Annotated in this window: 40 protein-coding genes and 1 pseudogene (1 of these 41 only partly in view); 23 read left to right on the top strand and 18 right to left on the bottom strand. The window is 75.1% G+C overall.

What is annotated here, in order from left to right:
* The first annotated feature begins 3,411 nt into the window (after positions 1–3,411).
* Positions 3,412–4,239 (top strand): hypothetical protein, encoded by an 828-nt coding sequence (locus tag ACI8AC_RS08330; RefSeq protein WP_456897021.1) that lies wholly within the window; start codon positions 3,412–3,414, stop codon positions 4,237–4,239.
* Between the two features lie 69 nt (positions 4,240–4,308).
* Positions 4,309–4,857: a phosphatase PAP2 family protein gene (locus ACI8AC_RS08325; protein WP_456897019.1), complete on the top strand. Its 549-nt coding sequence runs from the start codon at positions 4,309–4,311 to the stop codon at positions 4,855–4,857.
* Positions 4,858–5,477: 620 nt separating this feature from the next.
* Here ACI8AC_RS08325 and ACI8AC_RS08320 read toward each other — a convergent pair.
* Positions 5,478–6,239: a sugar transferase gene (locus ACI8AC_RS08320; protein ID WP_456897018.1), complete on the bottom strand. Its 762-nt coding sequence runs from the start codon at positions 6,237–6,239 to the stop codon at positions 5,478–5,480.
* A 325-nt stretch (positions 6,240–6,564) separates the two neighbouring features.
* Positions 6,565–6,723 (bottom strand): hypothetical protein, encoded by a 159-nt coding sequence (locus tag ACI8AC_RS08315; RefSeq protein WP_456897016.1) that lies wholly within the window; start codon positions 6,721–6,723, stop codon positions 6,565–6,567.
* Positions 6,724–8,594: 1,871 nt separating this feature from the next.
* Here ACI8AC_RS08315 and ACI8AC_RS08310 point away from each other — a divergent pair.
* The 3 genes from ACI8AC_RS08310 (at position 8,595) to ACI8AC_RS08300 (ending at position 11,389) form a co-directional block, all read left to right on the top strand.
* Complete coding sequence (locus ACI8AC_RS08310) at positions 8,595–9,764, top strand: OmpA family protein (protein WP_456897014.1); 1,170 nt, start codon at positions 8,595–8,597, stop codon at positions 9,762–9,764.
* A gap of 204 nt (positions 9,765–9,968) precedes the next feature.
* Complete coding sequence (locus ACI8AC_RS08305) at positions 9,969–10,175, top strand: hypothetical protein (protein ID WP_456897012.1); 207 nt, start codon at positions 9,969–9,971, stop codon at positions 10,173–10,175.
* A gap of 113 nt (positions 10,176–10,288) precedes the next feature.
* Positions 10,289–11,389 (top strand): glycosyltransferase, encoded by a 1,101-nt coding sequence (locus ACI8AC_RS08300; protein ID WP_456897010.1) that lies wholly within the window; start codon positions 10,289–10,291, stop codon positions 11,387–11,389.
* Here ACI8AC_RS08300 and ACI8AC_RS08295 read toward each other — a convergent pair.
* From ACI8AC_RS08295 to ACI8AC_RS08265, 7 genes are all read right to left on the bottom strand, one after another.
* Positions 11,359–12,555 (bottom strand): glycosyltransferase family 4 protein, encoded by a 1,197-nt coding sequence (locus ACI8AC_RS08295; RefSeq protein WP_456897008.1) that lies wholly within the window; start codon positions 12,553–12,555, stop codon positions 11,359–11,361. The two genes, ACI8AC_RS08300 and ACI8AC_RS08295, sit on opposite strands and share 31 nt — an antisense overlap.
* Positions 12,555–14,489, bottom strand: a complete 1,935-nt coding sequence (asnB, locus tag ACI8AC_RS08290) for an asparagine synthase (glutamine-hydrolyzing) (RefSeq protein WP_456897006.1) — start codon at positions 14,487–14,489, stop codon at positions 12,555–12,557. The genes ACI8AC_RS08295 and asnB overlap by 1 nt, the downstream gene beginning before the upstream one ends.
* Before the next feature lie 130 nt (positions 14,490–14,619).
* Positions 14,620–15,693: a GNAT family N-acetyltransferase gene (locus tag ACI8AC_RS08285; protein ID WP_456897004.1), complete on the bottom strand. Its 1,074-nt coding sequence runs from the start codon at positions 15,691–15,693 to the stop codon at positions 14,620–14,622.
* Positions 15,694–15,700: 7 nt separating this feature from the next.
* Positions 15,701–17,011, bottom strand: a complete 1,311-nt coding sequence (locus ACI8AC_RS08280) for a lipopolysaccharide biosynthesis protein (protein WP_456897002.1) — start codon at positions 17,009–17,011, stop codon at positions 15,701–15,703.
* Between the two features lie 58 nt (positions 17,012–17,069).
* Positions 17,070–17,813, bottom strand: a complete 744-nt coding sequence (locus tag ACI8AC_RS08275) for a sugar transferase (RefSeq protein ID WP_456897000.1) — start codon at positions 17,811–17,813, stop codon at positions 17,070–17,072.
* Positions 17,810–18,964 carry a DegT/DnrJ/EryC1/StrS family aminotransferase gene (locus ACI8AC_RS08270; RefSeq protein ID WP_456896998.1) on the bottom strand — a complete coding sequence of 385 codons (1,155 nt, stop codon included), beginning with the start codon at positions 18,962–18,964 and terminating at the stop codon, positions 17,810–17,812. Before ACI8AC_RS08270 ends, ACI8AC_RS08275 begins: the two co-directional genes overlap by 4 nt.
* Complete coding sequence (locus tag ACI8AC_RS08265) at positions 18,964–20,802, bottom strand: polysaccharide biosynthesis protein (protein WP_456896996.1); 1,839 nt, start codon at positions 20,800–20,802, stop codon at positions 18,964–18,966. Before ACI8AC_RS08265 ends, ACI8AC_RS08270 begins: the two co-directional genes overlap by 1 nt.
* Before the next feature lie 724 nt (positions 20,803–21,526).
* Between ACI8AC_RS08265 and ACI8AC_RS08260 the strand changes: the two genes are divergently transcribed.
* Positions 21,527–22,468 carry an NAD-dependent epimerase/dehydratase family protein gene (locus tag ACI8AC_RS08260; RefSeq protein ID WP_456896994.1) on the top strand — a complete coding sequence of 314 codons (942 nt, stop codon included), beginning with the start codon at positions 21,527–21,529 and terminating at the stop codon, positions 22,466–22,468.
* A 63-nt stretch (positions 22,469–22,531) separates the two neighbouring features.
* Here ACI8AC_RS08260 and ACI8AC_RS08255 read toward each other — a convergent pair whose 3' ends face one another.
* The 3 genes from ACI8AC_RS08255 to ACI8AC_RS08245 all read right to left on the bottom strand — a co-directional run bounded on the left by ACI8AC_RS08255 (position 22,532) and on the right by ACI8AC_RS08245 (position 26,608).
* The gene (locus ACI8AC_RS08255; protein WP_456896992.1) at positions 22,532–24,118 is read right to left on the bottom strand and encodes an FAD/NAD(P)-binding protein; all 1,587 of its coding nucleotides are present in this window, start codon (positions 24,116–24,118) and stop codon (positions 22,532–22,534) included.
* Positions 24,115–24,822: an acetyltransferase gene (locus ACI8AC_RS08250; protein WP_456896990.1), complete on the bottom strand. Its 708-nt coding sequence runs from the start codon at positions 24,820–24,822 to the stop codon at positions 24,115–24,117. Before ACI8AC_RS08250 ends, ACI8AC_RS08255 begins: the two co-directional genes overlap by 4 nt.
* Positions 24,823–25,126: 304 nt before the next feature.
* Positions 25,127–26,608, bottom strand: coding sequence for a polysaccharide biosynthesis tyrosine autokinase (locus tag ACI8AC_RS08245; protein WP_456896988.1), 1,482 nt, complete (start codon positions 26,606–26,608; stop codon positions 25,127–25,129).
* 241 nt (positions 26,609–26,849) lie between these two features.
* Here ACI8AC_RS08245 and ACI8AC_RS08240 point away from each other — a divergent pair, with 241 nt between their 5' ends.
* The 9 genes and pseudogenes from ACI8AC_RS08240 to ACI8AC_RS08200 all read left to right on the top strand — a co-directional run bounded on the left by ACI8AC_RS08240 (position 26,850) and on the right by ACI8AC_RS08200 (position 38,380).
* Positions 26,850–28,454, top strand: a complete 1,605-nt coding sequence (locus ACI8AC_RS08240; RefSeq protein ID WP_456896986.1) for a Wzz/FepE/Etk N-terminal domain-containing protein — start codon at positions 26,850–26,852, stop codon at positions 28,452–28,454.
* Between the two features lie 8 nt (positions 28,455–28,462).
* Positions 28,463–29,830, top strand: a complete 1,368-nt coding sequence (locus tag ACI8AC_RS08235) for an O-antigen polymerase (RefSeq protein WP_456896984.1) — start codon at positions 28,463–28,465, stop codon at positions 29,828–29,830.
* A 97-nt stretch (positions 29,831–29,927) separates the two neighbouring features.
* A pseudogene (locus tag ACI8AC_RS08230) lies at positions 29,928–30,152 on the top strand (twin-arginine translocation signal domain-containing protein); the annotation flags it as partial.
* 99 nt (positions 30,153–30,251) lie between these two features.
* Positions 30,252–31,076: a glycosyl hydrolase family 28-related protein gene (locus ACI8AC_RS08225; RefSeq protein ID WP_456897037.1), complete on the top strand. Its 825-nt coding sequence runs from the start codon at positions 30,252–30,254 to the stop codon at positions 31,074–31,076.
* Positions 31,077–31,405: 329 nt separating this feature from the next.
* The gene (locus ACI8AC_RS08220; RefSeq protein WP_456896982.1) at positions 31,406–32,770 is read left to right on the top strand and encodes a hypothetical protein; all 1,365 of its coding nucleotides are present in this window, start codon (positions 31,406–31,408) and stop codon (positions 32,768–32,770) included.
* Positions 32,771–32,952: 182 nt separating this feature from the next.
* On the top strand, positions 32,953–33,855 hold the full coding sequence (locus ACI8AC_RS08215; protein WP_456896980.1) for a glycosyltransferase family 2 protein: 903 nt from the start codon (positions 32,953–32,955) through the stop codon (positions 33,853–33,855).
* A 440-nt stretch (positions 33,856–34,295) separates the two neighbouring features.
* Positions 34,296–34,514: a hypothetical protein gene (locus tag ACI8AC_RS08210; RefSeq protein WP_456896978.1), complete on the top strand. Its 219-nt coding sequence runs from the start codon at positions 34,296–34,298 to the stop codon at positions 34,512–34,514.
* A gap of 360 nt (positions 34,515–34,874) precedes the next feature.
* Positions 34,875–36,005 (top strand): glycoside hydrolase family 16 protein, encoded by a 1,131-nt coding sequence (locus ACI8AC_RS08205; protein ID WP_456896977.1) that lies wholly within the window; start codon positions 34,875–34,877, stop codon positions 36,003–36,005.
* Between the two features lie 353 nt (positions 36,006–36,358).
* On the top strand, positions 36,359–38,380 hold the full coding sequence (locus ACI8AC_RS08200) for a hypothetical protein (RefSeq protein ID WP_456896975.1): 2,022 nt from the start codon (positions 36,359–36,361) through the stop codon (positions 38,378–38,380).
* A 46-nt stretch (positions 38,381–38,426) separates the two neighbouring features.
* On the opposite strand, the gene ACI8AC_RS08195 is transcribed toward ACI8AC_RS08200, so the two are convergent.
* Complete coding sequence (locus tag ACI8AC_RS08195) at positions 38,427–39,140, bottom strand: glycoside hydrolase family 16 protein (RefSeq protein WP_456896974.1); 714 nt, start codon at positions 39,138–39,140, stop codon at positions 38,427–38,429.
* 494 nt (positions 39,141–39,634) lie between these two features.
* Between ACI8AC_RS08195 and ACI8AC_RS08190 the strand changes: the two genes are divergently transcribed.
* On the top strand, positions 39,635–40,516 hold the full coding sequence (locus tag ACI8AC_RS08190) for a beta-1,6-N-acetylglucosaminyltransferase (protein WP_456896973.1): 882 nt from the start codon (positions 39,635–39,637) through the stop codon (positions 40,514–40,516).
* A 105-nt stretch (positions 40,517–40,621) separates the two neighbouring features.
* Positions 40,622–41,932 (top strand): glycosyltransferase family 2 protein, encoded by a 1,311-nt coding sequence (locus tag ACI8AC_RS08185; protein WP_456896972.1) that lies wholly within the window; start codon positions 40,622–40,624, stop codon positions 41,930–41,932.
* Here ACI8AC_RS08185 and ACI8AC_RS08180 read toward each other — a convergent pair.
* Genes ACI8AC_RS08180 through ACI8AC_RS08170 form a run of 3 tightly spaced genes read right to left on the bottom strand, consistent with a single transcriptional unit; the run spans position 41,884 to position 44,370 of the window.
* The gene (locus ACI8AC_RS08180) at positions 41,884–42,894 is read right to left on the bottom strand and encodes a glycosyltransferase family 2 protein (RefSeq protein ID WP_456896971.1); all 1,011 of its coding nucleotides are present in this window, start codon (positions 42,892–42,894) and stop codon (positions 41,884–41,886) included. The genes ACI8AC_RS08185 and ACI8AC_RS08180 overlap by 49 nt on opposite strands.
* A gap of 37 nt (positions 42,895–42,931) precedes the next feature.
* Entirely contained in the window at positions 42,932–43,507 is a 576-nt protein-coding gene (locus ACI8AC_RS08175; protein ID WP_456896969.1) for a metal-dependent hydrolase, read from the bottom strand.
* 47 nt (positions 43,508–43,554) lie between these two features.
* Positions 43,555–44,370 (bottom strand): glycosyltransferase family 2 protein, encoded by an 816-nt coding sequence (locus ACI8AC_RS08170; protein ID WP_456896967.1) that lies wholly within the window; start codon positions 44,368–44,370, stop codon positions 43,555–43,557.
* Positions 44,371–45,003: 633 nt separating this feature from the next.
* Between ACI8AC_RS08170 and ACI8AC_RS08165 the strand changes: the two genes are divergently transcribed.
* The 6 genes from ACI8AC_RS08165 (at position 45,004) to ACI8AC_RS08140 (ending at position 55,978) form a co-directional block, all read left to right on the top strand.
* Positions 45,004–46,557 (top strand): lipopolysaccharide biosynthesis protein, encoded by a 1,554-nt coding sequence (locus tag ACI8AC_RS08165; RefSeq protein ID WP_456896965.1) that lies wholly within the window; start codon positions 45,004–45,006, stop codon positions 46,555–46,557.
* A gap of 51 nt (positions 46,558–46,608) precedes the next feature.
* Positions 46,609–48,015 carry a glycosyltransferase gene (locus ACI8AC_RS08160; protein ID WP_456896963.1) on the top strand — a complete coding sequence of 469 codons (1,407 nt, stop codon included), beginning with the start codon at positions 46,609–46,611 and terminating at the stop codon, positions 48,013–48,015.
* Positions 48,016–48,108: 93 nt separating this feature from the next.
* A complete protein-coding gene (locus ACI8AC_RS08155) occupies positions 48,109–49,854 on the top strand; it encodes a glycosyltransferase (protein WP_456896961.1) in 1,746 nt (581 codons plus the stop codon).
* Positions 49,855–50,044: 190 nt separating this feature from the next.
* The gene (locus ACI8AC_RS08150) at positions 50,045–52,585 is read left to right on the top strand and encodes an alpha/beta fold hydrolase (protein ID WP_456896959.1); all 2,541 of its coding nucleotides are present in this window, start codon (positions 50,045–50,047) and stop codon (positions 52,583–52,585) included.
* Between the two features lie 4 nt (positions 52,586–52,589).
* Positions 52,590–53,354: a lipase family alpha/beta hydrolase gene (locus ACI8AC_RS08145; RefSeq protein ID WP_456896957.1), complete on the top strand. Its 765-nt coding sequence runs from the start codon at positions 52,590–52,592 to the stop codon at positions 53,352–53,354.
* A gap of 98 nt (positions 53,355–53,452) precedes the next feature.
* Positions 53,453–55,978 (top strand): alpha/beta fold hydrolase, encoded by a 2,526-nt coding sequence (locus ACI8AC_RS08140; RefSeq protein ID WP_456896955.1) that lies wholly within the window; start codon positions 53,453–53,455, stop codon positions 55,976–55,978.
* 144 nt (positions 55,979–56,122) lie between these two features.
* On the opposite strand, the gene ACI8AC_RS08135 is transcribed toward ACI8AC_RS08140, so the two are convergent.
* Entirely contained in the window at positions 56,123–57,175 is a 1,053-nt protein-coding gene (locus tag ACI8AC_RS08135) for a PHP domain-containing protein (protein WP_456897035.1), read from the bottom strand.
* Positions 57,172–57,671, bottom strand: the 3' portion of a protein-coding gene (locus ACI8AC_RS08130; protein WP_456896954.1) for a DoxX family protein. It continues 106 nt past the right edge of the window; the window shows 500 of its 606 coding nt (coding positions 107–606); the start codon falls outside the window, past its right edge; the stop codon is at positions 57,172–57,174. Before ACI8AC_RS08130 ends, ACI8AC_RS08135 begins: the two co-directional genes overlap by 4 nt.

The following is a 57,671-nucleotide window of genomic DNA, read 5'->3' as shown; positions in this document are numbered from 1 at the left end:
AGCGCTGGTGGAGACCTGCTCCGCGGGGTCGCTGTGGGCGTTCGGGCGTTCGGAGGAGAGATCGGTCATGGCTCTCGCCCACCTCTGCTCGGCGAGTGGCCGGCTCCACATCGGTGGACTGCCGGCCCCGTGAGTCATCGGGATGTCCGACGCCGCGACGGCGTCGGGAAGTGTGTGCAGGAGTGCTCCTGCGGAGAGACGTGGTGGGGCTGGAGTGATCCGGTGCTGCCTGCGGCGGCACATGCGACAGCCGCGGACCGGGCCGACCGACTAGTCGGGCCAGAAGGTCGTGTCGTGGAAGCCGCCGCCGGCGATGGCCACGCGGTCCTGTACGGCGAGCACCGAGCCCGGCAACCGTGGATTCGCCGCCTCGAGCGGTGCCAGAGCATGCGCCCGCTGGAGACCGCCGCCCCCGTGCGAGCCGCCGCCCGAGACGGTCGATGACGATCCTGTCGGAGGACAGGCCGGCCTGGGCGTCGGGGCCTCGTCCACGGGCCACGGTGCGGAGTCCGGCAGGCCTGCCGGGACAGGGACCGCGGCGCCGAGCCTCCCACCGTGGTGGGCCTGCAGCTGGTGTCCCCGATTGCGCGACGCGGCACCCGGTGACGTGCTGGCTGCCATCGCTGCGCCCCGGACGTGCGTCGCATCCGATGAACGGGTACACGGCGCGGTCTCGTCCGTCCCGGCGGCGTCCGGTCCGCTGAGCCCGGCCCACGGCCGCTGCAGCCCTTGCAGGGCCGGGACGACACCCAGCGGCGCCGCCTGTGCGGCGGCGACCGAGGCCGTCACCGCCGCCCCGATCGGCGTGCCGGGGGTGGTGTGCACACCGGGCCGACCGGTCGGGACCGGCTTGGTGCTCGTGCTCGTGCTCGTGCTCGGGGTCGCGGTGCTCGGGGTGGCTGGGTTCGGGGCGGCCACCGAGCCCACGACGGTGTCGGCGACATGCGGATCGGTGGAGGTGGTGGCGGGTTGGAGCTTCGGGGGCACGGTGAGCGCCGTGGCCGGCGCCCCTGGGCCCGGGCCTCCGGATGCAGGGTGCACGGCGGCGACTGGGCCAGCGGGGACCTCGGGGTCCAGGGCGGCGGCCATCGGAGGTGCCGGCGGTACGGGCGCGGCCAGCGCAGGCCCGGGAGTCCCTGCGGGAGGAACAGCCACGGCCGCGGCAGCGGACGAGCGAGGAGCGGAGGCCGCGGGCGTGTCCGCCGGCTGTGATCCGGGGACGGCGACACCCGATCCCGCCAGCGACGGCACGATCACCGGCTCGGTCGGCTCAGGAGCAGGGGTCGCCGGCGTGAGCGGAAGCGGCGGGGCCGGCGGAGGGGCCGCATCGGGCGTGTGGACGGCGGGTACCGGCGCGGCCGCTGTCGGACGGCTCGACGCCGCCGGGCCCTGGACGGCTGGCTGGGGTGTGCTGGTCGGGCTGGTCTGTCCGGAGGTTTCGGCCGCCGAGCTCGCGGGCGGTGCCGGTTCGGCCAGCGGGCCGGCGGGGAGTGCCGGGGTGGCCGGGGGCGTCGGCTGGCCTGGGGTGGCCGGCTGGGCGGTGTCGGGCGGGCTGCCCTGGCCGGGTGGGCCGGCCGGTGCTGCCGGGGTGGCCGGAGGCGCCGGGGTGGCCGGAGGCGTCGGCTGGCCTGGGGTGGCCGGCTGGGCGGTGTCGGGCGGGCTGCCCTGGCCGGGTGGTTCGGCCGGCGGGCCGGCCGGAGGCGCCGGCGTGGCCGGGGGTGCCGGGGGTGCGGTGTCGGGCGGGCTGCCCTGGCCGGGTGGTTCGGCCGGCGGGCCGGCCGGAGGCGCCGGCGTGGCCGGGGGTGCCGGGGGTGCGGTGTCGGGCGGGCTGCCCTGGCCGGGTGGGCCGGCCGGTGCGGCCGGGGTGGCCGGAGGCGCCGGCGTGGCCGGGGGTGCCGGGGGTGCGGTGTCGGGCGGGCTGCCCTGGCCGGGTGGTTCGGCCGGCGGGCCGGCCGGTGCGGCCGGTGCGGCCGGGGGCGTCGGCTGGCCTGGGGTGGCCGGCTGGGCGGTGTCGGGCGGGCTGCCCTGGCCGGGTGGTTCGGCCGGCGGGCCGGCCGGTGCGGCCGGTGCGGCCGGGGGTGCCGGGGTGGCCGGGGGCGTCGGCTGGCCTGGGGAGGCCGGCCGGCCTGGAGAGGCCGGCTGGGCGGTGTCGGGCGGGCTGCCCTGGCCGGGTGGGCCGGCCGGTGCGGCCGGGGGTGCCGGGGGAGCGGGTGAGGGATCCGGCTTGGGTGTGCTGGCGGAGGCGTCCTGGCCGGGTGGTTCGGCCGGCGGACCGGCCGCGGACGCAGACTCGGCCGGGGAGGACGGAGCTGCCAACTGGAGGTCCGGCTGTGCACTGCTCGTGGGCGGTGATTCGGGTTTGGGTCCGCTCTGTGCGGGGGGTCCCGCAGTCGGCGTGTCCACGGGTGCCGGTGCAGGCGCTGCAAGGGGGACCGGCTCCGGCGGGGCAACTGTTTCCGGCGGTGAGGCGCCGGCGGCTTCCGTCCCGTTGCCTTCTGCCGTCCCGTTGCCTTCTGCCGGCCCTGTGCCTTCCTGTGCTGGCTCCACCGCCGCCACCGCTGGTGTCGGCGCTGCAGGCGACGGCGGTTCCTCAGCTGTCGCAGTCGAGGGAAGACAGGTCAGCAGGGCCCAGGCGCCGATGGTGAGCGCCGGGCCCAGCAGGAGTCGTCGCGCATCGCTCGACCGCCCGGACCCCTCCTCGACGGAGGTTCCGACGGGTTGCGACCCCAGGAGCATCGGCAGCGTGGTGGCGCGGTCGCAAGGCCGCGTCCTACGCCGTCGAGACTTCACGCCGCCCCCCGTGTCGTTACCCTTGCTCTGAGTAACCAGCTGCTAACGCCCTATTGGGTGACTCTCCTGTGGACGGCGACACTTTCTCGCAGGTGGGGCGCCGTCAAGGGGCTTTGTCCCCATGCAGAGCATGCAAGCTGATGCCCGTGACGCTCAGTGACACAATTTCGACAGAGTGAGTACCTGTACGTCGCTGACCCATGGGCCCGGGCGATCGGCGGGCAGCCGCCGGTCTCCTGCTCAGCGGGCTGGGCGTCGTGTCCACGTGTTCGCCGCACGCCGGCCGGCGGACGGGTCCAGCGGGACGGGCGTGAATCCATGGGGACGGTCCGCCTCACCCGTCCCGCACCCGTTCCCGGTCGGCTGCATGGCTGCCGAGGGGACGGGGCATGGAGTGATCCGTTTTCTTCCTCGCCGTCTGGGTCGCGCTCGCCATCGCCGTCGCCGTCCTCGTGGGTCGTGGCATCCAGATGGCCGACGCCCGGTCCGCAGCCACCGGCGCGCCGTTGACGACGGCTGACCTGCCGGCCGACATGCGAGCCACCCCGACGCGCCGCTGACCCACCCGTCCGGGTGACCGGGTGGTCAAGACCGGTGCTCGAGCTGTCGAGCATGAGCGGCGTGTGGACATGGATCGTCGCCGGGCTGGGTGCCTGGGTGGCAGCGGCAATGGGGGTCGCCGTCGTCCTCGGCCGTGGCATCCGGCTGGCCGAGGAGCGCGCGTTCGGCGGTGCGGCCGGGCCCGTCCGCCGTCGACCACGGCGCGTGCCCCTCCCGACGGTCGGTGTGGTGCTCGCCGCGATCGCCGTCCTCCTGGAGACGGTCGGCCTGCTGTCGCGCCTCAGCGGCGCCCGCACCCCGCTCGCGCGGTTCCTCGACATGGACGCGCCCTGGTCGCTGCCGCGCCTGTTCGTCGCCGCCCTCTTCGCCGCCGCGGCCCTGGCCGCCTTCGCCGGTGCCGGGCGCAACCCCGGGCGCCGCACCTGGTGGACCGCCGTCGCCGTCGTCACCGCCGGCATCGCCGTGGTGAAGGCCGGCAGCACCGTGCACGCCGACGCGCTGTCCGCGCTCTCCGCCGCCGTCGGGTCCGGCGCGGCCACCGTCGCCAGCGTGCTGCTCGCCGCCGCCGTCCTGCTCGTGCTCGGAGTCCTGAGCCGGGCCGAGCGCCGCGACCGCCGCCGCGTCCTGCTGGCCCTGGGCGCCTACGCCGGTGCCTCGGTCGGCCTCTCCGCCCTCTCGTCGGTCGCCGGGTCCTGGGCGGCCACGGCCACGTTCCTCGAGGAGTCCGGCGAGGCGCTGGCCGGGGTCTCGGTGCTCGTCGCGGTCCTCGTCGGTGTCGCCCCGCGCCTGGTGCTGCCGGCCGCCTGGCAGTTGCGCCGGCAGGACGACGCGCTCGGCCTCGAGGTCCCCGACCTGGCGCCCGGCGCGGAGGGGCACGCCCACGGCTGACGTCGGTTCCACGAGGGTCGGTGCAGGCCCCCGGCCCGATCCGGCGGTCGTCCGGCGACACTGGACCCCATGGATCTGGATCTCGACCTGCTGCGCCTGATCGCGGCGCACCGGGTGGGGTGGGTCGACGTCCTGACCCGCGGGTTGATGGAGGTCGGGATGAGCCCGCTCACCTACCTCGCGGCGTTCGTGCTGTGCGTCCTGCTCGGGTTGCTGTTCCGCGCCTGGCGGGTCTCGGTGGCCGCGCTGGTGGCTGCCGTGGCCGCGGTGGCGGTCGCGGACGTCGGGAAGCAGCTCATCGGCCGCCCACGGCCGCCGGGGGACCTGGCGCTCGTCGCGACCACCGGGCTGGCGATGCCCTCGTCCATCGCCGCGATGACCTCGGCGGCGGCGATCCCGGTGATCCTGCTGGGGATCCGCATGGGCAACCGGGCCGGGCACCTGCTGGTCGCCCTCCTCGTCGCCGCGACCGTGGTCACCGGTGTCAGCATGGTGTACCTGGGGGCGCACTGGCTGAGCGACGTCCTCGTCGGCTGGGCGCTCGGTGCGGTGCTGGGGGCGGCGATCATGCTCCTGCTGGAGCGCGTGCGGTTCCGGAGGGCCCCGGCGCCCGGCTGAGCGGCGACCTCCCCGCCATGAGCCGGGGACCGCACGGTCCGGTGCCGCGGTTCGTCCGGGCTCCCGGAGCGCCGGCGGCCGGGTCGCGGGGTGCTACAGGTGGCGGTGCAGCGGCGAGCGTCTGCGGACCCCGGCGGTGGACCGTGCGGCGCTCCTGCCGCATTCCGCGACCGGCTGCTCCGGTCCCGGTGGTGGAGCGTCCGGCGGGTGCATCGCACGGGTCACCCCGGTCGGCGGGGACGGCCGGGGGGTGCGAGCCCACTCGGCACTCCGGCCTCCGGGTGGGGGCGGTGCTCCCGGCCGACCGGGCCCGGCGTGCCCGCCCGGAGCCCGTCCGTCGCAGGATGCCCGTTCATCGGCTCGGCGGAGGAACCGACCGGTGAGCAGCGCGAGCGGCAGCGTGAGCGCCATCCAGGCCAGGGCTGCGATCGGTACCCAGTCCATAGGTAGCCCGTTCCTCTGGAGTCTCCACGGGCGACCGAGAAGACTCGGCTAGGACGACCAGTATGCGCCGGCCGGCAGACCCGGACCATCCGTGGACGGTGCGGTGCTCCCATCGGGGACGGCGTGACGTGCGCCGGTGCCAGGGGTCAGTGGCCGGTGACCGTGCGCGATCGCGCCTACCGGGTCCCCGGCTGGTTGCCGGGCCGGAGCAACGGCATCTCCCCCCTCGCGACGTCGAGCAGCCGGGGGAGTTCGTCGAGGGACAGCCGGCGCAGCAGCCGCCCGACGCGGGTCGTCCGGGCGCCACCGCTCGCCCGCCGCCCGGTCCCGCTACCGGCCACGGTCGTCCGGAACCGCAGCGCGCGGAGCGGGCGACCACCGCTGCCGTGGCGGAGCTGCCGAACCAGGACCGGGCCCCGGCTGGTCACCCGTACGGCGAGGCCGATCAGCAGGAGGACGGGCAGCAACAGTGTCGCCACGAAAGCAGCCAGGAGCCGCTCCGCCGTGGATGCCGAGGGGGGAGCCACGCCCACCGGGCCGCCGACCGGCGAGCCGGTCGACCTGCTCGAAGGGCACCGTCCGCCGCCGAGGCGGTGGGACGTGGTGCGGCGCACCAGCAGCGTGGCCGGCGTGGCCAGCAGGAGGGCGCCCAGGACGGTGGGTGTGGCGAGAGGAGCCCCGGTGAGCACCCACAGGATGGCCAGCGTGCCGGCGGACCACGCGGCGGCCACGAGCACCCGCCCGGTCTCCACCCACCGGTCGCGCAGGACGGGCCGCGCGTAGGCCCGGGCGAGCGCGAGGCCGACCACCCAGAGCGGGGGCAACGCCAGGACGGCCCAGGAACCCGGGGTCCCGATGCCGGGAGCGGGCGGGCGGAACCCGGTCAGCACCGCGGCCGCGGTCGCGGCGCATCCGCAGAGCAGGTCTCCCAGCACCACGAGGCCGGTGCGTCCCCTCCGGTGCCCGGGCGACGGGCCGCCGGGGGCATTCGGCGCGGCGGCCTCGTGGGCCGGGACCGGCTGGAGGGAGGCCGGAGGCCCGCCCGGAGCGGGGCGCGGGCCCTTCCGGGACCCGCGTCCGGGTGAGTGGGTGAGCACGCGGTGCAGGGACTTGGGCTGCCTCATCGTGACGGTTCCTCGGCTGGGTGCGCCTGGCGCAGGGTGGCAGGTGTGGGGGGACGCGGACGTCCCTGTCTCACGGGATCGAGTCGCGTGGGAGCCCGCCGGGGTGCAGCGGGCGCTCGGCTTCTCCTGGCGCGTCCTGCTAGTCGGGACGTGCGCCGGCCCGGTCGACCCCGGTGAGCACCTTGCCCACGGCGGAGGCGGACATCCTGGTCCACGCCCGGGCGGACGTCGCCGTCCGGACCGCGTCGACCACCGCCAGCTCGTCGGTCGGGTGGCCGCCGTTCCCCGAGCCGCACACCGAGGCGCCACCGGCCCCGGCCCCGACCCCGGATGGGGCCGGGGCCGCGGGCTGGCCGGCCGGCGCGACGGGCGATGCCGGCGGGACGGGCGGTGCCGGTGCCTCCGGTGCGTCGGCGGGTCCGGGCGGCAACCCGGGCCCGCCGACCGCGGTCGCGGCCGGGCCGTCGGCGGCGGAGCCGACGTGCCGTGGCGAGGGAGTCGGTGGATCGGCGGCACTGCTCCGGGACCCCGCCGCGGCGGAGGGGGCCGGTGCGGGGGCCGCCGGCGGGATCCCCTCCGAGCAGCCGGTGGCCGCCTGACCGGTCGGGGACACGGCGGGCGCGGCGGTCGTGGGGGCAGGTGCACCGGTGGACGCGGTCGAGAGGAGGGCCGGGCCGGCCGCGGCCCCGGAACCCACAGGGTCCACCCCGGGGGACGCGTGCCCGCTCGCAGCGGACGTCGACGGCTGATCCCCTGTGTGGGACTGCCCCGCCACGGGGCTCACGACGCCGACCACCGCGGCCGGCCCGGTCGCCTCTCCGAGCGGTGCCTGCGACTCGACGTCCGGGACGGGCTCCGCATCCACGAGCAGCACCCCGGTCGGCACGGCTCCGGCGTCGACCGCGTTGCCCGGCTCCGGGATGTCACGGGGCGGTGACGCGGCGGGAGACGTGAGCGGGGCGGCGTCCGTGGGGTCGCTCGTCGCCTCGCTCCCGGCCGTCCGGGATCCCGCCGTCGTCATGGCCTCCTCGACGGCTGGCTCCACCGGTGCACCCGGGCCGACCGTGCTGAGCTCCTGGGGGAGGAGGGCAGTCCTGTCACCGGTCACCGCTGCCGGGGCCGGTGGCACGCGTGTTCCGCTGGACGCGGCGGATGCGGGGGCGGGTGGGGCCGGTCGAGTGACCGGTGGGTGCGGCCCCCCTGCCGGCTCCGCTGCCGGGGAGGGTGCGGCCGGGAGGGGCTGCGGAAGTCCGGTCGGGCCGGTGGTGGCCTCCCCGGGTTCGGCGGAGGGGGCCTGGCCGGACGGGACCGGTTCGGGTGCCGGCGGCTCGGCGAGGCCGGCGGCGACGTCCTCGTCGGCGGGCGCGGTGGGGGCACCGGCCCCGGCGTCGGCAACGCGGGAGGGCACGGGCCCCGCGCTCGGCACGGAGGGGGAGGGTGCGGCCGGTGCGGGTGTCGTCGCCGGCCCGGATGGGAGGGGCGGCGCCACCACCGGGGGCGGGGCCGTGTCCGCCCCGGCCGCGTCGGCGGCCGGGGGGAGGTCGACCGGCGGGGACGTCTGCACGGCAGTGGGTGGAGGGGCGGCCACGGTGCCCGAGGGGGTCACGGCCGCCGGTTCCTCCTCCACCGCGAGCGGTTCGGCGAGCGCCGGTCCGGCCAGCACGAGCAGTGCGACCCAACCGCACGCCAGGAGGAGGACCAGGTAGACGAGACGGCGCCCGCCGGCGAACGACTCGCGCGCTCGGTGGAGGGCCCGGCGGAGTCCGGTCACGGTGACCCGCTGCGATGCCGCCGTGGCACCGGACGATCGCACCGGGCTGCCGCCGATCACCCGAGCCCCTCCCCGTTGCGTGCGGCGCCGCGCCGTTGCTGTGTACGCGTACGCCGCACGTGGTCCGCACCCTCCGCCGGGCTACGGCAGGGGGCAACCGTTCTCCGGGGGTGGACGGCACCCCGTCCGGCACGCGATGACGGACCGTGAGCGAAACGCGCTTCCACGTGCTGATCCGGCGAGCGGCCGGCCGCACGGTCACGGCGGTCACGGCGGCCTCCCCGGCCGGGGAGGTTGTGTGCCGTGGGGGGTGCGGGTCACTATCTCCCGGACTCCAGCCCACCCGCGGCCGTCCAGAGTCCTGCGCCGGGGGCCCGACCTCCTCGAGAAGGGTGCACGTGAACCGGACGACCGCCCTGCGCCGCACCTCGGCAGCCCTCACCGCGCTCTTCCTGACGTCGGCCCTGGCGGGCTGCGCGGAGAGCAGCCAGGCCGCGGAGCCGACGGGTGCGCTGGCCGTGGTCGTCGGCGCGCGCAGCAACATGCCCTCGACGACCGTCACGGGGCAGGCGGCAGCCGCCCTCGGGCAGGCGGCCGCGCAGCAGTCCTACTTCTCCGTGGTCGTTGCCGACGGTGCCCCCTACGTCGCCGACGAGGGCCTGCTGGCAGCGGAGGGAGGCGCGGGGTCCGACCCGGACGCGTGGCACGCCCGCAACCGGCAGCGTCTCGACGACTCGGTCGCCGCAGCCCGGGCCAGGACGCCGGAGACCGATCTCCTGGGGGCTCTCCGGGTGGCGGCGGACAGCATCGCCGCGCAGCCGGGGCCGCGGACCATCGTCGTCCTCGACTCCGGGTTGTCCACCACCGGCGCCCTCGACCTCACCCAGCCGGACATGCTCGACGCGGTTCCCCAGGAGGTCGCGGACACGCTGGGGAGGTCGGAGGAACTGCCCTGGCTGGGCGGCGTCTCCGTGCTCTTCTCGGGCCTCGGCGCCACGGCGGAGCCCCAGGCGGAGCTCGACCGGATCCGCCGCGCCCAGCTCACGGACCTGTGGACGACCGTCGCCAGGACCGCCGGGGCCTCGCACGTCCAGGTGGAGCGCGGGCAGGGTGGGGGCGAGCCGGCCGGGGACCTGCCACCCGTGACCCCGGTCCCGGTTCCCCCGGGGTACGTCTGCAGCGGCACCACCATGACGCTCACAGGCGGCAGGATGTCCTACCGGCACGACACCTCCGCCTTCCTCGACCCGGAGACGGCCCGGGACGTGCTGCGCCCCCTTGCCGAGGAGATGAAGGCGCGCGGCCTGTCCGCCGTGCTGCACGGGATGACCGCCGACGTCCGGGATCCGGCGGAGCAGCAGATGCTGAGCTACCTGCAGGCCCAGGCCATCGCCGACATGTGGCTGGAGGAGGGCGTGCCGGAGCGGCAGCTCGTCGTCGTGGGGCTCGGCAGCGACTTCCCCGGCTACGTGCCGGACCGCGACGCCGAGGGGGAGCTCATCCCGTCCGCGGCGGCCGCCAACCGCAAGGTCACCATCACCTTCTCCGCGCCGGTGGACTGCGGCTGATCCGCCGGGGGCGGTCGTCCGCCGCCCGACGACGGACGTCGCCCGGACGCGTGGCCCGTGTCCCCCCGTGGGGCGGAAGGTGACCGGCGCGTCAGTCGATCGAGCGTGATCGGGTGCTCTCGCTGGGTAAGGTGGGTCGTGCACCGCCCGGTACGTCGAGGCGTCCTCCGGGTGGGCCCACCAGCCGGCCCCGAGGAGGTCCCGATGACGACGGTGCTCACGGCCGCGATCGTCTGGCCCCTCCTCGTCCTGGTCCTGGGCCTGCTCGTCGGGCGCCTGCTCCGGTCGGCAGACCGGCAGGAGGAGCAGCGGCGCGCCCTCTCCCCGGCGGCCGCCCCCCCGGGGCCGCGGTCGCAGCGGCGGCAGCGCATGGGCGGCGACGGGCGGCGGGCGGTCGTCCCCGTCGGGTGAGCCGGGCACCGGCCTCCTCCGCCCTGCGCGACCGCGGGAGGCTCGGGGCCCGTCCCGGGACCGGGACGCCTCTACAGTGACCCGGTGATCGAGCCCTGGTGGACCCGGTGTCGGTGACCGCTCCCGACCTCGTCGTCGCGTCCTCCTACGGTCCCGCCGGGGCGAGCAGCCGGGTGCGCGTCCTCGAGTGGATCCGTCACCTCGGCCTCCGGGCCGAGGTCCTCGACTACCTGGGCACGGCGAACGTCCGGCCCGGCACCCTCGCCCGTCGTCCCGTCGGCGTCCTCCGGGCCGAGGTGCGGCTGCGCCGGCTCCGGCACCGACCGGCACCGCGACGACTGCTCGTCTCCCGGTCCATGGGCCCCTTCACCCGCGGACGGATCGAGGCCGACCTCGTGCAGCGGGCGGCGTGGGGTGTGTACGACTTCGACGACGCCCTGCAGTGCGACACGCGCGGAGGGGTCCACCGGTTCTTCGGCGAGGCGGCCGGCTGGCTCCCGGCCGTGCGCGCCGCCGACCTGGTCATCGCCGGCAACCCCTCCCTCGCCGAGGCGGCGGCGGAGCACAACGCGAACGTGCAGGTCATCCCCAGCTGCATCGACCCGGCCGCCTACCCGCTGAAGCAGGACTACGCCGTCGGGCCCGTGCCGCGGCTGGTGTGGATGGGGTCCCCCTCCACGGAGCGCTACCTGCAGGCCGTGGCGCCGGCCCTCCTCCAGGTCCACCGGCTCACCGGGGCCCGGCTCACGGTCGTCAGCGCGGGGGCGCAGCCGCTCGGCGACCTCACGCCCGTGACCGACCGGGTGACCTGGGACGGCCCGCGCACCGATGCGCTCCTGGCCACGGCCGACCTGGGCATCATGCCGCTGCCCGACACCCCCTTCGCCCGCGGGAAGTGCGCGTACAAGCTCCTCCAGTACGGCGCGGCGGGGCTGCCCGCGGTGGCCTCACCCGTGGGCGTCAACGCGCAGGTGATCGAGGAGCTCGGCGGACACGCCGCCACGGACACCGACTCATGGGTGGACGCCGTCGTGGCCCTCCTGCGCGAGCCGGAGTCCGCGCGCCGGGCCCGGGGGCGGGCTGCCCGCAGCGCGGTCGAGGACCGCTACAGCTACGCCGCGTGGGGCCCGGCGTTCCGACGGGCCCTGCGGCTGCCGGACGGCCGGGCCGGGGAGCGGGCGGTTCAGGAGGCGCCGGCCGAGCCGCGCAGGTAGAGCGACTGCAGGCCCGACCAGATCCTGGTCGGCCGGAAGTCGCGCAGGGCCCGCTCCCGGGCGGCGCGTCCCGCGGCCCGGACTGCTCCGCGGTCCTCGACGCAGCTCCGGATCGCGTCGACCAGCTGCGGGACGTCGCCGGTCTCCACGAGCCACCCCGTCACACCGGGGACGACGGAGTCACGGGAACCGGTCGCCGTCGTGGTGATGGCGGGGACCTCGGCCAGCGCCGCCTCGAGGACGACGTTGGGGAACCCCTCGCGGCGCGTCGGCAGGCAGAGGACGTCCATGCCGACGTAGGCCTCGTACGGGTCGAAGGTCCAGTCGTCGACGCGGACGGCGCTCCCGGACAGCCCGGCGACGGCGGCGCCGAGGTCCTCGTCCTCGACCGGGCCGAGCAGCATCAGCTTCACCGGCAGGTCGCGCAGCGACGCGAAGGCCTCCAGCAGGTCCTGGACGCCCTTGTCGTACGCGATCCGCCCGACGAACCCGACCACCAGGTCGTCGGGGTCCACCTTCCAGTCGGCGCGGACGGCCGCCCGGTCGACGGCGGCGAGACCGGCGTCCCACCGCTCGGGGTTGACGCCGTTGCTGCTGCCCTCGCCGATGACCACGGGACGGTCGCGGCGCCCGAAGAGCCGCCAGCGCACGGCCTCGTCGCGCAGGCTGGGGCTGACGCACACCACCTCGGTGGCCAGCAGCACCGTCACCCGCTCCGCCAGCCACAGCACGGCCAGCTGCGGCCGGGAGCGCGCGCCCTCCAGGCGCAGGCCCCGCATGATGTACACCCGCCGCGGGACCCGGGTCAGCCAGCCGGCGACGACACCCAGCAGGCCGGCCTTCGGCGTCCCCACGTTGAGCACGTCCGGCCGCACCCGGCGGAGCAGGCCGACCCACCGGGCGAGCGCCACGAGGTCCTGCCGGAGGGCGGTGTCCCGCTCCATCGGCAGGGGGTGGATCGTCACGCGTTCCCGCTCCGCCACGGTGCCCAGCGGGTCTCCCGGCGATGTCACCAGGTGCACGTCCCAGCCCTGCTCCCGGAACCAGCCCAGCTGGCCGCGCAGGAGCGTCGCGGCGGACTGGGGCACCGTGATCCCGTAGACGATGCGGCCCGGCTGCCCGGCGGCAGGGCGGGCACCGGACGCGGACGGCCGGGGACGGTTCATCAGGCTCCTCGCCACTGCGCCAGCCAGCCCTGCAGGACCAGCAGGTTCCAGACCTCGTGGGTGTGGTCACGTCTCCCGCTGCAGTGCCGCTCCCACGTCGCACGCACCGCTGCGACGTCCAGCAGCCCCTGGCGGCGCAGGGTCCCGGGGTCCAGCAGGTCCTCCGCCCAGGGCCGCAGCGGTCCCCGCAGCCAGTCCCCGATCGGCGGGCCGAACCCCATCTTCGGCCGGTCCATGAGGGTCGGGGGCAGCACCGTCCGCAGCAGCCGCCGCAGGACCAGCTTGCCGACACCGCCGCCCAGCTTGTACTCCAGCGGCAGCGACCAGGCCAGCCGGTACACCGCCGGGTCCAGGAGGGGGATCCGGGTCTCCAGGGAGACGGCCATCGCGGCACGGTCCACCTTGACCAGGATGTCGTCGGTCAGGTAGCCGAGGGCGTCGGCCAGCATGAAGGACTCCGCGGCGCTGCCGAGGGCGGGCAGGCGGGGGGACAGCGGGGCCACGTCGCCGAGGACGTAGCGGCGGTCGGTGACCGACGTCAGCTTGCCGTAGAGGTCGGCCGCGTCGGCGAAGTCGGCGATCGCCGCCAGCTTGTGCACGCGCGCGCCGAGTCCGCCGGTCGGCGCCCGCCCGCCCGCGGACCGGCCCACCGCGTCCCAGGCGGCGGGGCTCACCCGCAGCGCCGCGGAGCCGGCCAGGCCGCGCAGCGCCCGGGGGACCCGTGCCAGCGGCCCGTAGGCCTGCTGGGAGGTGATGTGCCGGTTGTAGCCGCCGAACAGCTCGTCGCCCCCGTCACCGGAGAGGGCCACCGTGACGTCCTCGTGCGCGACCCGGGCCACCAGGTGCGTCGGCAGCTGCGAGGGGTCGGCGAACGGCTCGTCGTACATCGTCGGCAGGTGCGGGACGACGGCGAGCACGTCCTCGGCGGAGAGGGTCACCGCGGTGTGCTTGGTGCCCAGCGCGGCGGCGACGGCGGCGGCGTAGGAGGACTCGTCCAGCCGCGGGTCGTCGAAGCCGATGGTGAACGTCCGGATCGGCTGGTCGGAGGCCTCCTGCATGAGCGCGGTCACGACCGTGGAATCGATGCCGCCGGAGAGGAACGCCCCCACGGGGCGGTCGCTCACCGTGGCACGGTGCACGCTGTCGCGGACCTGCGCGTGCACGGCCGCCACGGCGTCGTCCACGGAGCCCTCGAAGGGGGCCATGCGGGCGCGCACCGCCTCGCTGACGGCGTCCCAGTGCACGTGGTGGCTGATGTCGCCGGCGGCGATCCGGTCGCTGAGCTCGACGCACACCGCCCCGCCCGGCGGGACCTGGTGCACCCCCTCGTAGATGGTGGCCGGCTGCGGGACCGCGCTGCGCGCCAGGAAGGTGGCCAGGGCCACGCGGTCGATGCCGGGACGGTGGTCGGTCAGCGCGCCGAGCGCCTTGAGCTCGCTGGCGAACGCGACGGACGACCCCTGGTGCGACCAGTACAGCGGCTTCTCACCGAACCGGTCCCGGACCAGCCACAGCCGCCGAGCGGCCCCGTCGACGTAGGCGAAGGCGAACATCCCCCGCGCCCGCCGGGCCGTCTCGACCGGTCCCCAGGCGCGGCAGGCCTGCAGCAGGACCTCGGTGTCCGAGCTGGTGCCGAAGCGGTGGCCGCGCTGCTCGAGGTCGGCGCGGAGCTCTCGGTAGTTGTAGATCTCGCCGTTGAAGGAGACGGCGTGCTCGCCGTCCCGGGACGCCATGGGCTGGGTGGCATCGGTCGAGAGGTCGATGATCGCCAGGCGCCGGTGGCCCAGCGCGACCGGCAGGGTCGGGGACGTCCACCTCCCCTCCCCGTCGGGGCCCCGGTGCCGCAGGGCGTCGAGGCTCGTGACGATCCGGTGGTCGAGGGTCTCGGCTGGTTGGCCGACCAGGCCCCCCGCGAGCCCGGCTATCCCGCACACGGGGAGCAAACTAGCTGGCCGGGGCGCGCCGTGGCGGGCCCCGGGTCCCCGGGGCGCCCGCGGTCACCGGCACGGGTGACCGGGGCCGGGGTGCCGGAGGTGTCGGCCGTCCTGCGCCGGTCCGCGGCGGTCATCCGTCGCCGCGCCACGGGGGGAAGAAGCCGTCCGTCGAGTCCGTCCCGGCCAGCCGGCGGTAGCGCGCGGGGTCGTGGACGAGCTTGGCGACGTGGAAGGGCAGGGGGGTGCTCCCCGGGTCGAACCGGTGCTTGAAGACGAACAGCGAGGACGCCGAGCTGCCACCGACGCCCCCGCCGAGGTGGAACCCGGTCATGCCGTGCGACTGGGCCCACTCGGCCGCCGCCAGGAAGCACCGGTTGGAGGCGCCGGTGGACCGGGCGAGGTCGTCGGAGCCGCCGAGGTGGTAGTGCAGCCAGGAGCCCTTCCGGAAGCACAGCAGCGCCGCCACGAGGTCACCGTCGAGCCGCCCCTCGACCAGCACGGGCTCCAGCGCGCGACCGTTGGCGAGGACGGCCTCCCAGTAGGCGTCCGGGAAGTAGAAGAACGGGTGGGCGTCCTGCCGGCGCATCGTCGCCACGTACAGCCGCCGGAACCCCTCGAGCGACGGCGGATCGGGGACGACGGAGACGACGAGCCCGGCCCGGTCCGCACGCCGGACGGCCCTCCGGTGGTGGGCGTGCATCCGGCCGGTTAGGTCGCGTCCCGGGGAGACGTCCCACCCGACGGTGGACCCCAGTTCGACGAGCCGAGCGCCCGGCGGGGTGAGCCCGGCGTTGCCGAGGACCGGGTGGAGCCGCAGGAACGTCGCGACCACGCCGTTCTCCCGGGCCCAGGCGTCGAGCGCCGCGCCGAACGCGGCGATCCCCCGCGGGGTCCGCGCGACCGGGCCGCCGTAGCCGTACGCGCTCGTCGCGTCCCAGCCGCTCCCGTCCGGCAGCGGCCGCAGCAGCAGCGGCAGTGCCACGTCGCCGTCCCCGCCGCGGAAGTGCAGGAACACCGGTCGCGTACCCGGCGGTTCCAGGACGGCCGACACGGCCTGGTACGCGGCCAGCGTGTAGGTGTCCAGCCCGCCGAGGCCGGTGACGAGGGTGTCCCACCGGGCCGGGGGGACGACGTGGACGGCGCCGACGGAGACCACGTCACCGGGCAGCCCCCGGTCGGGGGGGTCGATCGTCGGAGCGGCCACGATCGCCCTACGACCGGTGCCCGGGAACGGCCGCCGCGAGGCGCCCGGCCATGCGCCACCGGGCGGTCGCCGCCATCACGACGTAGGTCAGCACGACCCCGCCGGCGATCCCGGCGGTGCCGAGGAGGCGGTAGCCGCCGGTCGCGGCCGCCACGAGCACCACGCAGCCGACCAGGGCCCCCAGCGCCCCGGTCCGCAGGTCGCGCAGCCCGGCGCAGGCCGCGGAGTCGACGTGGTAGCTGGCGTAGGGGATCGCCGCGAGGCAGAGGACGGGCAGCACGTCCCGCGCCGGCCGGAACTCGTCGCCGAGCAGGAACGGGATGGCGAACCACCCGGCGACGGCGACCGCGACCGCCAGGACCCCCGTGAGCGCCAGGACGCGCAGGTGCATGCGTCGCCACGGGTCGAGGCCCCCGGCGGCGGCCGTCCGCCGGGTCAGCATGGGTGTCAGCGCGACGGGCGCGACCCAGGCGATCTGCGCCAGCGAGGAGGCGACCGCGTAGATGCCGACCTGCGCCGAGGACCCGGCGGCGCCGAGGACGAGCCGGTCCCCGTTGACGACGAAGGACTGGCCCAGCGCGGCCACCAGCGCGAAGCGGCTGACGCCCACGAACCCCCGGGCCTCGCGCCACCACTCGCCGACGCCGACCGGTGGCCGGGCGCGGCCCTCGACGTCCGCGGCCCGACCCACCAGCACCTGCGTGGTGATCGAGCCGGCGTAGCAGGCCGCGCCGATGTACAGCGCCGTCGCGGGACTCAGCACCCCGGCCAGGTGCGCCCCGACGATCAGCAGGAGCTGGGTGCCCGCGCTGGCCACGTCGATGGCCATCGTGGTCCGGTGCCGACCGAGCCCGTGCAGGCCCTCCCGCAGCAGGTGGGCACCCAGCGCGGTGGCCGAGTACACGACGAACGGCAGCGCGAGGGCGGTGTCCCCCGTGGAGAGGGAGAACAGGACGGCGAGGCCCACCGTCGCGCTCAGCAGGACGTGCGGCACGGTGAGCAGTGCGGAGAGGGCGACGAACCGCGACCAGGTCCACCACCGGCCCGGCTCGGCGAGGACGACCCGGGATGCCTGCCCGGCGCCCAGGCTGCTGACCAGCAGCATGAGGGTGGCGATGGTCGTGGCCAGCACGAGGTCACCGCGGTCGGCGGGTCCCAGCAGCCTGGCGGACAGCAGCGCCACCGCCATCTGCACCGCCATCTGGACGACCGACCAGATCGGCAGCTGCAGCCCGCGCAGCAGCGGACGCAGCCGGCCACCCGCCGGCGCGGGGCCGGCGGCCACCTCCGGTGGTGCGCCGTCGGAGACCGAGGTCACGGCGAGGCCCCCGTCGGGCGGCCTGCGCTCGTGCGGCCCGTGCTCGTGCGGCCCGTGCTCATGCGGCATCACCCCGGTCGGCGCCGACCCGGTGCCGACCGTCGTCCGTCCGCCCCGCGCGGGGACCGGTGTCCCGCTCCTCGCCGGCCGCGACCCGTGCCTCCGGGGTCCCGGTGAACAGCTCCATGGTGGCCATCCCGGGCGCCGAGATGCCCTGGCGGCGGAGCACGGTGACCAGCGTGGACAGCAGGATCCGGGCGTCGAGGCGCGGCCCCACGGCGTCGACGTACTCGACGTCGGCGGCGAACTTCTCCTCCCAGCTGAGCGCGTTGCGGCCCCGGACCTGGGCCAGGCCGGTGACGCCCGGCCGCACGTCGTGCCGCCGGAACTGCTCGGGCGTGTACCGGTCCAGGTACTCCATGAGCAGCGGCCGGGGTCCCACCAGGCTCATGTCGCCGCGCAGGACGTTCCAGAGGGTCGGCAGCTCGTCGAGGCTCGTGCTCCGCAACCAGCGGCCCAGCGAGGTGAGCCGGACGGCATCGGTGTCGACCCCGTCCGAGTCGCCCAGGGTGCGCATCGTCCGGAACTTGACCAGCTCGAACGGGACCCCGTCGCGGCCGGGGCGCCGCTGCCGGAACAGGACCGGGGACCCGAGGTCGCGCCGCACGGCCACGGCGACCGCGGCCATCACCGGAGCGGACACCACCAGCCCCGCGCCCGCGACGACCACGTCGACGGCCCGCTTCACGGCCAGGTACGGGCGGCGACCCGTGGTGCGGCGGGTGGGCGGGCGCACGGTCACCGGCGCCGCCCGAGGAAGGAGCGCAGCGCGCGGGTGATCTCATCGACCTGGTCCCGGGTCAGCGCCGACCCGCTGGGCAGCGTCAGCCCGGTGGCGAACAGCGCATCGGAGGCCCCGTTCAGGTAGGCGCGGGCGCCGGCGAAGACGGGCTGGCGGTGCATCGGCTTCCACAGCGGCCGGGACTCGATGTCGTCCGCGTCGAGGGCCGACCTCAGGTCGTCGACCGACCACCCGGCCTCCTGCGGGTCCACCAGGATCGCGGTCAGCCAGCAGTTGTCGGCCTCGTCGCCGGAGCGCTGGAACACCCGGACCCCGGGGACGGTCGCGAAGAGCCGGGCGTACTCCTCCCGCAGCCCACGGCGGCGGGCGATCATCCCCTCCAGCCGTTCCAGCTGCGCCAGACCGAGTGCGGCCAGGACGTTGCTCAGCCGGTAGTTGTAGCCGATCTCCGTGTGCTCGTAGTGCACCGCTGGCTGGCGTGCCTGGGTGCTGAGGTAGCGGGCGCGGGCGGCGATCACGGGATCGTCGGTGAGGAGCATCCCGCCACCGCTGGTGGTCATGATCTTGTTGCCGTTGAAGGACAGCGCGGCCATGACCCCGAACGACCCGGCCGGCCGCGAGGCGTGGTGGGAACCGAGCGACTCGGCCGCGTCGGAGACGACGGGGACGCCGAAGCGCTCGCAGACGGGCTCCAGCCGGGTGTAGTCGGCGCACCGACCCAGCAGGTCCACGGGCACCGCCGCGACCACCCGGGTGCCCTCGGCCCGCATCCCGGTCAGGACCTGCTCCAGGAGCTCCGGGTCGAGCGTCCCCGACTCCGCGTCGCAGTCGACGAAGACCGGCTCGGCGCCGGTGTACGCGACCGCGTTGGCCGTGGCGGCGAACGTCAACGTCGGCACCACGACCGCGGTGCCCGGGCCCGCCCCGGCCTGCAGGAGCGCGAGGTGCAGCGCCGCGGTCCCCGACGACAGGGCCACCGCGTGGCGGCGTCCGCAGCGGGCGGCGACCTCCTCCTCGAAGGCGTCGACCATGGGGCCCAACGGGGCGATCCACCCCGACCGGATCGCCTCGCCGACCAGTTCCTCCTCCCTGCTGCCGACGTCGGGCGAGGACAGGAGGATGCGGCCGCGGGCCTGCGTCCCCGTGGACATCACCGGGAGCTCGCGCGGGCGGCCTGCTGCCGGGCCCCGACCAGCGGTCCGGCTTCGGCCCCCCAGGCCGGGTGGACGCCCGCGGACATCCCCGGACCGTCCAGCTCGGCGAGCGCGGCGGGCGTCAGGCCCGGCACGGGGACGTGGCTGATCATCGGGTGCACGGGACGGGACCCGCGCTCGCCGGCGGCGAACAGGTCCTCGTGCAGCTTCTCCCCGGGGCGCAACCCCGTGAACAGGATGTTGATCGGGCGTCCTTCCATGCTGATCAGCTGGGCCGCGACGTCGGCGATGCGGACGGGCGTGCCCATGTCCAGGACGAGGGCCTCGCCGCCGTTGCCGATGGCCCCGGCCTGGATCACCAGCTGCACCGCCTCCGGGATGGTCATGAAGTACCGGGTGACGTCCGGGTGCGTGACGGTCACCGGCCCGCCCTTCGCGATCTGCGCGGCGAAGGTCTCCAGGACCGAACCGCGGCTGCCGAGCACGTTGCCGAAGCGGACCGACAGGTAGCGCCCGGCCCCCTCCTGCGCGTACGTGGCGGTCAGCTGCTCGGCCGTGCGCTTCGTGCGCCCGAGCACGTTCACCGGGTCGGCGGCCTTGTCCGTCGAGACGTTGATGAAGTGGCTCACCCCGACGGCGGTGGCCGCGGCGAGCACGTTCCTCGTGCCGAGGACGTTGGTCTTCCACCCCTCGGCCGGGTACTGCTCCAGCATGTTGACGTGCTTGAGCGCGGCCGCGTGGAACACGACGTCCGGCCGCCGCTCGAGGAAGAGCTCCCGCAACCGGGAGGCATCGCGGATGTCCGCGAGGATCGCCTGCGGGAGGTCCAGGCGGGCCTCCCCGAACATCGTCAGCTGGAGCGCGTGCAGGGCCGACTCGTCGCGGTCGAGCATCAGCAGTTCGGCGGGGCCGAACCGGGCGATCTGCCGGCACAGCTCGGAGCCGATGGAGCCGCCCGCTCCGGTGACCAGCACCCGCTTGCCGGTGAGGTAGCCCGCGATGGCCTGCACGTTCGTGTCGATCTGACGGCGCCCCAGGAGGTCGGCGACGTCGATGTCCCGCACGTCGCGGATGCCCACCCGTCCGTCGAGCAGGTCGGCGAACCGCGGCAGGACCTTGACGGTGAGCCCCGCCCCGGTCGCCCGCTTGGAGATGTCGCGGACCAGCTCGGAATCGGCCGACGGCAGCGCGATCACCAGCACCTGCGCACCGGTCGCGCCGACGGCCGCCGCGATGCGCTCGCGCCCGCCCAGCATGCGGACACCGCGGATGCGCGCGTGCCGCTTGGTCGGGTCGTCGTCCAGGAGGCCGACCGGCAGGTAGGGGCTGCCCGGGTCGCTGAGCATGGAGCGGATCAGCTGCTCGCCGGCGTCCCCGGCACCGAAGACCAGGGTGGGCTGACCGGTCCGCGGCCGGACGCTCCCCTCGCGCTGGCTCCGGATCACCAGCCGGAAGGCCATCATCATGACGAAGGACAGGACGGCGGCGACGGGCGGCACGCTCAGCGGCAGCAACCGGGGTGCGCCGGCCGCGACGTCGAGCACGGTGACCGTCAGGGCGGTCGCCCCGACCGCCACGGCCAGCGCCTTGAGCTCGTCCGCGCTCCCGACGGCGTAGCGCCCCTGGTGCAGCCGCAGCGCCGCGGACGCCACGGGGAAGACGACGGCGGCCACGGCGACCCCCGCGAGGATCCCCAGGGGATGGGCGTCGTCCAGGGAGCCCGTGTACCTGGCCGCGGTCGCGAGCACGAGGCCGGCGGACAGCGAGAGGAGGTCCACCACCAGCACCAGGCAGCGGACGAGCGTCCACCGCGACACGGGGAGCACGCCGGTCACACCGGCCTCCCGCGGTCGGCACCCGCGCGGGTGACGACGACCGGGCCGGGCCCGGTCCCCGCCCCGGACCGGCCGCGGCCCGGGTGCTCGGTTGCTCCTCCAGCGACTCCGGCGGGGCTCATCGGATCCCCGCCCCGTGTCCTGCGCACGTCGTTCAGTTCGGATCGCCCCACTTCGACAAGTGGGAGCACGGTGGCCCCCGTAACGCACCGGTCGTGCTTTCCACACTGCGGCCACGGACAGTAGTGCTGGGCCCGGACCTGTGGAGACCCCGATGCGCGCGGCCTCGCCGTCCGTCCCCGCCGCTCGCGGCGCGTGAGACGCATTCGTGCTGCTCAGGGCTCGGATATGCCCATCGGCGCTGTGTTGTCACGAAGAGTCACGACGGCCTGTCGTCACCGCTTCGATCTCCGTGAGCACGCAGCGTTGCGTAGGTCACTCGCGGAGACGGCGGGGCCGAGCGCCCGATCCGGGGGAGGGAGCCGGCGCGGTCGCGGAAGCCGCAGGTCAGGTGCCGGGGCGGGGGCCGCGGGGAGCGCGCGCCCCGGCCACCCGGGGGCGGTGACCGGTCCACGCGGTCGGGCCTCCGCAGCCCGCGATGACGGACCGTGACACCTACTGCCGGGTCGGGTGCGCGGCTAGCCTCTGCGCTCGTGACAGGGAACCGCATCGTCCTCGCGCGGTGGGCGGCACGCCCCCGCGGCCTCTCGGTCGGAAGCGCACCATGAGCGTCCTGGTCACAGGGGTCGCGGGTTTCGTGGGCAGCGCCCTGGCCCGCCGCCTGCTGGCCTCCGGGGAGGAGGTCGTCGGGATCGACTCCCTCACCGACTACTACGACCCGGTGCTGAAGAAGGAGAACCTGTCGACCATCCCGTCCGCGGGCTTCTCCTTCGTCAACGCGGACCTGACCACCGCGGATCTCGACGGCCTCCTCGCCGGCGTGTCCGTCGTCTTCCACGAAGCCGGGCAGCCGGGCGTGCGGAAGTCGTGGGGGGAGGACTTCGGGACCTACGCCGAAGCCAACGTCCTCGCCACCCAGCGCCTGCTCGAGGCCTGCCGCCGGGCACCGGACCTGACCCGGCTGGTCTACGCGTCCTCCTCGTCCGTGTACGGCAACGCGCGGGCGTACCCCACGACGGAGGAGGACCTGCCCCGTCCGCACAGCCCGTACGGGGTGACCAAGCTGGCCGCCGAGCACCTCTGCACCCTGTACGCCGACAACTTCGACGTCCCGACGGTCTCCCTGCGGTACTTCACCGTCTACGGCCCGGGTCAGCGGCCGGACATGGCGTTCAACCGGTTCATCCGGGCGGCCCTCGCCGGCGAGCCGATCGAGGTCTACGGGACCGGCGAGCAGGTCCGGGACTTCACCTTCGTCGACGACGTCGTGGCGGCCAACCTCCTGGCCGCCGGCGGCGACGTGCCCCCGGGGTCGGTGTTCAACGTCTCGGGTGGCACGAGCATCAGCGTCAACGAGGTGCTCGACGTCCTGTCCGGCATCGCCGGGCGACCGCTGACGGTGCGCCGGACGGGTGCGGTGGCCGGTGACGTCCGTCGGACCGGCGGCTCGGCGGACAGGATCCACGAGGTGCTCGGGTGGCAGCCCACGGTGGACATCGCCACGGGGCTGCGGGCCCAGTGGCGTTCGCTGGGGGGCGGTGCCTGACCGCTGACCCCGGACCACGGGAGCCCTCCGCGCGAGGCGGGGGGCTCCCGTCGTCCGGTGCGGTCAGGCGGGGGCGCTCGTCAGCGCCCGGCCCAGGTCGCTCCCCAGGGCCGAGCCGAAGGCGCTGATGCGGCCGCAGTGCTCCATGTGCCACACCGGTGCACGGTTGACCAGGTTCCCGGCCAGCAGGGGGCCCATGACGTAGAGGCCCGGGGCGGCGGCCAGGGTCGGGTCCACGGCGATGCCCGCTCCCGACGGTGTGGGCCGGCAGACACCATCCCGGACGAGCTGGGCGAGCAGCGGCTGCCCCCCGGTCACGAGGTCCTGCCCCGGGCCGCCGCAGTTGATGACGGCATCGGCGGGCGTCTCCAGCCGGTCGAGGACCCCGTCGCGTCGGAACCGCACGTGGACGCCGTCCGCATCGAGGTCGACGACGTCCACGAAGGACCCCGCGACGAGCCCGAGCCGCCCCTCCGCGCGCAGCTGCTCGACCACTTCGCAGTACTCCCACCCCGCGCGCCGCTGGTGCCGGCCGAGCTCGACCCCCCAACGTCCGGCGAACTCACGGGCCTGCTCCTCCGGGAGGCGGCGGATGAGCGCGCCGACGCCCTCGGAGATGGGCCGGAGGGTGTCCGTCACCGTCAGGCCGGACGCCCGGCCGTGCGCGATGTCGGCGAGGGCGGCTTCGTAGACCGAGACCGCGTCGACCGCGTCCACCCGCTGGAGGGCCTCGAGGTGCTCGGCCCGGAACGGGGCGGCGACGTGGACGTCGTCGATCCGTTCCGGGAGCTCCCCGCGGGGGGAGAGGACCGTGTACACGGCCTCCCTCATCCGCGGGACGGCGAGGTCGTTGACCTGGTACAGCATGTCCATCGTGCCGGCGTTGCCGCCGATCAGCACGACGTGGGGCGGCCGACCGCCCGGGCGCCGCTCCACCGCCTCGCGGATGCGCTCGACGGCCGTGCCCATCTCGTCGAAGGGGTCGTCGACCAGGGCGGTCCCCGGCCGTCCGGCTGCCCCGAGCCGGGGGAGCACGGGCGGCGAGCCGGTCGCGAGGACCACCCGCCGGGCCCGCAGCGTGCGATCGCGGCAGCCCACGGCGTAGACCTGGTCCGCCGCCTCGATCGAGAGCACCTCGTCCCGGCACACCTCGATGACCGCGACCCCCGCGGCCGCGGCTCGGGAGATCGCCTCGCCGGTGCGCCGCCTCAGGTACTCACCGAAGGTGTACCGGGGCAGGTAGAGGGACTCGAACTCGTCCCGCTCGACGTCCGAGCGGTGCCGGGACCACCACCGGCGGGACAAGGGCCCGCCGTGCGCCACGAACTCGTCGAAGACCCACTCCTTGTTGGCGGAGAGCCACTGCACGAACAGGGCTCGCTCGGGGTCCGGGAGGAAGTCGCGCAGGGGTGTGATGAGCAGCGAGGTCCGTGCGGCGCGCCGGCCGTAGGGCACCCCGGTGAAGGGGTCGGGAGCGCGCTCCACCACGCCGATGCGGACCGGGGCCCGCCGAGGGCCGGCGCGGAGGGTGTCGAGCAGGGACAGCAGGACGTACGAGGTCGAGGCGCCGGCCCCGACGAAGAGCAGGTCGTGGTCGGCCGGTGCCGCGGTCGCCGACGGCTCACGGCCCGGCAGGACCGCGGTGGTCAACGGGTCACCGCCCGGCGCCGTCCCCGGTGGCCGGAGCCCACCAGCGTCCGGTCGGGCAGCGGTTCCCCGCTCCGGTCCGGGAGGACCCGTGCCGGGTTGCCGACCGCCGTGCAGCGGTCGGGTACGTCGCTCACCACCACCGCGCCCGCTCCGATGCGGCACCACCGCCCCACCCTGACCTTCGGGATCAGGACGGCGCCCGCTCCGATGTGCGTCCCCTCGCCCACGCTGACGTGCCCGCAGAGCGTGGCGTGCGGGCTGACGTGCGCGTAGTCCCCGACGACGCAGTCGTGGTCGATGCTGGCCGCGGTGTTGACGAGGACGTGGCGGCCCACCGAGGCGTTCGGCTGGAGCACCGCGCCGTGCAGCACGACCGTGCCCTCGCCGATCCGCGCCGAGGACGCCACGATCGCCGACGGGTGGACGGCCTGCCCGAACCGGGCGTCGAGCATGCCGGCCAGCTCCGCCCGTTCGCCGTTGATGCCCACGGCCAGGACGACGGGGACCTCGATCGGCGGGAACTCGTCGACCCCCACGCGCCGGATCCCCGGCACGACGTCCGTGCTGGCCGGGTGTTGGACCTCCGGGCGGTCGTTGTACTGGCGCCGTACCCGGATCCCCTGTGCGCGGAGCACGTCGATGACGACCTGGGCGTGCCCGCCGGCCCCGTAGACGTCGTACACCGGCCCCTGGCCGAAGGTCATCGTCGCTTCCTCCTGGTCGCTCGGCGGCAGGTCCGGCCGGCGCGCCGTCGCGACCGTCCCCGGCCGGACGTGCCGGGGCAGCCTATGCGGTCGGCGGCCGGTGGATGACCCCCGTGACGTCGGCGTCCGGGCCCGGCAGGCGACACCCCGGCGGGACACGATCGGCAGTGACCCACCGGCATCAGGACCTCACGCAAGGTTGCTGTGCGCACCGTGGACCGGGAGGGCGGGAGTCGACCCGGCGACGCGACGACGGTCGACCCGGGGCGGACCCCAGCTCCGGGCAGCCACCGGCACGGAGGGCTCAGGTGGTGCGCGGGGTGCGGCGGTACCGCGCCACCGAGCCGGCGTGGAGCCCCCGAGGGTCCGGGCTCCCGGTCGTGGGGGACGCCCGGTCGACGGAGGAGCCGTGGGGATCGCCCACCCCGCGGTCGGGGTCGGCCGTGTACCCCCCGCGTCTCCTGTGTGCGGCGCGCTTCCCCGGCACCCGGTTGACCACCACGCCGAGGACCTGCGCCCCGACCGCGGCGAGGGTCGTCGCCGCCTCGGCCAGCTCGTCCCTCGTCGTCCTCCCGTACCTGGTGATCACCAGGCACCCGTCGGACGAGGCGCTCAGGGCGGCTGCGTCGACGACCGGCAGCAGGGCGGGGGCGTCGATGAGGACGTGGTCGTAGTACTCGCGCATGGCGTCGAGCAGGTCCCGCGTCCCCGCCGATGCAAGGGCGGCGCCGGGCGCCTCGGGCATGGAGCCGGCGAGGAGGACGTGGAACCGGTCCTCGAGCACGCGGGTGGCGTCCGACACCTCGGCCCGGCCGGCGAGCACGTCGCTCAGCCCGGGCCCGCCGTCCTCGATCCCCAGGTACCGGGCGAGGCGGGGCCGCCACAGGTTGCCGTCGACGAGCAGGACGCTCCGGCCGGATCGGGCGAGCGAGCCGGCGAGGGCCGCGGCGACCGTCGACTTGCCCTCGCCCGGGACCGCGCTGCTGACGACGACGACCTTCGCGACGGCGGTGCTCCCGTGCTGCAGGCCCAGCCCGACCGTCTGCACGGCGGTCGCCGTCGGCGACGACGGGTCCAGGCGGTCGACCAGCGGGCTCCGGGACAGCTGCCTGTCCTCGGGCAGGCGGAAGACGGGCGATGCGCCCGTCGCGTCCCGGGCGTCGCGCGTGCTCCTGACGTGCGGGTCGAGCCGGTCGCGCAGGAGTGCCAGGCCCAGACCGGCCAGGAAGCCGAGCGCGGTGCCCAGCGCCAGGTTGCGGGGGACGTCGGGACTGACCGGCGCGGGTTCGTACGTCGCGGGCTCGACGGTCCGGACCTCCACCAGGGGCGCCTGCGCGTCGTCGGGGGTCTCGAGCTCGGCCACCGTCTCCGTGAACTGCCGGCCGAGCGACGTGGCGATCGCCTGGGCGCGCGCGGCGGAGGTGTCGGTGACCGTGACGGAGAGGATGTCCGTGTTCGGCAACGGGGTCGCCGTCACCGTGCCGGCGACCTGCTCGGCCGTCAGGGACGGGCTCCCCAGGTCCTCGACGACCTGCTGGGCCAGCTGCGAGGTGGTCAGCAGCTCGGCGTAGGAGTCGATCCGCTCCCGGGTGAAGAGGGAGCCCTGATAGGCCGAGGGTGCATCCGGCGGCCCCGCGACGGAGACGAGCAGCCGCGTGGAGGACTCGTAGGTCGGCTCCGCGGCGGCGCTGAGCGCGCCTGCCACGGCCAGGCCGGCCACGGTCCCGCCGAGCACCGCCCACCACCTGGTACGGATGGCCCTGAGTACGTCGTTCAGCCGTAACACCCCGTTCCGTCGACGGCCCTCCACCTGTGGCGGCCGCAGAGATCTCCGACCAGTTCACAGGGGACAGAGATCCACGGCACAGTAGTACTGGCCGGCCTCCGCTCCACCCGTTCGCGTGACCGGAGGTGCCGCTCGGCAGGCCGCAGTCTCCCCGCCGCGGCAGACCTGCAGGTCCGCGCCCGTGTGCGGGCCTCGACCGGAAGGCGGCCCCGTCGGGGCGCGAGCGGCCTGTCGCTCCCGCATGTCAGGTTCTCGTAGCTCACCGTGGTCGTCAGCGGCCTGGGGAGGCGGTGCCGCACCGCGGGTGCGCCTCTCGTCGGCGCATCGCGCACCGGATGCGGCGGCCCGGACGGGTAGCGTGCGGCTGCCTCCGCCCCGGCCCGCGGGCCGGAGGCTCCAGTGGGCCCGAGGGAGGGCCCGCCCGGCAGGTGGGGACCCCGTGGACCTCGGTGACGTGCTCCAGGATGTCCGGCGTGTGTGGTGGGCACTGCCCGGCGGCATCCTGCTCGGGCTCGCCGTCGCCGCGGCGGTCGTCTCCTCCGCCACCCCCGTGTACGCCTCCTCGGCCCAGTTGTTCGTCTCGATGCGCGGGTGGCCCGACACCGACGCCGCCTACCAGGCGGACCTGTACTCGCAGCGGCGCGCCGCGTCCTACGCCCAGGCGATCGAGAGCGAGCAACTGGCTGCCGAGGTGGCCGAGGAGCTGGGCCTGGACACCCCGGCGTCCGAGCTCGCCGCACGGGTGACAGCGGTCGTCCCGCGCGACACGGCCATCGTCACCGTCACCGTGACCGACTCGTCCGCGCCGCGCGCACGCGACGTCGCCGACGCGCTGTCGCGCGCGTTCACCCGGTGGGTCGCCGAGGTCGAGGCGTCGGCGGAGCAGGACGGGCCGGTGGCCGGGGTCACGACGATCCAGGCGGCAACGCTGGACCCCGCACCGGTGAGCCCGGACACCGCGCGCGACCTGGGGCTGGGGGGAGCGCTCGGGTTCCTGCTCGGCCTGGCCGTCGCGGTGTGGCACGGGCGGGCCGGTCGCGCCGTCGACGACCCCGACGACGTCCTCGGCCGCACGGGCCACCCCGTGGTCGGGGTCATCCCCGACGCGCCGCCGCTGGTGGTGAGCCGGCTGCCCGGTCGGGACGACGAGGCCTCTCCGGCGGCCGAGGCGCTGCGGGTGCTGTGCGCCAACCTGCACCTCCTCGCGGGCGGCCGGGCCCCGGGTGTCATCGTGGTGACCGACGCCGCCCCGGGAGCCGGGGCGTCGCCCCTGGCCTTCCACCTCGGCCGGACCCTGGCGGCCACGGGCGCCCGGGTGACGCTGGTCGACGCCGATACCGACTCCCCGCACCTGACGCGCGCCCTGGGCCTGGAGGACGCCGAGGGGCTCGAGGACCTCCTCTCCGGCGCCGTGACCTCCGTCGAGGCGGTCCGGCGACCCCTGGAGGGCGGGCTGTCCTTCGTGCCCGTCGGAGGGCAGCAGGCGACCGCGGACGGCCGGCCGCGGTCGCCCGACCTGCGCACGGTGCTGGAGGGCCTCCGAGCGCGGCAGGACCACGTCGTCATCGACACGCCCCCCCTCACGGGCTCCGCGGACGCCCGCGTCCTCGTCGCATCGGCCGACGTCGGTCTGGTCACGGCCCGGTTCGGGAGGACCGGCCACGATCGGCTGACCGATGCCGTGGAGGCGCTGTCCCGCGGGGCGGCGACGCCGTGCGGTGTGGTGCTCACCCGGGTCCCGCGAGCGGTCACCACGAGGCTCGCCGGCAGCCACCGCTACGAGGCGGACGCCGATCGCGGAGGGGTCGTCGCTGTCGGCTGGCCCCGCGTCGGCCCCCGGACCTAGGGGGTTCGGTGTCCGACACCTACGCATCCGTCCTGGCGGTGGCCCTGACGACGTGGACGCTGGTCGCGGCGCACGTGGACCGGCGCCTCGTCCTCGCCGTGCTGCCCCACAACCTGGCCTGGGCCGCCGCACTCGCGGTCGTGGGCTCCGGCGTCATGAACTACGACCCCCTGTCCCCCTTCGCCTGGGCTGTCATCACCGGCGCCGTCGTGGCCTACAACATGGGCGTGGTCCTGAGCCGCGGGAGGACCGAGCGCGCGGAGGTCGGCGGCGGGGGAGCGGGCCCGCTGACGTCGCTGCGGGTGTACGTGCTCCTCCTGCTCGGCTTCGCCGCGGGGTTGGGCGTCTACCTGTGGACCATCGGCGCCAACTACGGTCTCGGCGAGCTGATCACCGATCCGTCCTCGATCCGCGCGATCTCGGAGGACGGGCCGGGCTACCTGGAGAGGTTCCCCCTCTACGGCAAGGTGCTGTTCTACCTCGGCCCTCTCTGCTTCGCGCTCACGGTGGTCCCCGACCTCGTCCGTGGGCTGCGGGGCAAGCCCGTGGCCCTGCGTGTCGCCGTCGCGGCCGTCATCCTGCTCGCCCAGGCGGCCACGCTGCAGCGGACCCACATCTTCGTCTCGGTGGTCATGGTCGTCGGGATCGTCCTGCTGCGTGCCGGCTCCGTGACCGGGCGCCGGAGACGTCCCGACCCCAAGCGGCTCGCGGGACTGCTCGCGCTCGGGGTGGTCAGCGTCATCGCGTTCCAGGGGATCGCCCTGGCCCTGGGCAAGACGGGGACCGAGGACCCCTCCGTGACCTACTCGGTCGACCCGGCCCTGCGGGACAGCTCCCTGGCCGGGGTGCTGCACTACGCCGCCTCGGGGATCCCGGCCTTCAGCAAGCTCGTCGAGAGCCGGGACGAGCGCTGGCCCGACCCCAACGACCTGGGCAACGCCTACGGGGACTACAACCCGCAGACCTGGGGCTCCGCCACGTTCTCCGCACCCCTCAAGGTGGTCCCGGGCGTCGAGCGCTGGGAGGAGATCGCCCCCTTCACCGCGGTCCCGACCAAGACGAACGTCTACACCTGGCTCGAGCCCTGGTACCGGGACCTCCGGGCGCCGGGTGCGATCCTGGGCGCCCTCGTGGTCGGCATGCTGGTCGGGAGCGCGGCCCGGCTCGCGGGGCGATCGCCGCGGGCGCTGGTCCTCGGCGGGACCCTGCTCGGGTTCACCGGGCTGGCGACCTTCGTCAACCGGTACACCGCCGTGATGAGCATCGTCCTCTACCTGGTCATCTGGTGGGCGGGGAGGACCCGGCCGGGCGTGGCCACCGCGCAGCCCCCGGCGACGGGCGCCGACCGGACCAGCGCCGGGCCGCGGACGGCGTGACGGCCGGAACGGGTCGGGGCCTCCCGTAGGCTTGCAGGCACTCACGTGTCGAGAGGGCGGTCTCACGGGATGGTCGATTGGGCGGCGGCGGCCGTCGGTGGCGGTGAGAACGGCGGTGGGCGAAGCCTCGGTCCGACCCCGCCGGTCACGAGCGCATCCCCGCACACGACGTCCGGTGAGGCGCTGCGCGGGCTGGGCGGCAGTGTCCGTCGGCGATGACGGGTCGGACCCCCAGCCGACACCGGGAGCGGGCAGGCGCACGCGGCGGCGGTTCCTGCAAGGTCTCACCGCGACTGCGGCTGCCGGGGCCACCGGAGTGGTCGGGTGGAGGGTGGTCGCCGCGGAAGGCGGTGACGGGTCGCCGCCCGCGCCCTCGACCAGCCGGCCGCCGACACCCACGGTGACGCCCCCTCCCTCGGTCATGGCAGATGTCCGGCAGCACGGCGCGGTCGGGGACGGGAGCACGGACGACACCGCCGCCTTCGAGGCCGCGCTGCAGTCCTCCACGCACGTGCACGTGCCCCCCGGTACCTACGTCCTGCGCCGCACCCTCGTGGTCCCTCCCATGGCGCGGCTCGTCGGCGGCGGTAAGTACAACACCCAGCTGCTGCACGCCCATGACGGTGACTTCGCCCGGCTGACGGCGCGTTCCTCGCTGTCCGACCTGTCCATCGAGGGCCAGGGAGGGCAGTTCGGTGGCCGCGGGCTGGTGATCCCCGAGAACGACGGCCAGCAGTCACTCCAGTCCGTGGCGGTCGTCGGGTTCGACGGCTACTGCATCGACTTCGAGACACCGGACGCGGGTTCCCAGTTCCGTGCCGCCCAGCTCGACGTCGCTCGGGTCGATGCGGGGACCGGTACGGATCGCTACGCCGTCCACGTCGCCCCTGATCGGCAGCTGGCCTCCGTGCCCCGGTCGTTCGTCCAGGTGGAGACGCAGGGACAGTGCGCCATCGACTTCGGTGGGTGCAACGACTTCTACGTGGTCGCCTCGACGCTCGGCGACCTGAGGTTCACCACGGAGTCCCGCGGCGTCAACATCAGCGCCAGCCGGCTGCTCAACCAGGAGGAGCTCACCATCGCCGGGCACGGGATCACGATCGTCGGCTGCGACATCGCGGCGCAGATCACCCTGGCGCCCGGAGCGGACCACATCGTGATCGCACCCAACGCCTTCAACAGGCTCCCGGTGATCGACCGGTCCGGGAACGACCGCCACCAGTTGCCGCCCCGGTACCACAGCTGACCCGGATCGCCGGCTGATCGGCATCGCGCGCGACGACCAGCCTCCATCGCGTGTCACGAGCAGGCCGTGGCCCGCGGTGCCTCCGGGCACCGCCCGGCGCTGGTCACCCGTTCGGGTGGCGGCTGTGGCGCCCGCCACGGCCTCCCGCTGCCGGCTACGCGCGCCCGGTCACGGAGCGTAGGAGACGCCACGGCGTGTCCGGATGGGTCCCCCTGATCGGTTGATCACCCCCACCTTCTCCCGGAAGGTCTTCGTGGGGTGAAGGCGGGTCCGATGCCCGTCCACCCACCCACATCGCCGCCCGAGCGGATGTGGGACGGGGGTCGGTCGTGTCGGTCGGCGGAGTGCGCGGGACAGCCGGGGCTGTCGCGCGCCCACGCCTGCCCGAGAGCGCCCGCCGGGTCCTGCTCACCGGCGCCCTGCTCCTCGGCATCTGGGTGCTCGCCGTCGCCCTCGCCGGGCAGGCGCGGGCCCACGAGACGTCCGAGCCCTGGGCCGAGGCGGCCACCGCGGAGCACCGGGAGCACGGGGAGGGCGGCCACCACGATCCCGTCGAGGAGGACCCCCCCGCGCCGGCCGAGCCCTCCGCCGCCGAGGAGCCGGTCCCCGCGAAGGCGGAGGAGCCGCCGGTCGAGCCCGCGGTCGCCGACGAGCCCGAGGCGGACGGGCCGGCAGTCGAGACCCCGGTCGCCGAGGAGCCCGCGGTCGAGGCCCCGGCCGCCGAGGAGCCGGCCGCGGACGAGCCGGTGACCGACGAGCCCGCCACCGGGGAACCCGCCACGGGTGGACCCGCCGCCGAGGAACCCGCCACGGAGGAGCCGGTGGTCGAGGAGCCGGCCGACCCGGCGACCACCCCGGTCACCGGCGACCCGCCCACGAGCCCCACCACGCCCGACCCGGCCACCACCCCGGCGACCCCGGCCACCCCCGGGCCCGGCGCCGCCGCGCCCACGGCCCCGGGAACGCCGAAGCCGACGACGCCGGCCCCCACGACGGCCCCCGCGACGCCGCAGCCGGCGACCCCCGAGCCGACCGTCCCGACGCCGGCCACCCCACCGGCGGCCACTGCCGAGGAGCCGGACACCCCAGCCGAGACCCCTGCCGACGAGGTCGCCGAGGAGGGCGCCCCGGGCCCCGCGGCCGCCGAGGGCACCGCCGCGGAGGCCGGCATCGAGGTGGCCGGCCCCAAGCCGGACACCTGCACGCCGACGCCGCGGGACGCTCCCGCGACCCCCACCGCGACCGCCCCCGACGTCGACGCGGCACCCGGCCCCGCACCCGAGGACGCCCGGCCCCGCGCCGGGTCGGCCCGCTCGTCCACCTCTCCTGACACCGGCTCCGCCGCCGTGGCCCCGGCCCGCGCCACGCCCGCCGCACCGGTGACGCCCGTGATGGCCCCGGCCGACCCGCAGGCGCCCGTCCTGCTCGCCGTCGACGCGGGCCCGCCGGTCGGCCCGCCCGTGCCGCCGCCGGCCCCCCCGCCGCCGCCCGCCGCTCCCGTCGCGCCGTGCACGGCCACCCCGGGTGGCACCGTGCTGACGGGTGCGGGCTCGCACGACCCCTCCGGTCAGCTCGCCGCCGTCCTCGGCAGCGAGGTGACCGCTCCCGAGGCGCCCGCCGCCGGGTCTATCCGGGCCGGCGCTGCCGCCGTTCCCGCGGACCCCGCCGACGAGCCGGGCTGCTCTCCCGACTGACCAGGTAGCCCACCGGCTGAACGCTGCCCGCGCCCGGTGCGTAGGTCCCGTCGTCAGCCGGTCCCCGGCACGCCCAGAGCGCGCGCCGACGCCCTCCGGCGTCCGAACCAGTTCCGCGGGTCTGCCCGCGCACCCAGCTCGCGCGGGTCCACCCGCATCGGAGACAGCACGAAGGCAGAGGAATGACCGACCACTCGTACCGCGACGCCCGGCCGCCCGCCGAGGTCGTCCTCCACCCCAGCGTCTTCCCCGCCGCTGCCCGCGCCGTCCCGCCCCGGGTCAGCGTCGTGATCCCGACCTACAACGAGGCCAAGAACCTCCCGCACGTCTTCGCCGCCATTCCCGCGGACGTGCACGAGGTGATCGTCGTCGACGGGCACAGCGTCGACGGCACCATCGAGGTCGCGCGCTCGCTGCGCCCCGACGTCCGCGTCGTGCTGCAGAACCGGCACGGCAAGGGCAACGCCATGGCCTGCGGCTTCGCCGCGGTCACCGGCGACGTCGTCGTCATGCTCGACGCCGACGGGTCGGCCGACCCGGCGGAGATCGAGCGGTTCGTCGCGGCGCTGGTCGCCGGTGCCGACTTCGCCAAGGGCAGCCGGTTCGCCCCCGGCGGCGGCAGCACCGACATCACGGCCCTGCGCCAGTGGGGCAACCGCTGGCTCAACCGGATCGCCAACGCCCTGTTCGGGACGTCGTACACCGACCTCTGCTACGGGTACAACGCCTTCTGGGTGCACTGCCTCCCGGCGCTCGAGCTCGACCCCGGCACCCGCACCCACGGCGGCAAGCTGTGGGGCGACGGGTTCGAGATCGAGACGATCATCAACACCCGCATGGCCAAGGCCGGGATGCGCATCACCGAGGTCCCGAGCTTCGAGTTCCCCCGCGTGCACGGCATCAGCAACCTGAACACCTGGCGGGACGGCTTCCGGGTGCTGCGCGCGCTCGTCGTCGAGCGGTGCAACGCCAAGGGCCGCCGCGTCCCGGTGACCCCGGTGCAGCTCCCGGTCGCCCGGCAGCCGGGGGACGAGGTGGCCGCACCGGCCGAGGCGGCCGCGGAGCGGGCCGGCCGGACGGCGTGACCTCCTGCTCCGCCCCGGCACGGGGGCGGGGCGGAGCAGGGGTCGCGCCTGCCACCACCTGCGCAGGCGCAGGTGGTGGCAGGATGGGGGCATGGTGGCGTCGTCCGGCCCGAGCCGGCGTCCGGCGCACCTCCGGGTCGTGGGGGAGCTGCCCCCGACCCAGGGCGAGACGACGCCACCGTGCCGCCGGTGCGGGCACTGCCGCACGGCGCACCAGCACCACCGCGCGGGTGCTGACTGCGCGTTCTGCACCTGCGAGCGCTATCGCCGGGTTCCCGCCCGGGCCCTCCTGGCGGCGCGGGCGCTGACCACCGTGACGGGTGGGACGGCTGCGGCACCTCACTCTTACGGACGCTGAGTAACTGGTCGGGTGCATAGCGAAGCCGTACGCTGAGCTGTCGCCAGGCCCACCCGGGCAGGCCCGCAGCCCAGGAGGTCCCATGGAGCCCGCCCGCCGAGCCGTGATCACGGGCAACACCGCGCTCGCGCAGCCGGCGCCCGCCCCGGCGCTCGTCCCGCAGGCCCGCGGGGCCGCCTGCAGCGACTGCGGCCACGGCCGGCAGGCCCACCAGCACTACCGCCGGGGGACCGACTGCGCCCACTGCGCGTGCGGCCGGTACCGGCGCTCGCTGCTCGCGCGGCTCCTCGGGAGCCGCTGACCTGCCCGACCACACGTCCGTCCCCGACGCCCGCCCGGCCCCAGGCCCGGCGGGCGTCGACGTTCCGTCACGGTGTCATCACCGGACGCGTGCGGTCTTCCGGGGCCGCGGGCCACGCGTGGGACGGGCGGGGCGGGTGGTGCAGCGGTGACCAGCGAGTTGCGCGGGGAGCGCGCGACACGTGGGACGGCGGCCGGCCGCCCGTCGTCCACGCCCGGATCCTCCCTCGTCCCGGCCCTGACCTGCACGTATCGACCCGGTCCCGGCGCAGGACCAGCTCTGCACGAATGTCAAGCGTGGAATTCGGCAACTCCCTGCATGGCGTAGTCGACCCTTCACGCACAGCTACAGTCCCCGGTCATGCAGCACGGGACGCGCAGGTACCGCCATGGACGGCGGACGTTCGTGGGGACGTCGATCCTCGCCCTGGTCATCGCCGGGGGTGGCGTGGTCGGCGGGCTGACCGCCGAGCCCGCCGCCGAGACCGCCGAGGAGACGGCGCTGGCCCAGGCCGGCTGGGCCCGGCAGTGGACCTCCGGCCGCTGGGACCGGGACGGGTTGCGCTCCGAGCGGCAGGTCCGCTCGGATGTGAGCGGCTGGCGCTCGTCCAGCCGGGAGGGTGACGCCGCCGAACCACCGTCGCCGACAGCGGGGGAGCAGCCCGTGCACGAGTCCACGACCGCCCGGTCAGCGGGTGCCGCCGCGCGGTCCACGTCCCCCGACCAAGCAGCCCCAGCGACTGCCGAGGCCGCCGCCCCCACTCCGTCGGCGACCGGGGGTAGCACCACACCCGGTGCGAGCGCGGCCGGGTTTGCCTCCGTCGAGGAGTTCGCCACCCCTGTGCCCGCCGGGACCTGGCCGTCGAACGGGCAAGGCCCTTCCGCGTACCCGGACTACATGTCCTACCCGGACGGGACCTCGGAAAAGTACTACCCCTCGGAGGTGCTCTCCGTCCACGACGGGGTGCTGGACTGGCACGTGCACGACGGCAAGGCCGCTGCGGTGCTCCCGTTCGGCTACGAGGGCTTCACGTACGGGACGTACACGGTGCGCATGCGGACCGACAACTTTCCCGGCTACCACATCGCCTTCCTCCTGTGGCCCAACACCGACCAGTGGACGCACGAGTTGGACGGGCCGGAGGGCGAGACCGGCTCGAGCCACCCCTACCCGGCGGTGCTGCAGTCGACCGACCCCGTCCGGTTCGCACCAGCGCAGACCACACCGGTGCCGCACAGCTGGAACGACCCCGGCTTCCACAACTACACCTGGCAGTGGGGTCCGGACTTCGTCGCCTTCTACCAGGACGGCACCCTCGTGACGCGAGTGACCGGCAACGTGCCGCAGCAGGGCATGCACCCGGTGCTCCAGGTGGAGTTCTCGAACACCCTCTCCGAGGGGCAGAAGCCGGACCGCTCCGTGTCCGGGCACGTGCTGGTCAACCAAATCATTTACGACCCCCCTGACACAAACCCAGACCCCATCGATTGACCACACCGTCCCCCGGCCCCCCCCGGACCCGGCGGGGCCCGCGTCGCGCGGCGGCTCCAGGTGCAGCGCCGTGTGGTGGATCGCTCACCCGGTCGAGCGTGGGCGAGCGCTCGGCCCCGGAATGTGGCAGCGTGGTGAGGGACGATGGGGGCATGAGCCACCCGTCGCATCAGCCCGGTGATCCGCCCAGCCGTGGGGCGGAGACGTCCGGTGCCGCGTCCGACGAGGCAGGCCGGACCGGGTCGACCCTCATGCTCGACCGCGGTGACGGCGGCAGGGTTCGTGGCCGCACCCGTGCCGACCGGTCACCGCTCGCACCGGTCGATGAGGCCCTGGCATGGACCGCCCTCGGTGTGTCGGCCCTCGCCCTCGTCGTGCTGGCCGGGCTGCCGGTGCCGGCCGGGGTCAGCGGCCTGGTGTTCGTCGCATTCTGGCTGGCCGGTCCCGGCGCGGCGATAGCGGTCCACCTGCGGCTCCGGGCCTCGACCAAGGTGAGCCAGGCGCCCGTGCTCGGGCTCGCCCTCCTGATCGGCCTGTCCCTCGTCGGGGCCTGGTCCGAGGCCTGGGCCCCCTGGCTCAGTGCCGTCCTCGTGGCCGTCGCCACGGTTGCGCTGGCCGCCGTGCCGCTCCTCCGGCACCCATCCCGGGGGTGGTCGAGGGCGTACGGGAGCGGTGTCAGGACGTCGTCGCTCATCGGCGCCGTGGTCCTGGTCGCCAGCCTGATCCTCTGGCTGCTGTCCCTGCCCGGCATCCGGACCGCCGAACCGTCCGTCTTCGGCCTGCTCGCGACGGCACCGCCGCAGTTCCTGGTCTCCCTCGTCGGCGTGCTCGCCGTCGGCCTCGCCGCGCTGCGCTGGAATCGCCCCGTGCTCGCCGGCGGCGCGGTCGCCGCTCTGATCGTCGTGCTCCGCACCACCGCCTCGGCCGGGGTGGAGGCGCCCGGACCTACCTGGGCCTACAAGCACATCGGCGTGGTCGACCAGTTGCTCACCGACCACCACGTCCTCCCGGGTCCGGACATCTACATGAACTGGCCGGGCATGTTCTCGGCCGCTGCCTACTTCAGCGACATGTCCGGGGTAGGGGTGCTGGCCCTCGCCCAGTGGATCACGCCGTTGATCCACCTCGTGCTCGCTCTGCAGGTCGTCGCCCTGGCGCGGGTGTTCGGCGCCGGCCACACCGGCGCAGCCGGCGCCGCGCTGCTCGTGGTGCTTCTCAACTGGGTCGGGCAGGACTACTTCGCCCCCCAGGCGATCGCGCTGTGCCTGGCAGCTGGGGTGCTCGTCACGCTCGCGCAGTCCCGGACCAGCCCGACCGCTGCCCTGCTGGCGATCCTCGTGTTCGGGGCGCTCGTGCCCACGCACCAGCTCACGCCGTTCTGGGTGCTCGGCCTCGCGATCGTGGTGGCCGTGTTCCGCCGTGCGCCGTTCTGGCTCCCGCTCATCATGCTCGCTGTCCTGGTGGCCTACGTCCTCCCGCGGCTGGAGGTCGTGGAGGCCTACGGGCTCTTCAGCGGCTTCGACCCGGTGGGCAACGCTACGAACAACGTCCCAGGCGTTTCCGCGCTCGGCAGCGATGTGGGCAGCCTGGTCGCCCGGGCGACCGTCGTCGTGATGTGGCTGTCCACCCTCGCCGTCCTCGCCGTCCGACTGCACCGGGGCGGCTGGCGCCGCGCCTGGCGCAACACCGACGTGCTTGTCCCGGCGGCCTTCGCCTTCTCACCGATCGCGCTGCTGGGAGGCCAGAACTACGGCGGCGAGGCGATCAACCGGGTCATCCTCTACTCGTGCCTCGGGTGCGCCGTGGTCCTCGGCCCGGCGCTGGTATCCCTCCTCCAGCGGCGCGTCCTGCCCTACGCGGCCGCGGTGCTGTGGACGGCGGTGATCGCCGGGCTCGCTGCGCAGGCCTCGTTCAACCAGTGGTTCATGAACGTCGTGCGCTCCGAGGACATCTCCGCAGCGCGCTTCCTCGCGGAGGAGCACCCGGACGCCAACGTCATCCCGGTGGTGTTCACCTGGCCGGGACGGGCATGGCTGGACTACGAGCGCTACTTCCTCGCTGAGCCAGACAAGGACGGCACCCTCGACGGCATCGTCTCCGACGCGGTGCTGGCGGAGGGGACGATACAGCCCAACGGCTTCGACATCAGCGTCGACCAGTTGGAGGACCTCGTGTGGACCCGGCCCGAGGACCCCGCCTACGTGGTTTTCAGCGCCAGCATGCGAGCGCGCGACGCCTACTACTCGACGTACGAGGAGGGGACCTACGAGGATCTCCTGGACGGGCTGTCCACGGATCCCGACTGGCGGCTCGTCCGGCAGTCGGGTGACCTGTACGTCTTCCAGTTCGTCGCGCCCGGATTCCCCGTGCAGTGACAACCCCCGGCCCCGGTCCGACGCAGCGCTGGACCGGGGCCGGTGGTCAGGCCATCTCGTAGACGGTCACCCAGTCGATCTCGACGTGCCCCTCCTCGTCGGCGGGCGGCGGCCCGTGGTCGGTCTCCGTCTGCAGCACCCAGTGCATCGGGGTGGAGGGGCTGCTCGTCGAGCGCCCCACCTGTTCGCCGTCCAGGAAGAACGTGACGGCCTCCGGCGTCCACTCGATGGTGGCGACGTGCCACTCGTCGAACGTGGCCAACCCCTCGGTCTTCAGGTCGAAGACGCCTGGCGACCCGACCTCCAGGTTCGCGGCGTACATCTCCGCCGACAGCGGGCCCTCCGGGAAGTCGATCTCCCCCTCGGCCCAGTCGTTCGAGTCCGGCCAGAGCAGCCAGGCGGTCTTGTAGCCGTGCACCGGGTCGGCGCGGAAGCGGACCTCGAACCGGCCGTAGAGCTGACCACCCCACCGACCGTGCACGAGCGGGATGGGAGCGGCGACCAGCGGCACGCCGTCCTCGGTACGCAGGTGCAGGTCCAGCACCCCGTCGGTCACGGCCGCTACGTCCGAGGTGGCATAGGTACCGGCCCCCGACGTGTCGGCGAAGCCGTCATAGCCGGTCCACCGGCCCTCGTAGGCGGGGCCCGGGAAGGTGCCGCGGGGAGTCTCCTGCAGGAAGTCCTCGACGAACACCTGCCGCCAGCCGGGCAGGTCCCCCACCGGCATTTCGACGTCCTCGGGGTGTAGGGCAGCGACCACCGATGGCGCCGGCTCCTCCGATGGCCACAACGTCGCGGTCACCACGACGGCTGCGACGAGCGAGAGCACGACCGAGACGACGAGCACGGTGCGTCGGCGTCGAGGGCGGCGGGCGGGCGGCTCCGGCGGGGCAGGCGGGGCGACCGTCTCCTCGGACGTCAACAGGGCGTACTCCTCGGGGTCGGCGCCGGACAGCGCGCGGACGACAGGACGGCGCTCGTCCCTCGCGAGCGCCGGGGGCGCAGGCCAGCGCACCTCCGCGCCCCCGCACACCAACGCGCGGGCGGAGCCGGAGGTTCCCGAGGACCGTTCACCCATGGGGACGGTCCACGCTGTTGCGCCGTGTCGGTGCGTGGCCATCGGGTAGCGTCGGCGATGGTCGGTTCGAGGGTCGTCGCCGGGCGCGGCGCGGCCGGGAGCCCTTCACGGATCGAGGTAGGTTCGCGGTGAGTCCTGGGTCGTCGGGGTTCTCCCGGTCCCCGACCCCAGCCGCGGTGAACGGCGCCCACGCGCCCGTCCTGGCCTGCGTGGTGATGGCCCACGCCGACCCGGGTCAGACACGCCGGCTCGTGGCCGCACTGGACCCCTTTCCCGTCTTTCTGCACTGCGACGCCCGCACTGCGCAGGAGACGTACGAGGAGATGACCCGGGACCTCCCGGGGCGGGTGACGCTCCTCGACCGGCGGCCCACGCCCTGGGGGAGCTGGGGTTCGGTGCTGGCCGAGGTGGACGGCTATCGTGCAGCCCTCGACCGGACAGCGGCCACCCACGTCGCCCTCCTCACAGGCAGCGACTACCCCATCGCCTCGTCGGCTGCGATCGCCGAGCAGCTCACTGCCGTCCCCGGGCGCTCGCTGACCGATGCCCGTCCTCTCCCCCTGCCACAGTGGCGACACGGAGGCTTCTGGCGCCTGCGGTACCGCTTCCGCGCCTGGGGCAAGCGGATGCTCGTGTTCCCGGTCCCGAGACGCCTACCCCGCGACGTCACTCCGGCCGGCGGCTCCCAGCTGAAGATCCTGGCCCGACAGGACGCCGAGGCCGTGGTCCAGGCTCTCGACAACCGGCCTGACCTCGCCTGTTTCTGGCGGAGCACGTGGATCCCCGACGAGACGTTCGTCCCCTCGGTCCTGCTCAGCCCCTCCTTGACCTCCGGCTTCGCAGCGCGTCAGCTGCTGGGCACCGCGTGGTTCATCCGCTGGGACGATGCCCCTCGCAAGAGCCCTCCATGGCTCACCACGGCCGACCTGCCAGACCTGCGGCACATCCGCGACACCCGGCCCCAAGGTGTGCCGGTGCTCTTCGCGCGGAAGTTCTCGTCGGAGGCCGATGCGTCGGTCCTCGACACCATCGACCGGACGCTGCGGCGCGACACCTGAGCGAGCCCCTGCACCCGGCAAGGGGGAGGGGCAGCGCCGGAGACTGGCGCGCGGATAGCGTCCGAGAGCCCGCACGGCGGGACCGGGACAGACGGGAGTGAGGGGATGGACGCAGGCCCGCGGACCACTGCAGCGACGACGGCGATCTGGTGCGGGGAGCTCGAGCTCTCCGGCGGCGCGGTCACCGGCGTGCGCCCCTACGCCGGGCAGCCCCGGGCCCGGGTGCTCGCCCGGCTGCACGGCGACCCGGTGGGCTACGTCGAGCTGCCCGCGGCCGGCGCCGGCCCGGACCCCGCCGAGGTGACCCGGCTGGCCACCACCCGGCACGCCGACCGGGTCCGCACGCACCTCGCCGCCGAGGGCGGCACCCATCAGAGCGGGTGGGCCCCCGGCGACCCGCTGCCGGCCCCGGCCGAGGGCTGCCCGGCCCGGTTCGAGTCCGGCACCGAGGTCACCGTCGTGGTCTGCACCCGCGACCGCGGGGAGGCGCTGCGCGACTGCCTGGACCGGCTGGCCGCCCTCACCCACCCGCACCTGGAGATCGTGGTCGTCGACAACGCGCCGTCCGACGACACCACCGCCCGCCTGGTGGGCGAGTTCGCCGCCCGGGACCCGCGTTTCCGGCACGTCCTCGAGCCGCGGCCGGGGCTGTCCCGCGCGCGCAACCGGGGGCTGGCCGAGGCGCGGGGGGCGGTGATCGCCTACACCGACGACGACGTCGCCGTGGACCCCGGCTGGGTGCAGGGTCTGCTGCGCGGCTTCGCCCGCCGGGCCGACGTCGGCTGCGTGACCGGCCTGGTCGCCACCGCCGGCGTCGACACCCCGGAGGAGGCCTACTTCGACGCCCGCGCGGCCTCCTGGTCGACCCGCTGCGAGCCGGAGCTGCACGACCTGGCGGGCAACGCCCGCGACGACGCCCTCTACCCCTACTCGGCCGGCATCTTCGGCACCGGCGCGAACTTCGCCTTCGACACCGCGGCGCTGCGCGCCCTCGGCGGCTTCGACGAGGCCCTCGGCGCCGGCGCGCCCACCCGTGGCGGGGAGGACCTCGACGTCTTCGTGCGGGTTCTGCGGGCCGGGCACGCGCTGGCCTACGAGCCGGCCGCCGTCGTCTGGCACCACCACCGGGCCGACCCGGCCGCGCTGCTCGCGCAGCTCTACGGCTACGGCACCGGCCTGACGGCCTACCTCACCAAGTGCCTGCTGCAGCGCGACGTGCGCCGCGACGTGCTGCGGCGGGTGCCCCGCGGCGCCGCCCGCATCGCCCGCATCCGGCGGACGACGGACGAGCGGCTCGGCGCGGGCGTGTCGGCCCCCCGCGGCGCGCTGGCCAGCGAGCTGCGCGGCTTCGCGGCCGGCCCGGTGCTCTACCTGCGGGCGCGGCGGGCGGTGGCGCGGGCCCGGGCCAGCGCGTAGCTGCCCGCGGTCAGCGAGACGCCCTCCACGATCGCCCACGCCCGGCCGAGGCCGGAGCGGTCACCGCGGGCGGCGTCCCGCAGCCCGAGCAGGACCCCACGCGGCAGGGTCCGCCGCACGTAGACCCGCTCGGTCTCGAGCGCCGACTCCGCACCCGCCAGGCCGCTGACCAGCGCCTTGGAGCGGCCCTCGGCCCGGCAGCGGCGCCGGTAGTAGCGGCGGGTGACCCGGTCGGCGGAGACGCTGTGCCGGCAGGTGGCGCCGGGCTCGAGCAGGATCCGGCCGGCCGCGTGGGCCTTGCGGGCGCGGATGGAGAACTCGGTCTCCTCGCAGCCCGCGGCGTCCTTGCCCAGCCGGCCCATGTCCGGGTCGAAGTCCCCGGCCAGGCCGAAGACGCTGCGGCGGAAGCTCATGTTCGCGCCGATCGGGTTGCGGATCTCGGCCCGCTCGGTCGGCAGCCCGCGGTAGCTGCAGCCGACCACCCAGAGGAACTCGTCGGGGAACCACGCCGGGCGCGCGCCGCGCCAGTCGGGCACCACGTTGCCGCCGACCCCGATGACGTCCCCGTCCCCGTCGGCGTAGGCGGCCAGCGTCCGCTCGACCCACTCCGGCTCGGCCGCGGCGTCGTCGTCCAGGAAGGCGACCACGTCGCCGGTGGCCACCGCGACGCCGGTGTTGCGGGCGCCGGAGAGGCCCCGCGGCCCGGCGTTGGGCACGCACAGCACGCCGGGGAACGCGGCCCGCGCCCGCTCCAGCAGCTCGTCGTTGTGGTCGCTGACCAGCACCACCTGCTCCGGCGGGCGGGTCTGGGCGGCCAGGCTCTCCACCGCGGCGGTGATCTCCGGCCAGCGCTCGAGGGTGTAGGCGCAGACGACCACGGAGACCGAGGTCACCGGGCCCAGGGCGGGTGCGGGGGCGCCGCCGGGAGCGGTCACCGGGGGTGCGGGGTGGGACGGGGACACGTCGAACCAGCCTAGGAGGGGGAGGAGGGCCGGGGGATCATCCGGCCGGGTGGTCCGCGCACGGCGCGGGCGGGCGCTCGCCGGCCGAGCGCCAGGCCCGCCAGCAGGCGGCGGCGGTGGCGACCACCAGCAGGCCCAGGTAGGTCGTCCAGGCGACGCGGAAGGAGTCATCGACCAGCGGCCAGAACAGGGGGACGCCGGGGCCGATCGCGACGTCCCGGGCGATGTGCAGCGCCACCCCCAGGGCCAGCCCGGCGACCACCGTGCGCCGCGCCCGCCAGAGCGCCGCGACGGCCGCCAGCAGCAGCACGGCCACGACCGAGTGCGTCACCGGCCGCCCGCCTCCGCCCCCGGCGGTCACCTCGGCGCCGAGGTAGAGCGGCACGTGGTCGAGGTCGACCACCACCGCACCGACCAGCGCCCAGGTGACCAGCCGGCCCCGGGAGAACCCGGCCGCCGCCAGCAGCAGCCCGGCGGTGAGCAGGTGCGCCGACCAGTCGATCACCGCCTCCGCGGGGACCGACCAGCGACGCGCCGCCAGGGCCGCGTCGAGCAGGCAGATCGCCGCCAGCGCGGCCAGGGAAGCGAGGACGCGGACCGCGGGACGCTGCACGGGGTCCAGTCTCGCCGCCCGCCGGCCGTCGCGGGGGGACGCCGGGGTCAGGCCGACCGGATCTCCACCACGTCGGCCTCGGTGCGGGGCGACGGGGCCATGGCGGCCACGGCGGCCTCCGCGGCCTCGACCGCCTCGGCGGCCGCGGTGATCGTGGCGCGGCTGCGGGCCCGGCCCTTGCCGTTGACCCGCTCGACGGCCAGGGCGCGCAGCACCCGGAACCCGTCGCGCCAGGTGTTGAGGTTGCTCTGGCCGTGGATCCGCTCGAACTCGAAGCTCGGCACCTCGACGATGCGCAGGCGGCCCTTGGCGACGCGGGTGTTGATCAGCGTCTCGATCTCGAACCCGTCACCCCACAGCTTCTGGTCGCCGCGGCCGCCGGTCTCGAGCTCGAGCACCGGCAGGCAGTGGGTCCAGAAGGCGTTGTAGCCGTAGCAGAGGTCGGTGTAGCGGGTGCCGAAGAGGGTGTTGGCCGCCCGGTTGAGCCACCGGTTGCCCCACGCCCGCATCCGGGTGATGTCGGCGCTGCCGCCGCCGTTGGCGAACCGGGTGCCCTTGGCGAAGTCGGCCCCGTCGAGCAGCGCGGCAACGAACCGCGGGATCTCCCGCGGGTCGGCCGAGCCGTCGGCGTCCAGCATGACGAGGACGTCGCCGGTGGCGGCGGCGAAGCCGCAGGCCATGGCGTTGCCCTTGCCGACGCGGGTCTGCATGACGATCTTCACGTCCGGGCGCAGCGACCGCGCCGTGGCGACCGTGTCGTCGACGCTGCGGCCGTCGACGACGATGACCTCGTGCACGTCCTCGGGCATGAGCGCGAAGACATGGGGGAGGTTCTTGGCCTCGTTGTACGTCGGGATGACCACGCTCACGCGGGGTGCCGGCGCCGTCCCGTCAAAGGTGTCGGGAACGTGGCGGGAGCGCATGCAGGGTCCTCTCGTCGGTGCTGGGTGAGGGCCCGGTTTCGCCACTGCTCACCGCCGGGCGACTTGGCGACCAGAGAAAGCCCGACGGGTCATCGCTGCCCGTGTCTGCCTGTGTGTCACGGGGGTGGCGCAGGGACGACGTCGACCCGGCCGGACGGCCAGCGCACATTCCCCCGTGGTGGTGGATCTCGCTGGGCGGGTGACGGCTTTCGTCCCCGCTCCACGACATTGATACCGACTCTCCATACGGCTGACAAATCAACCGGGTGCGTTGTGTGACCGACACCCAGCCCTCTGGTCACCCTGCGCGATCGTGACATCGCCGCAGGGCGACCAAAACGAATGGACGATGCGAACCGGTGCGGAGGATCACACTCATCTCCCCGTCCGGGTGGGGTCGGCTCGTGGAAGAGGGTGCGACCGTGGAGGGGTCAGTAGCCTCCTGGAGGCACCACTCAAGGGGCCGGTCGGTCGGCGCGGGCGGTGCCGGCGCGCGGTTCGCCGCAGGATGAGCGCTCACCCCCCTCGACCGGTGAGGCGCCGGCGATGTGGCTGAAGACCAGGGAGACACGCGTGCACGGTTCCGGAGGCAAGGCCCCCGGTTCCGGGGAGTCGGTGGCCGACGACCCGGTGCTGGCGACCGAGGGTGCCCCGGATGGGGAGGTGAGACCCCCGCGCAGCTCGAGGCTCTTCGGGCGGGACCTGCTCTACGTCGGTGTCCTCTCCTTGCAGCTGGTGACGGCCACCGTGGTGTCCCCGGTGCTGGCCCACGTGCTGCCGGGGGATGAGTTCGGCCACCTCTCCTCGGCCATCGCCCTGCACCAGGTGCTAGTGGTCCTCGCGTTGATCGGCCTCGACCAGGCCATGATCCTCATCCGAGCGGAGACGGGCAGCGACCACACCGCCCGGACCCTCGTCGGCGTCGGTCTGGTGGTGGCCCTGTCGCTGACGGGGGTGGCGTTCCTCACCCAGGCGTCCTGGGCGCCCGCTCTCGGCTTCCGGGCCGAGAGCCCGATCGTCGGGATCGTCGTGGCCTGGACGCCACTGGCCGCAGGCGTGTTCATGGTGGCCGCGCTGTTGCTGAGCCAGGACCGCCTGGTGGCATTCACCCTGGTCAATGTGCTTGCCGCACTGGGCGGGCAGGCGGCCGGACTGACGCTGCTGTTCCTGGCCGACGAGCGGGCGGCGAGCGCCTACGCCACCGGGAACCTGATCACCCTCACCGCCACCCTCCTGATCGGCCTCGTACTGGTCCGGCCGCGGCTACCGCGGCGGGCTGAACTCGCGGTCACCCGCCGGGCGGTGCGGCTGGGCCTGCCGCTCATGGTCAGCGGCATCGCCCTGTTCGTGCTCAACGCCAGCGACCGGCTGGTGATCCAGCGGCTCCTGGGCCCGGAGGAGGCCGGCCGCTACCAGATCGCCTACGTCGTCGGGAACCTGGCCGTGCTGCTCATCGGGATGACCGACGGGGCGTTCCTGCCGCGCATCGCCGCCGTCCGGGAGGACGCCGCGCGGTGGCGGGTGATCGGCCTGGCCCGCAGCGGTCTGCTGCGGCTGATGAGTCCGGTGATCCTCGGCATCACGCTGGCAGCCCCGCTCGTCCTCACCATCGTGGCTCCGGCCACCTTCCGGCCGGAGGACCTGCACGAGGTCGTCTACATCGTCGCCCTCGCCGGACTACCGATCCTGCTCGGCCTTGGCTGGGTGTGGGAGCTGATGAGCCGGAAGCTCACCCGGGGGCTGGCGCTGAGTGCCATCGTCGCCGCCGTGGCCAACGTGGGCATCAACATCGGGCTCGTCCCCGTGTGGGGGCTCCTGGGCGCGGCCGCCGCGACGGTGGCGGCCTTCGCCGTCGAGTCGATCGGCTACCGGCTTGCCGTTCCCCGTTCGGTGGCGCTGCCCCGCGTCCCGCGACGCATCCTGCTCGGCGTGGTGATCTCGGCCGGGGTCAGCGCGGCGACCCTCTGGCTTCCCCACACGACCACCTGGAACCTCGTCCGCTTCGGTCTCGCTGTGGCCTGCCTGCCGTGGCTGTTCCACCAGTTGCGGGCGGCGCGCGTCCGTCTGGAGGAGGGGGTCGCCTCCGTGACGGCGGCCTCTGCGGTCCCGGGGGAACCGAACGGGTGAGTCCGACCTGGTTCGGCCTTCGCAGCGTCGACCCGGCCGTACCGTGAGGCCGTGGATCGCCCTGCGCCCCAGCAGTTCCCCGTCCGTGTCGCCGTCGTCGACGTCGAGGACCGCCCGGCGGCCCTGTCGGCGCTGCGCGAGGACGGCACCCGCTGGTCGGGGGTGTGGCTGGTGGTCCGGCAGGGCGGCACACCCGTTGGGGTGGCCGAGGTGCCTTTCGACGGCGCGGATGCGATACCGCGGGAGGACGTCGCCGCCCGGGTGACGGCAGTGGTCGCCGCGGCGCCGGCCAGGCCCGACCTCTCCCGGCTGGCCGGCGCCCTGCCGAGCGCCAGCGTCATCGTGCCGACCAACCTGGCGCGGCCTCAGCAGCTGCGGGCCGGTCTGGCGGCGCTCGACGCCCTGGACCACCCGGACTTCGAGGTCGTGGTCGTGGACAACTCGGCGAAGGGCGCTGCGGATCTCCTGACCGACCTGGTCGCCGGCCTGTCGCGGGTCCGGGTCGTCCGCGAGCCGGTGCCGGGGATCTCCGCCGCCCGCAACGCCGGTGTCCGCAGCGCCCGCGGCGAAGTGATCGCCTTCACCGACGACGACGTGCAGGTCGACCCCGGGTGGCTTCGTGCACTGGCCGGCCGGCTGGCCCTGCGGCCGGACGAGGACGCCGCGACCGGGCTGATCCTGCCGGCGGAGCTGGAGACCCCAGCCCAACTGTGGTTCGAGCGCCACTACGGCGGCTTCGGCGCCGCCCGGGTGTTCGCGCCGCTGACCTACCGCGGTGCGGCGGGCCGCTCACGGCTCACCCGTCGTGCCGAGGTGGCCGTGACCGACTGGGAGGGCGCCGAGATCCGCCGCTTCGCCCTGTACGGAGCTGGCGCCTGCGGGGCGGGGGCGAACATGGCCTTCCGTGCCGATGCGCTCCGCCGGCTGGGGCCTTTCGACGAGGCGCTGGGTACCGGTACCCCGGCACGCGGTGGCGAGGACCTCGCGGTCTTCATCCGTCTGCTCGCGTCCGGGGGGTCGATCGGGTACGAGCCGCGCGCCGTCGTCCACCACACCCACCGAGCCGACTACCCATCGCTGCGCGGCCAGATCAAGGCCTACGGCCTCGGGTTCACCGCCATGCTGACCTCCTTGGTGGTGGCCGAGCCGTGGCACGTCGGTGGCGTCCTCTCCCAGTTGCCGCGCGTGGCCCGACGCGCCCTGCGCGGTGACCCGGCCGCGACCGCGGCACCGGCCCCCGTCGAGGCCCCACTGGGCGCCCCCGCCCCCCGCGAACTCGTTTGGCTCGAACGGTGGGGAGCGCTGCAGGGCCCGGGCGCCTACCTCCGCAGCCGCCGGCGCGTCCAGCGCCGAGCACACGGTGCGGCGAGCGTGACTCCGCAGCGGCGAACGATCCACCGCACGGGACGTACGCGGTGGAGCGGGAGGTCCGGAGGCAGCCATCACCCGGACCGGTGAGAGAGGTAACCACGTGGGTTCGACGCGGTTAGTGTCCGCCGTGCGGCCGAGGTAGGGGCTGCGCAACGGGGGCAGGAATGGGGTTCGACCAGGGTGAGCAAGCGGTTCAGCATCGTCGTCCCGACGTACCAGCGTCGCGATGTCCTCGTTGCGAGCATGCGGGCGATGGCGAAGCTGGAGACGCCGTGGCCGGTCGAGCTGGTGGTAGTGGTCGACGGGGCCACCGACGGCAGCGCGGAGGCGGCCCGTTCGGTGCCCATGCCGTTCGAGGTCCTGGTCCTCGAGCAGGAGAACCGGGGCGCCGCCGCGGCCCGGAATCACGGGGCGGCGGAGGCGCGCGGTGAGGTGCTCCTCTTCCTCGATGACGACATGGTGGTCGACCCACAGCTGCTCCTGGCCCACGACGCGGTGCTCGGCGCGGGCGCCGATGCCGTCATCGGCCACATCCCCTTGCACCCCGACTCCCCCCGGACGCTGCTCGGCAAGGGGGTCGAGGAGTGGGCGCATGCGAGGCACGAGCGGCTGACCCGGACCCGCGGCCAGCTGTCGCTCGGCGACCTCCTCACCGGCCAGCTCTCGGTGCGCCGGGAGGTCTTCGAGCGGGCCGCCGGCTTCGACGAGACCTTCAACGCGCGTGGACAGTTCGGCGCCGAGGACACCGACTTCCTGCACCGGCTGCTCCGCAGCGGCGCCCAGGTCCGGTACGCACCCGGAGCGGTCTCCTATCAGCGCTATGTCGTCACCCCGCGGCAGAACCTGGGGCAGTGGCGGCAAGGGGGTCGGGCCGACGCCGTGCTGGTCCGCAAACACCCGGAGCTGTCGTCCGAGCTGTTCCGAGCGCATCGCGGTGGGTCGCCCAGCGGCCGGGTGCTGCGCCGGTGGGCACACCTCGTCCCGTCCGGAGCCGCCCGGGCCCTCGCCTCACCTGTGCTGGCCGCCGCCGAGTCGGGGCGCATCGACCGGCTCACCGGCTGGCTCTTCACCCGGCTACGTGACGCGTGCTACTGGCGCGGAGTACACGAGGGCGGTGGCCTCGACCCCACCGGCCGGGCTCCCGTCGTCCTCGCCTACCACGCGGTCCAGAAAGTCGACGACCCGGTGATCGGTGACTGGTGCGTGAGCGCCGAGCAGCTCGAACAGCACATCGACGCACTCCGGGGAGCGGGCTTCGCCTTCGTCGGACTGCCCGAGGTCCTGGCGCATCTCGACGGCCGGGCCATGCTCCCAGCGCACAGCGTCCTGCTCACCTTCGACGACGGCTACGTCAGCCTCCTCGACGGGGCGCTCCCGGTGACCGCCCCGCGGGACGTCCCCGCCGCGGTGTTCCTGGTGAGCGAGCAGCTGGGGGGCTACAACCGCTGGGACGCCGAGCGAGGTGCTGTCGAGCTCCCACTGCTCGACATCGACCAGCTGCGGTTGTTGGTCGACCACGGGTGGTCACTGGGCGTGCACACCGGTACACACGCCCACCTCACCCAGCAGGACCGAGCCGGGTTGGAACGCGAGCTCGACCGGCCGCTCCGCGATCTCCGGGCCACCGGTCTCCCGGTCGAGGCGGTGCTCGCCTATCCCTTCGGCGAGCACGACCTGCGGGTCCGGACCGCGACCCGGCGTGCAGGGTACGTCGCCGCCTTCGCCCTCGAGGGACGCCGGGCGCCGCGCCGGCGGCGGGACCGGTACGCCTGGCCCCGCATCGAGGTCCGGTGGGACACCACGCCCGAGGACCTGGTGGCCACCGCCCTCGCGCCGCCGTGGTGGCCGGTCCGTGAGCTCGAGCGCGACGCGCGCGGGATCGCCCGGCGGGTCCTGGGCGTCGCCCGGAGCGCGGTCCGACGCTGACCCACGTGCCGGTCCCGACGATCGGGTGAACGGCCCGGCGTGCGCCGAGCCGCGGGGAACCGGTGGGTTAGCGTCGTCCCCCGGAGGTCGCCGGGACGCCGTAGGACGGCGGCCGTGCGGGGGACTGTGCACCCGGGGACCCGTGGTCGACCCGTTCCCGCGGCGGGTCCTGCCCGGGAGGTGCGCTGAGGTGGACGTGCAGGTCGACATCGTGCCGGGGCTGCCGGAGCTCCGGTTGCCCGGTCCCCACCGGGGGCTCGTCGACCGACTCGAGGAGGTGGCCGGCGTCCTCGGGGACGTCGTCGCAGTAGAGGCCGTGACGGGGTCCCTCACCTACCGCGACCTGGTGTCCCGGGTCCACGCCATGGCGGCCGAGCTCGCCGTCGACGGAGCCCGCGGACCGGTCGGCGTCCTCGCCGAGCAGGGGGTCGACAGCGTCGTCGCGATGCTGGGCGTCATCGCCTCTGCCCGGCCGTGCGTGCTCCTCGACGGGACGCAACCGGTGGCGCGGCTCGGGCAGGTCGTCGCGCGCGCCGGCGTCGAGGTCGTCATCGTCGACGACCGGTACGCCGACACCGCGGCCATGCTCGCCGGCATCACCGTGGTCCACCCCGTCGGCCTGGGCGGTCCCGGAGCTGCGGCGGGGCCACGTCCTCCTGTCTCGCTCGAGGACCCGGCGACCATCGTCTTCACCTCCGGCAGCACCGGCGAGCCGAAAGGCGTCGTCCTCCGGCACGCCACGATGCTGTCCACGGCCCTCATCGGCCGCGAACGCTTCGCCCTCGGCCCGGGGGACCGGGTGTCGCTCGTCCTGCCGCAGGCCTTCGCCGCCGGACAGGAGGTGGTCGTCATGGCGCTGCTCAACGGGGCGACGCTGTGCGTCCAGGATCCCCGGTCCATGGCACGGCGCGACCTCGTGGAGTGGCTGCTCGACACCCGGGTGAGCACCCTGCACGCGACGCCGTCCCTGTTGCGCGCGGTGCTCAGCGGCCTCGCCCCCGAAGAGCTGCTGACCGGCGTCCGGCTGGTGACGACGTGCGGCGAGAAGGTCTTCGGGTCCGATGCGGCCGCCGCGCTGGACCGGCTGGAGCGGGACGGCCGATTCGTGAACTGGCTGGGGTCCTCCGAGACAGGGATGCTCGCCACCTACGAGATCCGGAAGGGCGATCCGATTCCACGTGGCCTGGTGCCGGCCGGGCGGCCGGTGCCGACCCGGGAGATCACGGTCGCCGGGGACGACGGGGCCGAGCTGGGGCCGGGGACGGTCGGCACGCTGGTCGTGACGTCGGCGTACCTGCCGGGCGGGTACTGGCAGGACCCGGCGCTGGCCGGACGCTTCACCCCCCTCGACGACGGTCGCGTCCAGTACCGGTCGGGCGACCGAGCCCGGATCGAGGCCGACGGCACGCTCACCCTCCTGGGCCGGGCCGACGACGCGGCCAAGATCCGCGGCTACCTGGTGGAACCGGCCGACGTAGAGGCGGCGATGCGGGCCCTGCCCGAGGTCACCGACGTCGTCGTGCGCGCGCTCAGCGACGGATCCGGGGAGCAGCGGCTGGTGGCGTGGGTGGTCCCGGATCCGGCCCGGCGGACGCCGTCGGCCGCGGCCCTGCGGTCGGCGACCGGCCGGGCGCTGCCTGACTACATGGTGCCGCGCGACCTCGTCCTCCTCGCGTCGCTGCCCCGTAACGAGCGCGGCAAGGTTGACCTCCGGTCGCTGCCCGAGCCGCCGCCCCGCCCGGAGCCGGCCGCGCCCGCGACGGCGACGGAACGCACGATCGAGCGCATCTGGGCGGTCGTCCTCCGACTGGACCGGGTCGGTCGGGACGAGAGCTTCACCGCGCTGGGCGGGGACTCGCTCAGCGTGGAGGAGATGCTCGAGCGGGTACAGGCGGAGCTGGGGCACATGCTCACCACGGCGCACCTCGCCGAGCACCCCACGCTCGAGCAGTTCGCCGCACTCGTCGACCGCGCCGCCGCGGCTGGCCGGCTCCGGCGATCCGACGGCCTCGTCCGCCTGCGACCGCCCGGTTCCCTACCCCCGGTGTTCTGCTTTGCCGGGGCGGGCGGCGCCGCCGCCTTCTTCGAGGCCCTCGCCGCAGGCCTCGGGCCCGAGCGAGGGGTGTTCGCCATCCAGTCGCACGGGTTCGAGAACCGCGGCCTCCCCGACTGGACGGTCGGTCGTGCCGCGCGCCGCGCCCTGCGGGTCATCGAGCAGGAGTACCCGAAGGGGCCGCTCGCGCTCGTCGGCCACTCCCTGGGCGGGCTGGTCGCGCTGCGGGTCTCGCAGCTGCTCGGTGCGCGGGGCCGCGCGGTCTCCCTGCTCACCCTTCTGGACACCTTCCTCCCGCCGGCTGCGAAGCCGCGTGGTGCACCGTCCACGATGGGGCCGGTCGGTGACCCGCTGCCGCGGCGGGAGATCTGGGCGACCCGCGCCCGGGTGCTGGGGGCGGGGCTGCTCCGCTACGACAACGCCCTCCGGCAGGAGGTCTTCCACCAGCAGGGCGCCCGGGTGGCGCGGTTCCACCGGCCCACGTCCTGGCCGGGCCCCGCACTGGTGTACCTCTCGTACGAGAACACCGACGACCCCGCGTGGTGGGGTCAGCTGCTGCCCGGCGAACTCGACGTCCGGCGGATCGGCACCGACCACCTCGGGCTGTTGAGAGTGCCCTATGTCACCGAGGTGGCCGCCGCGGTCCGCACCCGGCTCGACGCCGTCCAGGGAGGATAAAGGAGTGACCGTCCCGCACCGCAGCCGCCGGCCACTGCTCTTGCTCCTCGCGCTCCTCACCGCCTTCCTCGTCGTGGTGGGCGTGGTCGTCGGCATCCGCCTGGCCGAGGACGTCGAGGGCCGCCCGGTGCTGCTCGTGTACGGGTACGGGGGCGACGGCGAGCAGATGGAGCCGCTGGCCGAGGCGCTCCGGATCGCCGGCCGCGACGTCACCATCGTGGAACTGCCCGAGAACAACACCGTGGACCTCTGGGACTCGGCGTGGACCCTCGGCCAGACGGCCGAGAAGGTCATGGAGCGGACCGGCACCGACAGCGTCGACGTCCTTGCGCACTCGGCGGGTGGCATCGTTACCCGGTTGTGGGCGTCGACCAGCGGGGCCCAGGCAGTACACCGGGTGGTCACGCTCGGCTCCCCGCACCACGGCTCGGACGGCTCAGCTGTGTTCGCCGAGTGCCTCGAGGCCTGCCAGCAGCTCATCCCCGGCAGTGACTTCCTGGCCGAGCTTGAGTCGCAGGACGAGACCCCAGGCGAGGCGACGTGGGTTTCCATCTGGTCGGAGACCGACGGCGCCGTCGAACCGCCCGAGTCCTCCGAGCTGGAGGGAGCGCTCAACCTGCGCCTGCAGGACGTCTGCGAGGGGGCGCAGATCAACCACAGCCAGTTGCTCGAGGACCCGCTCTCGGTCAACGTGGCCGTCACGGAGCTCACATCCGACGAGCCCGTCGACCTCGACGCCGACGACTGCGAGCGCTTGACCGGCGGCTGACCCCCTCCGGTGGGACCTCGGGCAACGTTCTACCCCCCCGCGCCCGATCCGGTGAGGGCCGTTGTGCTCCCGGGACCGGGCACGTCAGGGTGGTGCCCATGGCGACGACCAGCCCCGGGAGCCTGCGCGAGCTGACCCTGCCCGGTCCGTGGGCCGACGTGCGGGCCCGCCTCGAGGAGGTGGTCGCCGCACGCGGGAACGCGCCGGCCATCGACTCCGCCGAGGGTGCGATGAGCTACGCGCGGCTGTGGGACCGGGTGCAGGTCCTCGGGGCGGAGCTCGCGGCCCTGCGGGGGGACGCCACCCGGCCGGTCGGGATCCTCGCCGAGCAGGGCACCGAGAGCATGGCCGCCTTCGTCGCCGTGTTCGCCTCGGGGCGCACCGGCGTGCTCCTCGACGTGGCGCTGCCCGAGGACCGCATCGCGGTGATCGCCGAGCTCGCCGGGGTCGAGGTCGTGCTGGCCGACGAGGCGCGCCGGGAGCTGGCCGCGCGGCTGCCCGGGGTGAAGGCCGTGCGCGGGCTGCGGCCGGAGGGCGGCGCCCCGGCCGGCGACCCGCCCGCCGCCGACCTGGACACCCCGGCCTCCGTCATCTTCACCTCCGGCACCACCGGCGTCCCCAAGGGCGTGGTGTACACCCACCGCACCGTGCTGGCCGTCGGCGTGACCTGCCGGGCGGCGCTGGGGCTGGCGCCCGGCGACCGCGTCGCCCTGGTCCTGCCCGCCTCCTTCGCCGCGGGCCAGATCCTGGTCTTCGGGGCGCTGCTCAACGGGGCCACCGTCTGCGTCCGCGACCCCCGGGTGCACGGCCTGCGCGACCTGCTCGAGTGGCTGCCGGCCAGCGGGGTGACCACGCTGCACCTCACGCCGTCCCTGCTGCGCTCGATCGACGAGGCGCTGCCCGAGAACGCGGTGCTCGGCTCGGTGCGGCTGCTCACCACCGCCGGGGAGAAGGTCTACGGCGCCGACGTCGAGATCGCCCGCCGCCGGCTCCCCCCGGAGTCGGTGTTCGTGAACTGGATGGGGTCCTCCGAGACCGCCGAGCTCACCACCTTCGAGATCCACCCCGGCGACCCGGTGCCCGACGGCGTGGTGCCCAACGGGCGGCCGGTGCCGCTGCGCGAGCTGACGCTGCTGGACCCCGACGGGCACGAGGTGCCGCCGGGCGAGGTCGGCGTCCTGCACGTCACGTCGGAGTACATGTCGGCCGGCTACTGGGGCGCACCCGAGGCGACCGCCGCGGTCTTCACCCCGCTGCCCGACGGCCGGACCCGCTTCCGCACCGGGGACCGCGCGCGCTTCGACGAGCACGGCGTGCTGCACCTGGTCGGGCGGGCGGACGACGCGGTGAAGATCCGCGGCTACCTGGTGGAGCCCGCGGAGGTGGAGGCGGTGCTGCGCTCCCTGCCCGACGTGGTCGACGCCGTGGTCCGGGCCCGCAGCGATGGCGACGCGCCGGCCCGGCTGGTGGCCTGGGTGGTGCCCGAGCCGACCCGGCGCACGCCCTCGCCGGCGGCGCTGCGCGGTGCGGTGGCGCGGGTGCTGCCGGACTACATGGTGCCGCGCGACGTCGTCCTGCTGGCGGAGCTGCCGCGCAGCGAGCGGGGCAAGGTCGACGTGCGGGCCCTGCCGGACCCGCCGCCCCGGCCCGAGCCGGTGCCGCCGGCGACCGAGGCCGAGCGGCTGGTCGAGCGGGTGTGGGCCCCGGTGCTGCGGCTGGAGGCCGTGGGCCGGGACGAGAGCTTCACCGCGCTGGGCGGCGACTCGCTGGCCGTCGAGGAGATGCTGGCGCGGCTGCAGGCCGGTCTCGGCGTCACGCTGGCCGCCGGCGACCTGGCCGAGCACCCCACCCTGGCCGACTTCGCGCGGCGGGTGGAGGCGGCCCGGGCCGGGCAGCGCGCCGACCGGGTGCCGAACCTGGTCCGGTTGCGCACCACCGGCACGGGGACGCCGGTCTTCTGCCTGGCCGGCGCCGGGGCCGAGGCCGCCTACTTCGAGGCCTTCGCCGCCGCGCTCGGCCCGGACACCCCGGTCTACGCCCTCCAGGCGCACGGCTACGACGCCCGCGGGCTCCCCGACTGGACCGTGCGCCGCGCCGCCCGCCGGTACCTGCGGGTGGTCGAGCGGCTGGTGCCCGACGGGCCGGTGCAGCTGGTCGGCCACTCGATGGGCGGGCTGGTGGCCATGGCCCTGGCCCACCTGCTGTCGGGCCGCGGGCGCCGGGTGGAGCTGCTCACCCTGCTCGACACCTACCTGCCGCACGCGCTGGCCGGCGACGCCCCGCAGCCGGGGGAGCCCACGGCGCCGCTGTCTCGGGCCCAGCTGTGGCGGGCCCGGTGGCAGGTGCTCGGCGCAGGGCTGGTCCGGTACGAGCCGGAGCTGCGCAAGCAGGTCTTCTTCGAGCAGGGCGCCCGCGTGGTGCGCTTCCACCGGCCGACGCCGTGGCCGGGCCGGTCGCTGGTGGTGCTGTCGAACGAGAACACCGACGACCTGACCGTGTGGCAGCGGCTGCTGCCGGGCGACCGCCGGGTGGTGCGGGTCGACTGCGACCACAACGCGCTGCTCAAGCTGCCGTACGTGACCACGGTCGTCGAGCACGTGGTGGAGGCGGCGCCCGCCCCCTGACCGCCGTCCCCGCCGTCCCCGCCGTGCCGCCCGGCCCCGACCGGCCCCACCCGCCGTGATCATGGGCTTCTCGCCGGGGACACGCGGCGACGCGCCGGGCCGGCCGGCCAGAAGCCCATGATCACCGGGAAAACGGGGCGGGGCTCAGGCCGCCGTCCAGGCCAGCAGGTCCTCCGCGGTCCGGGTGTTGACCACGCGCTCCACCGGGACGCCGACCTCGACCGCCCGCTCGCAGCCGTTGCCCTGCCAGTCGAGCTGACCGGGGGCGTGCGCGTCGGTGTCGATCGCGAACTCGCAGCCGAGCTCGAGGGCGAGGGCGAGCAGCCGCAGCGGCGGGTCCAGGCGCTCGGGCCGGGAGTTGATCTCGACGGCGGTGCCGTGGGCGGCGCAGGTGCGGAAGACCGCCTCGGCGTCGAAGGTGCTCTCCGGCCGGGGGCGCTGGCGGCGGCCCTCCCGCTGCTCGCGCGGGATCAGCAGCCGGCCGGTGCAGTGGCCGAGGACGTCGGTGTGCGGGTTCTCGACCGCGGCCAGCATCCGTGCCGTCATGGCCGCGCCGTCGGCCCGCAGGTCGGAGTGCACGCTGGCCACCACGACGTCCAGGCGGCCCAGCAGCTCCTCGGTCTGGTCCAGGGACCCGTCGACGAGGATGTCGCACTCGATGCCGGTGAGGATCCGGAACGGCGCCAGCTCCTCGTTCAGCGCCGCGACCACGTCGAGCTGGCGCTCCAGCCGCTCGGGGGAGAGCCCGTTGGCGACGGTCAGCCGCGGCGAGTGGTCGGTGAGCGCGAGGTACTCGTGGCCGAGCGCCATCGCCGCCTCGGCCATCTCGTGGATCGGGCTGCCGCCGTCGGACCAGTCCGAGTGCGCGTGCAGGTCACCGCGCAGCGCGGCGCGGTACTCCGCCACGTCGTCGGCCAGGGGGACCAGCTCGGCGTGGGCCTCCTCGAGCCGCGCGAGGTACTCGGGCACCTCCCCGGCGTGGGCCTGCACGATCGCCGCCCCGGTCTTCGGGCCGATGCCGCGCAGGTCGGTGAGGGTCCGGGTGCGGATGCGCCGGTCGAGCTCCTCGGGGCCGAGGGCGTCCACCACCGCGGCCGCGGTGCGGAACGCCGCGACCCGGTGCGTGGGCTCGCGGGCGCGCTCCAGGAGGAAGGCGATCCTCCGGAGCGCGGCCGCGGGCGGGAGCGGGTCGCTCAGCTGAAGACCTTCCCGGCGCTCTTCACCGTGCCCTTGCCGGCCTTCTTCCCGGCCGTGCGGGTGGCCTTCTTCTGCGCCTTGGTCGCCCGCTGGGAGGCCTTGGCGGCGCGCTTCTGCGCCTGGGCCAGGTTCTTCTCCGTTGCCTCGGAGGCCAGCCGGGCCGCGCGGCGCGCGCGGTAGCCCACCGACGGGCGCCCCTCGGTGTCGGCCGTGGCCAGCAGGAGGCCGCCGAGCATGCTGGTGTTCTTCAGGAAGTCCGCCAGCTGGCCGAACCGCTCGTCGGGGTCCTCGTGCTCCCAGAACCGGTGCCCGGCCAGCGTCGTGGGCACCACGCTCACGGTGAGCAGCAGCGCCGAGAGCCGGGGCAGCTTGCCCAGGGCCAGCATGCTGCCGGCGGCGACCTTGAGGGCGGCGTCGGCCTTGACCCACTGCTCGACGTCCCGGGGGACCTCGACCGGCAGCTGCTTGTCGGCCTGGTCGGCGACCGCCTCGACGA

The organism is Geodermatophilus sp. SYSU D00758 (assembly GCF_054049955.1).
This window is presented reverse-complemented; position numbering and strand designations above follow the sequence as displayed.

Excerpts from the sequence above, each read along its gene's own strand:
- ACI8AC_RS08260 (WP_456896994.1), top strand. The coding sequence starts at position 21,527 with ATGAGCGTCCTGGTCACAGGGGTCGCGGGTTTCGTGGGCAGCGCCCTG.
- ACI8AC_RS08240 (WP_456896986.1), top strand. The coding sequence starts at position 26,850 with ATGTCAGGTTCTCGTAGCTCACCGTGGTCGTCAGCGGCCTGGGGAGGC.
- ACI8AC_RS08250 (WP_456896990.1), bottom strand. The coding sequence starts at position 24,822 with ATGACCTTCGGCCAGGGGCCGGTGTACGACGTCTACGGGGCCGGCGGG.
- ACI8AC_RS08140 (WP_456896955.1), top strand. The coding sequence starts at position 53,453 with ATGGCGACGACCAGCCCCGGGAGCCTGCGCGAGCTGACCCTGCCCGGT.
- ACI8AC_RS08185 (WP_456896972.1), top strand. The coding sequence starts at position 40,622 with ATGGACGCAGGCCCGCGGACCACTGCAGCGACGACGGCGATCTGGTGC.
- ACI8AC_RS08205 (WP_456896977.1), top strand. The coding sequence starts at position 34,875 with ATGCAGCACGGGACGCGCAGGTACCGCCATGGACGGCGGACGTTCGTG.
- ACI8AC_RS08210 (WP_456896978.1), top strand. The coding sequence starts at position 34,296 with ATGGAGCCCGCCCGCCGAGCCGTGATCACGGGCAACACCGCGCTCGCG.
- ACI8AC_RS08215 (WP_456896980.1), top strand. The coding sequence starts at position 32,953 with ATGACCGACCACTCGTACCGCGACGCCCGGCCGCCCGCCGAGGTCGTC.
- ACI8AC_RS08295 (WP_456897008.1), bottom strand. The coding sequence starts at position 12,555 with ATGAACCGTCCCCGGCCGTCCGCGTCCGGTGCCCGCCCTGCCGCCGGG.
- ACI8AC_RS08305 (WP_456897012.1), top strand. The coding sequence starts at position 9,969 with ATGACGACGGTGCTCACGGCCGCGATCGTCTGGCCCCTCCTCGTCCTG.
- ACI8AC_RS08325 (WP_456897019.1), top strand. The coding sequence starts at position 4,309 with ATGGATCTGGATCTCGACCTGCTGCGCCTGATCGCGGCGCACCGGGTG.
- ACI8AC_RS08270 (WP_456896998.1), bottom strand. The coding sequence starts at position 18,964 with ATGTCCACGGGGACGCAGGCCCGCGGCCGCATCCTCCTGTCCTCGCCC.
- ACI8AC_RS08225 (WP_456897037.1), top strand. The coding sequence starts at position 30,252 with ATGGCAGATGTCCGGCAGCACGGCGCGGTCGGGGACGGGAGCACGGAC.